Source organism: Aquimarina intermedia, assembly GCF_008124785.1.
Taxonomy (GTDB): domain Bacteria; phylum Bacteroidota; class Bacteroidia; order Flavobacteriales; family Flavobacteriaceae; genus Aquimarina; species Aquimarina intermedia.
In genome coordinates this window covers 576,714-620,834 of record NZ_VNHU01000001.1, presented here as the reverse complement: position 1 = coordinate 620,834, position 44,121 = coordinate 576,714, and the positions used below count along the sequence as shown (strand labels likewise).

Annotated in this window: 43 protein-coding genes (1 of these 43 cut by a window edge); 10 read left to right on the top strand and 33 right to left on the bottom strand. The window is 37.6% G+C overall.

All coding sequences use genetic code 11. The annotated features are described in order from the left end of the window. Positions 1–306 precede the first annotated feature (306 nt). Positions 307–2,286, bottom strand: a complete 1,980-nt coding sequence (locus BD809_RS02725; protein ID WP_148781416.1) for a putative porin — start codon at positions 2,284–2,286, stop codon at positions 307–309. 125 nt (positions 2,287–2,411) lie between these two features. Here BD809_RS02725 and BD809_RS02720 point away from each other — a divergent pair, with 125 nt between their 5' ends. Both BD809_RS02720 and BD809_RS02715 read left to right on the top strand, forming a co-directional pair. Beyond that, the gene (locus BD809_RS02720) at positions 2,412–3,014 is read left to right on the top strand and encodes a ribonuclease HII (protein ID WP_148781415.1); all 603 of its coding nucleotides are present in this window, start codon (positions 2,412–2,414) and stop codon (positions 3,012–3,014) included. A 109-nt stretch (positions 3,015–3,123) separates the two neighbouring features. Further along, a complete protein-coding gene (locus tag BD809_RS02715) occupies positions 3,124–5,589 on the top strand; it encodes a hypothetical protein (protein ID WP_148781414.1) in 2,466 nt (821 codons plus the stop codon). Positions 5,590–5,640: 51 nt separating this feature from the next. Here BD809_RS02715 and lipB read toward each other — a convergent pair whose 3' ends face one another. Both lipB and BD809_RS02705 read right to left on the bottom strand, forming a co-directional pair. Continuing rightward, positions 5,641–6,360, bottom strand: coding sequence for a lipoyl(octanoyl) transferase LipB (gene lipB / locus BD809_RS02710; RefSeq protein WP_148781413.1), 720 nt, complete (start codon positions 6,358–6,360; stop codon positions 5,641–5,643). 18 nt (positions 6,361–6,378) lie between these two features. Then, positions 6,379–6,537, bottom strand: a complete 159-nt coding sequence (locus tag BD809_RS02705) for a YqaE/Pmp3 family membrane protein (protein ID WP_148781412.1) — start codon at positions 6,535–6,537, stop codon at positions 6,379–6,381. 195 nt (positions 6,538–6,732) lie between these two features. Between BD809_RS02705 and lysS the strand changes: the two genes are divergently transcribed. Then, on the top strand, positions 6,733–8,424 hold the full coding sequence (gene lysS / locus BD809_RS02700; protein ID WP_148781411.1) for a lysine--tRNA ligase: 1,692 nt from the start codon (positions 6,733–6,735) through the stop codon (positions 8,422–8,424). A gap of 154 nt (positions 8,425–8,578) precedes the next feature. Continuing rightward, positions 8,579–9,178: an SPOR domain-containing protein gene (locus BD809_RS02695; RefSeq protein WP_148781410.1), complete on the top strand. Its 600-nt coding sequence runs from the start codon at positions 8,579–8,581 to the stop codon at positions 9,176–9,178. Positions 9,179–9,250: 72 nt separating this feature from the next. Here the strand turns inward: BD809_RS02695 and hemL are convergent, their stop codons facing one another. From hemL to BD809_RS02680, 3 genes are read right to left on the bottom strand one after another with little or no spacing between them, the layout of a single operon-like run. Next, positions 9,251–10,537, bottom strand: coding sequence for a glutamate-1-semialdehyde 2,1-aminomutase (gene hemL, locus BD809_RS02690; RefSeq protein WP_148781409.1), 1,287 nt, complete (start codon positions 10,535–10,537; stop codon positions 9,251–9,253). 9 nt (positions 10,538–10,546) lie between these two features. Next, positions 10,547–11,395, bottom strand: a complete 849-nt coding sequence (locus BD809_RS02685) for a glucosaminidase domain-containing protein (RefSeq protein WP_394348844.1) — start codon at positions 11,393–11,395, stop codon at positions 10,547–10,549. Further along, entirely contained in the window at positions 11,392–12,342 is a 951-nt protein-coding gene (locus BD809_RS02680; RefSeq protein WP_148781407.1) for a 1-aminocyclopropane-1-carboxylate deaminase/D-cysteine desulfhydrase, read from the bottom strand. The genes BD809_RS02685 and BD809_RS02680 overlap by 4 nt, the downstream gene beginning before the upstream one ends. 355 nt (positions 12,343–12,697) lie before the next feature. On the opposite strand from BD809_RS02680, the gene BD809_RS02670 reads away from it, so the two are divergent. The 4 genes from BD809_RS02670 (at position 12,698) to BD809_RS15730 (ending at position 15,832) form a co-directional block, all read left to right on the top strand. Further along, entirely contained in the window at positions 12,698–12,877 is a 180-nt protein-coding gene (locus BD809_RS02670; RefSeq protein ID WP_148781405.1) for a DUF5522 domain-containing protein, read from the top strand. Between the two features lie 74 nt (positions 12,878–12,951). Further along, positions 12,952–13,485 (top strand): DUF4136 domain-containing protein, encoded by a 534-nt coding sequence (locus BD809_RS02665; RefSeq protein ID WP_148781404.1) that lies wholly within the window; start codon positions 12,952–12,954, stop codon positions 13,483–13,485. Between the two features lie 117 nt (positions 13,486–13,602). Then, positions 13,603–14,217 (top strand): DUF4230 domain-containing protein, encoded by a 615-nt coding sequence (locus BD809_RS02660; protein ID WP_148781403.1) that lies wholly within the window; start codon positions 13,603–13,605, stop codon positions 14,215–14,217. A gap of 205 nt (positions 14,218–14,422) precedes the next feature. Beyond that, a complete protein-coding gene (locus tag BD809_RS15730) occupies positions 14,423–15,832 on the top strand; it encodes a T9SS type A sorting domain-containing protein (protein WP_148781402.1) in 1,410 nt (469 codons plus the stop codon). Positions 15,833–16,099: 267 nt separating this feature from the next. Here the strand turns inward: BD809_RS15730 and BD809_RS02650 are convergent, their stop codons facing one another. The 10 genes from BD809_RS02650 to BD809_RS02605 all read right to left on the bottom strand — a co-directional run bounded on the left by BD809_RS02650 (position 16,100) and on the right by BD809_RS02605 (position 26,491). Continuing rightward, entirely contained in the window at positions 16,100–16,933 is an 834-nt protein-coding gene (locus BD809_RS02650; protein ID WP_148781401.1) for a mechanosensitive ion channel family protein, read from the bottom strand. A gap of 94 nt (positions 16,934–17,027) precedes the next feature. After that, positions 17,028–17,816, bottom strand: a complete 789-nt coding sequence (locus BD809_RS02645; protein ID WP_148781400.1) for an NYN domain-containing protein — start codon at positions 17,814–17,816, stop codon at positions 17,028–17,030. Positions 17,817–17,970: 154 nt separating this feature from the next. Next, complete coding sequence (locus BD809_RS02640) at positions 17,971–18,300, bottom strand: DMT family transporter (protein WP_148781399.1); 330 nt, start codon at positions 18,298–18,300, stop codon at positions 17,971–17,973. Next, entirely contained in the window at positions 18,297–19,259 is a 963-nt protein-coding gene (locus BD809_RS02635) for a TolB-like translocation protein (protein ID WP_148781398.1), read from the bottom strand. The genes BD809_RS02640 and BD809_RS02635 overlap by 4 nt, the downstream gene beginning before the upstream one ends. A 227-nt stretch (positions 19,260–19,486) precedes the next feature. Then, on the bottom strand, positions 19,487–19,678 hold the full coding sequence (locus BD809_RS02630; protein WP_148781397.1) for a hypothetical protein: 192 nt from the start codon (positions 19,676–19,678) through the stop codon (positions 19,487–19,489). 315 nt (positions 19,679–19,993) lie between these two features. Beyond that, entirely contained in the window at positions 19,994–20,446 is a 453-nt protein-coding gene (locus BD809_RS02625) for a GNAT family N-acetyltransferase (RefSeq protein WP_148781396.1), read from the bottom strand. Positions 20,447–21,226: 780 nt separating this feature from the next. Next, on the bottom strand, positions 21,227–23,305 hold the full coding sequence (locus tag BD809_RS02620; protein WP_148781395.1) for an alpha-ketoacid dehydrogenase subunit alpha/beta: 2,079 nt from the start codon (positions 23,303–23,305) through the stop codon (positions 21,227–21,229). 160 nt (positions 23,306–23,465) lie between these two features. Next, the gene (locus tag BD809_RS02615) at positions 23,466–24,551 is read right to left on the bottom strand and encodes a branched-chain amino acid aminotransferase (RefSeq protein WP_148781394.1); all 1,086 of its coding nucleotides are present in this window, start codon (positions 24,549–24,551) and stop codon (positions 23,466–23,468) included. 208 nt (positions 24,552–24,759) lie between these two features. Continuing rightward, positions 24,760–25,092 carry a GIY-YIG nuclease family protein gene (locus BD809_RS02610; RefSeq protein WP_394348841.1) on the bottom strand — a complete coding sequence of 111 codons (333 nt, stop codon included), beginning with the start codon at positions 25,090–25,092 and terminating at the stop codon, positions 24,760–24,762. Positions 25,093–25,171: 79 nt separating this feature from the next. Next, on the bottom strand, positions 25,172–26,491 hold the full coding sequence (locus BD809_RS02605) for a dihydrolipoamide acetyltransferase family protein (protein ID WP_148781393.1): 1,320 nt from the start codon (positions 26,489–26,491) through the stop codon (positions 25,172–25,174). Positions 26,492–26,639: 148 nt separating this feature from the next. Here BD809_RS02605 and BD809_RS02600 point away from each other — a divergent pair, with 148 nt between their 5' ends. After that, positions 26,640–27,134 carry an Lrp/AsnC family transcriptional regulator gene (locus BD809_RS02600; RefSeq protein WP_246131400.1) on the top strand — a complete coding sequence of 165 codons (495 nt, stop codon included), beginning with the start codon at positions 26,640–26,642 and terminating at the stop codon, positions 27,132–27,134. A gap of 8 nt (positions 27,135–27,142) precedes the next feature. Here the strand turns inward: BD809_RS02600 and BD809_RS02595 are convergent, their stop codons facing one another. The 15 genes from BD809_RS02595 to BD809_RS02525 form a co-directional block, all read right to left on the bottom strand. Continuing rightward, on the bottom strand, positions 27,143–27,928 hold the full coding sequence (locus BD809_RS02595) for a DUF3050 domain-containing protein (protein ID WP_148781392.1): 786 nt from the start codon (positions 27,926–27,928) through the stop codon (positions 27,143–27,145). A 14-nt stretch (positions 27,929–27,942) separates the two neighbouring features. Further along, entirely contained in the window at positions 27,943–28,542 is a 600-nt protein-coding gene (locus BD809_RS02590) for an acyltransferase (protein WP_148781391.1), read from the bottom strand. Between the two features lie 33 nt (positions 28,543–28,575). Next, complete coding sequence (locus BD809_RS02585) at positions 28,576–29,328, bottom strand: enoyl-CoA hydratase/isomerase family protein (protein ID WP_148781390.1); 753 nt, start codon at positions 29,326–29,328, stop codon at positions 28,576–28,578. A gap of 96 nt (positions 29,329–29,424) precedes the next feature. After that, positions 29,425–31,923: a phenylacetic acid degradation bifunctional protein PaaZ gene (gene paaZ, locus BD809_RS02580; RefSeq protein ID WP_148781389.1), complete on the bottom strand. Its 2,499-nt coding sequence runs from the start codon at positions 31,921–31,923 to the stop codon at positions 29,425–29,427. A gap of 100 nt (positions 31,924–32,023) precedes the next feature. Continuing rightward, the gene (gene pcaF, locus BD809_RS02575) at positions 32,024–33,241 is read right to left on the bottom strand and encodes a 3-oxoadipyl-CoA thiolase (RefSeq protein WP_148781388.1); all 1,218 of its coding nucleotides are present in this window, start codon (positions 33,239–33,241) and stop codon (positions 32,024–32,026) included. Between the two features lie 181 nt (positions 33,242–33,422). Next, positions 33,423–33,845 (bottom strand): hotdog fold thioesterase, encoded by a 423-nt coding sequence (locus BD809_RS02570; protein WP_211356680.1) that lies wholly within the window; start codon positions 33,843–33,845, stop codon positions 33,423–33,425. 7 nt (positions 33,846–33,852) lie between these two features. Next, on the bottom strand, positions 33,853–34,239 hold the full coding sequence (locus tag BD809_RS02565) for a four helix bundle protein (protein ID WP_148781387.1): 387 nt from the start codon (positions 34,237–34,239) through the stop codon (positions 33,853–33,855). 14 nt (positions 34,240–34,253) lie between these two features. After that, complete coding sequence (locus tag BD809_RS02560; RefSeq protein WP_148781386.1) at positions 34,254–35,459, bottom strand: 3-hydroxyacyl-CoA dehydrogenase NAD-binding domain-containing protein; 1,206 nt, start codon at positions 35,457–35,459, stop codon at positions 34,254–34,256. Positions 35,460–35,603: 144 nt separating this feature from the next. Further along, positions 35,604–36,383: an enoyl-CoA hydratase-related protein gene (locus tag BD809_RS02555; protein WP_148781385.1), complete on the bottom strand. Its 780-nt coding sequence runs from the start codon at positions 36,381–36,383 to the stop codon at positions 35,604–35,606. Positions 36,384–36,433: 50 nt separating this feature from the next. After that, a complete protein-coding gene (paaD, locus tag BD809_RS02550; RefSeq protein WP_148781384.1) occupies positions 36,434–36,934 on the bottom strand; it encodes a 1,2-phenylacetyl-CoA epoxidase subunit PaaD in 501 nt (166 codons plus the stop codon). 52 nt (positions 36,935–36,986) lie between these two features. After that, complete coding sequence (paaC, locus tag BD809_RS02545; protein WP_148781383.1) at positions 36,987–37,760, bottom strand: 1,2-phenylacetyl-CoA epoxidase subunit PaaC; 774 nt, start codon at positions 37,758–37,760, stop codon at positions 36,987–36,989. Between the two features lie 96 nt (positions 37,761–37,856). Beyond that, entirely contained in the window at positions 37,857–38,141 is a 285-nt protein-coding gene (gene paaB / locus BD809_RS02540; protein ID WP_148781436.1) for a 1,2-phenylacetyl-CoA epoxidase subunit PaaB, read from the bottom strand. Positions 38,142–38,148: 7 nt separating this feature from the next. Continuing rightward, complete coding sequence (paaA, locus tag BD809_RS02535; protein ID WP_148781382.1) at positions 38,149–39,105, bottom strand: 1,2-phenylacetyl-CoA epoxidase subunit PaaA; 957 nt, start codon at positions 39,103–39,105, stop codon at positions 38,149–38,151. A 65-nt stretch (positions 39,106–39,170) separates the two neighbouring features. Beyond that, a complete protein-coding gene (paaE, locus tag BD809_RS02530) occupies positions 39,171–40,244 on the bottom strand; it encodes a 1,2-phenylacetyl-CoA epoxidase subunit PaaE (protein WP_148781381.1) in 1,074 nt (357 codons plus the stop codon). A gap of 92 nt (positions 40,245–40,336) precedes the next feature. Then, a complete protein-coding gene (locus BD809_RS02525) occupies positions 40,337–40,906 on the bottom strand; it encodes a TetR/AcrR family transcriptional regulator (RefSeq protein WP_148781380.1) in 570 nt (189 codons plus the stop codon). Positions 40,907–41,065: 159 nt separating this feature from the next. On the opposite strand from BD809_RS02525, the gene BD809_RS02520 reads away from it, so the two are divergent. Then, complete coding sequence (locus tag BD809_RS02520; RefSeq protein ID WP_148781379.1) at positions 41,066–42,838, top strand: aromatic amino acid hydroxylase; 1,773 nt, start codon at positions 41,066–41,068, stop codon at positions 42,836–42,838. On the opposite strand, the gene BD809_RS02515 is transcribed toward BD809_RS02520, so the two are convergent. Next, positions 42,827–43,774 (bottom strand): GSCFA domain-containing protein, encoded by a 948-nt coding sequence (locus BD809_RS02515; protein ID WP_148781378.1) that lies wholly within the window; start codon positions 43,772–43,774, stop codon positions 42,827–42,829. The genes BD809_RS02520 and BD809_RS02515 overlap by 12 nt on opposite strands. A gap of 57 nt (positions 43,775–43,831) precedes the next feature. Then, positions 43,832–44,121, bottom strand: partial view of an alanine--tRNA ligase gene (gene alaS / locus BD809_RS02510; protein ID WP_148781377.1) — the 3' end only. Its footprint extends 2,347 nt past the window's final position; the window shows 290 of its 2,637 coding nt (coding positions 2,348–2,637); its start codon lies beyond the right edge, outside the window — the gene reads right to left on this strand; it ends in the stop codon at positions 43,832–43,834.

The window sequence follows — 44,121 nt, the reverse complement described above, 5'->3', positions numbered from 1 at the left end:
CTATGAACATCCGCGCAACAGTTAGCCCGTTTTGCGGGTGCAAACATACAACCCTTTTGCAGTATCGCAAGCCTTTTTCTGTAAAATGTTTTAACTTTTTTGTAACGCTTTGGGTATCTTAGTGTTAAATCTGAAGGTTTTTTAACCCCCCTGCTCTTCGGTGACTTTATCCTGTTCTACTCCTATATATAAGACTCAAATCTTCTACTTCACTCAACCTCCTGCACCCGGGATAGGCGTGGAAATCCCGCAGCTCCAAGCGAGGAATTGTAACTAATAGCCCGAATTGAGGCCATCAATAATAATCTATAAAAAGAAATTCCATACAATGCCAAAGCGCAGCACTGCATCTCGGGTAGGATATCCAGGTGTGGAGAATTCGTTATTTTGGCTAAAGGCCTCCCCTATATTTTCAAACTTAAAGAATATGCGTGTTTGTCTAACCTTAGCATTAAAGAAGATATCAAACTGCGGAAAACCTCCAATCTCCTGTTGGTTCTGCACATAGAATTCTGCTAAGACCGGATCGTAGGCATCTGCCTGAAAGGATGTAAAATACTTAAAGGTAACCCCGGTTTGAAGAAACAAAGCTTTTTTAAACCAATGGTCTTGATAGTACAAGGTGTTGCGGGTAACGAAATCCGGCACCTTATATATCTCCTCATCTTGTTCGACGTTTTGATACAATATTGTATTATCCAACCCAAACTTACCCACTACAATATTTTTGGATGCTTTTATCATCATGACCTCAATAGGAGCTGCAGATTGAAATGGCTTCACAAACCCATCTTCCTCACTTCCAAAATAGGTGTAGTTACTTATTTTACGGTAACCGGCTATAATATCTAAGGTCTTTGCTGATTTCAATTTGAAGACAACTTCGTCTGTTGCGGTATTCTCAAAAGCATTAAACCAATTATAATTCACATAGTCACTTTGATAGAGTAGAAAATTATAGTTAGGTGCTACTTCCTCTTTAGCCCCCACCAACTCCATAACATCGTTGGGCGTGATGTCAAATCGCATTCCGGCACGGTACATATATCCATCAAAGTCACCAGAAACTATGGTTTCTACATCGGCAAACAAATTAAACTTGCCAAAATCACTCTGGTATGCTCCCCCTGCAATAACGGCATCTCCTTTAATACGATTAGGGATCATTATTGCATCTCCTGAGGCGTTTATTTTTGTAAGTAACGTGTTGTACCCATAATTATAGTTCACGATTTCCGTCTTAACTAATAAATTCCCAATTCCGCGTAAGGACAAATCTCCATAAAGTTGATTGCTAAAACTTTCAAATGCCACCTTATCTCTTACTCCACTGGTCACATACGATTCTCCAAAAATAGTGTTGGGTGACGTTTGAATAAATTCGTATGACTTATCGGTAAGATCCATACGATGTCCAATTCTGAATGTTGCAGCAACACTATCAGACATGTTTGATAGTTGAATCTGATGATCTAAATAAAATCGTTTACCTAATAATGTATTCTCGGCATCTTCAAAATTTACTTCTATCGCGCCACGATCATTAAATTCGTCTTCTTGTCCAATAAACTCTCCGCTATTTAAATACTGAGCCAATCCATCTTCTGACAACCCGCCATTCTCCTCATTCATTAAATCTTGAGCTACAAAATGAGCTTTTAAACTGTAACGCTTATTTGGAGTACTATAAGAAGCAGTCGATCTAAAATTACCTGAACTTGACAGTGCATGTTGATACTTACCCAAGGATCTCATTCCTTTATAAGCTATTGAGAGGTTAAGATTAGGCGATGTATTGACTGTAAAAAATGCATCCAACTGCTGACCTTGTTCAAAGGTAGTTTTAAAATAAAGTTCAGTTAAGGGTGTGGGTACATGATAATAATTGATATCCTCGACCTCCATGTAATTAAAATGTCTTGCTCTGGCTCCAAATAAGGGCAACGTATGTGGGTACTCAACCCGTTTAGCTAAACTCGTATAGGATTGTCCTACATTATTTACGGGTAGCAATTCAAAAGTATCTTGTCGCAAATAATCAAATTGATAATCTTTTTGAATAGTTAATGTAGTATCTACAAAGGTGGTATCATTGGATGCACTAATAATTTTATAATCTGTAATTGGAGGCTTTTCTTTTTCCTTTTTTTTAGTTCGCAATGATTTGCGTGAGGAGTCTGATGTTTCCTGGTTATCTGAGCTGTTAAAATTATTAACTTTCTTTTTCTGTGCTTGTACTACACAGGTCAAAAGTAATAGGAATACGAATAACAAATATCTTTTCATAGGATTGCTGAACTAAGGCAAAAATATACTTTTTTTGGTGAATTGGAATAGCATTACGGTATTTTGAAAAATCAAGTCTTTCTAATTTTATTTTCGATTTTAATTCCTTGGTGTATCTTCGTGCAATGCTAGCACATCAATTACATCCCGACTTAATAGAATGTGGTACCGATGAGGCAGGCCGCGGATGTCTTGCAGGACCTGTAACCGCTGCTGCAGTTATTCTACCAAAAGACTTTGCCAACGATTTGCTTAATGACTCTAAAAAGGTATCTGCTGTTACACGGAAGGAGCTACGAAGCTTATTGGAACAAAGTTGCCTGAGCTATGGCGTCACCCACGTTTTTATGGAGGAAATCGATACTATCAATATATTAAATGCCTCGATTACCGCTATGCAGCGGTCTATTGATAAGCTTACGCCTTTACCTGAGCATATTGCGGTTGATGGCAACCGATTCAAGTCGTTTAAAGATATACCTCACTCATGCATAATTAAGGGCGATGGTAAATATCTACATATTGCGGCGGCTTCAATACTTGCAAAAACGTATCGAGATGAGTTCATGGAAAATATACATGAGGAGTATCCGATGTATAATTGGAAAAAGAATAAAGGGTACCCAACCAAAGAGCATCGTGAAGCTATCAGAAAATATGGAATAACAAAATATCATCGTAAAAGTTTCAGATTATTGCCTGAACAGTTTGCACTAGATTTCAAATAATTATATTTGAAAATTATAATTAACATTTATTAATACTCAGATCCTTATAAATAACGTTTAAGTACCTGAGGCAAACGTTTTGAATTTTATTGACAAACCATCGCATTCTATGAAGAAACTAGTTGTTGTTTTTATTTCGTTACTTATATTTTCCTGTACAAAACAATCTGCTACCTATCACTCATTGCTAGAGTACATTCCGGCAAATGCTCAGGTTGTAATTAAAATCAATGATCTTGAGCAGGCTAAAAGCAAGCTTCTTAATAATTCATTTCTAAAAGTCAATGATTCCTTTGCTTTAGTAAATTATTTTAAGGCTTTGCCAGTAACTAAAGAATCCATTTCATCTTCTAGTCTTCTCTGCTTTTCTCCGTTAGGAAAAAATAAGTTTGAATATACATACATCACTTCACTCCAAGATGTATTACTTTCAACCGACTCGATTACAAATAAGAGTATAGAAAAACTCACCTATTCTGGTCGCGAGATCCATAAGGTTACTTCGCCCACGTCTACTTTTTACGCAGTTCAACAAGATAGTGTCCTTATAGCTTCTTCATCTCAATTACTTATCGAAAATACAATACGCACGACTAATAGGTCTAAAAATATATCCGAAGACCTGAAAAAAGCTTATGAGATTACTGATGATGCACAACCCATGTCAATATTGTTAAACGGAAAAAAACTGAATCATTTGTTGGAAAACCTGTTAGGTGACCAGCCCTCAAATCTTATTAAAAACTTTAGCGGCTGGATCTCGCTGGATACCTCTATTGAACAAGATGCAATTCATCTAGATGGTATAGCTGTTGAACGCGACTCTTTGACAAGTACAATTGGTATTTTTGACAACACTATAGCTCAAGAAAATCTTATTGCGAAAATTATACCGCTCAGTGCCGCAAACTTTGTTTCGTACACTTTTGACGATTATACTACGCTCAAGAAAAATCTTGCGATCGCTCAGGAAAGAGACATACGGGATATCGCTACCGATTTGGACGATATCTTGAATACCACTTCGGAGATCGGAGTTATTACACTCAATAAAGAGAAGGTTGTTACCCTAACCACCATAAACTCGACAACAGCACAGGAAGTACTACTAGGAGAACGCGCTGAATCGTATCGAGATATTGATATTTACAGGTATGATAATCCAAAAGCGTTATCTGGTATCCTAAAGCCTTTGATACCGGCTATTGACACTTCACTTTATTTCATTTATGGAGATTTTATTGTCCTTTCATCTTCAATTGAAGCGTTACGACTCATGATTGCGAACATTCAAAGTCAATCCGTGCTTTCTGATCAAGACTACTATATTACTGCTTTAGAAAAACTTTCTGAAGCCTCATCAATACTCGCTGTACACGATGTTCAACAATATATTAAAAAGCTTCAGGAACAAAACAGCAGTAATCAAACTAATATATGGAATTCTGTTACTTCGTCTGAATATAAGCTTTTTGTAACGCAAATAATAAAAGAAAAGGATTTTGCGCACCAGCATCATATATTTCAAAAACATATTGCAAAGGGTTCAGTTTCTTCCGTGACGCAAGTCGCGGCAACCACTTTGTCAAACAAATTACTAAACCGTCCGGTATTAGTCAAAAATCACAGAACAAAAGGATTGGATATCGCAGTACAAGATATCACCAATACCTTATATCTCATTTCATCAAAAGGAACAGTATTTTGGAAGAAACAACTGGACGGACCTATCCTCGGAGATGTACAACAGATCGACATTTATAAAAATGGCAGATATCAACTATTAGCCAACACTGCCAATACTGTATATCTAATTGATCGTGATGGCAACGCTGTGTCTCCGTATCCGAAATCTTTTATTGATGAGATTACACTACCACTAGCGTTGTTTGACTATGATAAAAGCAAACGATATAGAATTGTCATCACTCAAGGAAACAAGATTACGATGTATAATGCAAAAGGTGATATAGTAGGTGGTTTTAAATTTAGAAAAACAAAAGATCCTGTGCGCCAAACACCTCAACATATTCGAATAGGCACCAAAGATTATATTTTAATCGCTGAAAAAGGCGGTAAACTTAACATTCTTGATCGCCTTGGCAAATCCAGATTACAAGTAAAAGAATTGATCAAATTCACTAACAATTTGTGGTATAAATATAAGGACGCTTTCATTACGCTTGATGCCGATGGCAGATTGGCACAAATAGACCAAAAAGGAAACGTAACTTATGCTACAAAACTTGAATCATCAAGTTCACTGGTTGCTACTAATAAAACACTCGTAACCCTCTCAGACAACCAGCTTAAAATAAAAGATAAAACTATATCTCTGGATTTTGGAGTGTATACAGCTCCGCAACTTTTTTATCTAAACGATAAAATCTATATTTCTGTTACTGATATTCAAACAAAAAAGGTGTTTTTGTATGATAGCAATGGTGATCCGATTAAAAATTTTCCTATCTACGGAATTTCACAAATAGAAATGGGGAATATGGATAAGGACGCTTCTTTGGAAATTGTGGTACAAGGAGAAGATAATAGTTTGCTGCTCTATCAAATGAATTAAAGAGATACAGGCTGCTCTATCCTAAAAATTGCAAGAGTATAGTCTTTATCACTATATCAACACTTCTTTTTCTGTAAAATTTGATTCGAATAATACCGTAAAGTGCTTACGTAATTTCTGTTTTACGATTGTTACATCAACATATTCCTGCCCTAATTCAACATTGAGTGAAGTTACTGCCTTACCTCTTATTCCACAGGGTATTATATTATCAAAGTATCCAAGATCTGCATTTACGTTAAATGCAAAACCATGCATCGTAACCCATCGACTTGCACGAACACCCATTGCACAAATCTTACGGGCAAATGGTGTCCCTACGTCTAGCCAAACACCTGTCTCTCCTTCACTTCTAGTGCCTTTAATTCCATACTCAGCTAAGGTCAAGATGATCATTTCCTCTAACAAACGGAGGTATTTATGAATATCAGTAAAAAAATTATCTAAGTCAAGAATCGGATACCCTACAATTTGTCCGGGTCCGTGGTATGTGATATCTCCGCCTCTATTAATTTTATAGAAAGTAGCCCCCTTTTCTTCAAGTTGCTTCTCATTAAGCAACAGATTCTCCATGTCGCCACTTTTACCAAGTGTATATACATGTGGATGCTCCACAAAAAGAAAATAATTAGGTGTTGGAAGCGATAAATCCTCTCGGCGATTTTTGATTTTTAAGTCTAAAATTTCTTTAAATAATTTTTCTTGATATGCCCAAGTGACGGCATAATCTTTCAACCCCAATTCTTGCAGTTCAACAGTTGTGTTCTTCATCTACGCATTATATTCATGCTATGATTTTGGATTGTTTAATATTACTAATGCTGCAATTACTCCGGGGATCCACCCGCAAATAGTTAACAACAAAACAATTAATACTGATCCACAGCCTTTATCCAATACCGAAAGGGGTGGAAAAACGATGGCTAATAAAACTCTCCAAAAACTCATGCTTTTTATAATTTCAAAGGTACAACTTAAATCTTGTACCTTTTAGACGCAGTCTATAAAGATTTGTTACACCAAATGACGCTCGTAAAAATTTTGATTCATTTTTTTCATTATTTAAAACTAAAGAACTCTGGTCAAAGTGATTGAAAGATTACTGCATACTTTGTATCTTTGCACGCTTAAAATGGCACAATTATGCAACTATCAGAACAAGAACTCGTAAGAAGAGAGAAATTGAAAGCGTTACGAGGGATGGGAATAGATCCTTATCCTGCTGCGTTATATCCGGTTGATCAAACCTCAACATCAATTAAAAAAGATTTTGAAGAAGGTAAAAAGGTTATAATTGCAGGGAGACTCATGTCGCGACGTATTCAAGGTAAAGCTTCTTTTGCAGAGCTTCAAGATGCTGATGGTCGTATACAGGTTTATTTTAATCGTGATGAGATCTGCACCGGTGAAGATAAAACGAAATACAATGAGATTTACAAAAAACTTTTAGATATCGGAGATTTTATTGGTGTTGAAGGTGAACTTTTTAAAACGCAAGTGGGAGAGAAAACCGTGTTGGTTAAGGATTTCAAAATCTTAAGTAAAACTTTAAAACCTCTGCCACAACCTCGAACAGATGCTGATGGTAAAATTCATGATGCCTTTTCTGATCCCGAATTGCGTTACCGTCAACGTTATGTTGACTTGATCGTAAATCCTTCTGTTAAAGATGTCTTTGTTAAAAGAACCAAGCTTTTTAATGCGATGCGTGAGTTTTTTAACACCAAGGGATATTTTGAAGTTGAAACTCCGATACTTCAGCCTATTCCAGGTGGAGCGTCGGCACGACCTTTTATAACACATCATAACGCATTGGATATTCCATTATATCTAAGAATTGCTAATGAATTGTATCTTAAACGTCTGATTGTTGGTGGTTTTGACGGAGTATATGAGTTTTCAAAAAACTTCAGAAATGAAGGTATGGATCGTACTCATAATCCAGAGTTTACTGCTATGGAAATCTATGTGGCTTACAAAGATTACAACTGGATGATGGAGTTTACAGAAAACTTGGTTGAGCATTGTGCGATAGCTGTAAATGGAACTACGAATGCCACTTTTGGGAAGCATGAAATCGATTTCAAGACACCGTATGCACGTGTAACCATGACCGATTCTATTAAACATTTCACTGGTTTCGACATCACCAATAAGACTGAAGATGAAATTAGAGAGGCAGCCAAAGGCATGGGGATCGCTGTTGATGAGACCATGGGTAAAGGAAAGCTTATTGATGAAATTTTTGGTGAAAAGTGTGAAGGAAATTATATACAACCAACCTTTATTACGGATTACCCAAAAGAAATGAGTCCGTTGTGTAAGGAACATCGGGATAATCCTGAACTCACAGAACGTTTTGAATTAATGGTTTGTGGTAAAGAAATAGCAAATGCATATTCTGAGCTTAATGATCCTATAGATCAGCGAGCGCGATTTGAAGAACAGTTACAACTTAGTGAAAAAGGCGATGATGAAGCTATGTTTATCGATCAGGATTTTTTAAGAGCTCTCGAGTACGGTATGCCCCCAACATCAGGAATGGGTATCGGAATGGATCGCCTGATTATGTATTTAACCAATAATCAATCCATTCAGGAAGTATTATTTTTTCCTCAAATGCGTCCTGAGAAGAAACCTCTTGATTTAAATGATAATGAAAAAGCTATTTTTGATGTGATAAAACTCCAAAAAGAGATGGTTATTGAAGATCTTAAAGCAGCCTCGCAGTTAAGCAACAAAGGATGGGACAAAGGGATAAAGGGATTATCAAAATTAAAATTGGTCAAAGTAACTAAGATGGAAGAACAAGTAGTTGTGGAACTAGCTGAATAAAATCTTTCTTACTATTAGATATTCTAAGTGCATTCGTAAAGAGTGCACTTTTTTTAAATACTGAGGTACACATGGTTTAGAATTGAGTTATAACCATTAAATTTTTACGGGAAATAATAATAATCTATATTTGAAACGTTAAAACCAATCTATTATGCCATATTTAACTGAAGAAGAGTTGCAAGAATTACAAGTACAACTCGATCAAGCGAAAGAACAAAAACGGGTGGCCGATTACACCCATAACAAGGTTTTGCGTGACGAAAAAGAAGCTGCAAGCAAATTTAAAATAGCTACTATTATTCTAGGTATCTTAGCGTTACTTGGCGTTGCCGGAACAATCTATTTTATGACTTTTAGCACTAATAGTGGTATGGTTGCAAAAAGCGTTCACGACAAAAAAATTGAAACCTTGCAAGAAAAGGTTAATACTCTGGAAGAAAGTAATAGCGCCTTACTTGCCAAATATGAAAACGGAGATTTTCAGCAAACCGGTGAATCCTTAAGCGGAGAAACTGTGTATGCTGTTCAAATTGGTGCTTTTGAGAAAAAAGACCTTTCATTATATTCAGATGGTTTCTCAAATTTTAGAGAAATTCGAGCAGGATCCTATAATAAATATGCTTTAGGTAATTTTAAAACTTTAGAAGAAGCTAAACGCTTTAGAAGAGAATTAGTTCGTATGGGCTTTAGAGATGCTTTTATCGCTTCCTATCAAAATGATGAGCGAGTAAAAATAGAAGAGGCCTGGTAATTTGAAATTAAAATATTTACAAATAAAAAACAAGGGAGTTCTGCAGAGAACTCCCTTGTTTTTTATTCTTAATTATAAAATTTTTGCTGCTTTGGCGATTGCCGAAATGGTTTCATCCAAATCATGATACGTTAAGGCATCGGTTAGAAACCAGGTTTCAAAAGCACTCGGTGCAATATATATGCCCTGATCCAAAAGTGAATGAAAAAACTTCTTGAAGGTATTGTTATTTCCATTTGCCGCAGTTTCAAAATCTATCACCTTATCCTGATGAAAGTGCACAGAAATCATAGAACCGATTCGATTGATAGTATGTACTACATTATTTTCTTTTAATACTTTATGCATGCCATCATGCAAATATTTAGTCTTTTTGGCAAGACTCTCAAAAATTGGTGCATTATCGTTCAACTCTTGTAGCATGGTTAATCCTGCTGCCATGGCTAATGGATTACCACTCAGGGTTCCTGCCTGATATACCGGACCTATTGGAGCCAAGTAATCCATAATTTCATTTCGCGCGGCAAAAGCTCCTACAGGTAAGCCGCCACCTATCACTTTTCCAAAAGTCACTATGTCGGCATTTACATTTAGCAATTCCTGTGCACCTCCCTTGGCCAGACGAAAACCAGTCATTACTTCGTCAAAAACCAGCAAAATATCATTAGCGTCACAGATTTCGCGTAATCCCTCCAAAAATCCAGGCTTAGGAGGAATACACCCCATATTACCCGCCACAGGTTCGATAATAACACACGCTACCTCTCCCTCATTAGCTTGCACCAGATGCTTTACATCCTCAATATCATTATATTTTGCCAGTAATGTATCTTTTGCAGTTCCCGCAGTTACTCCCGGACTGTTTGGTGTGCCAAAGGTTACCGCTCCACTGCCCGCTTGGATTAAGAATGAATCACTATGGCCGTGATAACATCCTGCAAATTTAATAATTTTTTCTCTTTTAGTATATCCTCTGGCTAAGCGAACAGCGCTCATACAGGCCTCCGTTCCACTATTGACAAATCGTATTTTATCGATATTTGGCACCATAGAAACCGCTAATTCTGCAATTTTGGTTTCAATCTCAGTAGGCATACCAAAACTGGTTCCTTTTTTGGCAGTTTCCACAACAGCCTCTACAACTGGAGCATAGGCATGCCCCAATATCATTGGTCCCCATGAGTTAATATAATCGATCAATCGGTTCCCATCAGCGTCATATAAATATGCTCCCTGAGCGCGTGTTACAAAAATAGGATCTCCACCCACAGCTTTAAATGCTCTAACGGGAGAATTCACTCCTCCAGGTATTACTTTTTGTGCTTCGGCAAACAGTGCGCTACTTCTTTTATATATCATATTCTTTTACTAAAATTCATTTGTACTTTCATCGGATGTTTTTAATAACTGCCCGATAGCAATCGTATTATCCTTGAGGTTATTTAATTTCTTTAATTCTGTAACCGAAAGTTTATACCTTCTTGCGATGGAATATAAGGTATCTCCTTTCTTAACCACATAGCTCTCAGCAGTATTGTTGTTGAGATACGCATTCAATACTGCTTGTGCTTGTGGCGCGGCCGAGTGCTCTCGATCGTAAACAAAGAGTTGATAGCGTTCTATAATACTGATTAATTTGGCAGGATATTTTTTATCTGTAGCATAACCAGCTGCTCTCAGTCCATATGCCCAAGACTTATAATCATCTGGAGCGAAGGTAAATAGTTTAGCATATCGCTTACGATGTTTTAAAAACAGAGAATGATCTCTAAAAGAAAGGTTGGCCTCCTCATATTTTCTAAAACACTCTTGAGATAAATCATCATCATGATATACGCGATCTCCCTCCCAATCATGACATTTTATACCAAAATGATTGTTAGCTTTTTGTGTTAGCTCTCCATAACCGGCTCCTGATTCCAAAATCCCCTGAGCCAGTGTGATACTTGCCGGAATTCCGTACGCTTTCATTTCATGTTTTGCGATATTGGCGTATTCATAAATGTAATTTTGTACACGATCCTTATAAGAAACCGGAGGTGGAGGTACAGGTTTTACAAGTATAGTCTTTTTAGCTGCTTGTCTTTTCTGTGGAATAATGACTTTCCGCTTGACGGGTATTTCTCTATGAGTAGTAGTTCCCGCCTTACGTTTACTACCACAGGCCATTATGAATGCAACACTAAAAATTAGCAAAACAATCTTCTTCATTTTCAACATATTTTAATTTGAGGGCTATTTTTTTGCCTTAATCTATGATTTATTCCGGCTACCCCTTGTATTCCTCCTGTATGAATCGCTAAAATACGAGTATTTCTATTAAAATAATCAGTCTTGATTAAATCAAAAATACCGAACATCATTTTTCCCGTGTAGATAGGATCCAAAGGAATTTGATACGTCTTGTAAAATGTATTTATAAATGTTACCAACTCATCTGTTACTTTTCCATAGCCTCCAAAATGGTACCTATTGATTACTTTATAATTCTTCTTTGTGGTGTGTGTAAGCAGCATGTCTTCTACAAAATCTCCTTTTAGCGCGGGAAATGCTAAAACCTTTTGGTGTGGGAATGCAGTTTCAATAATTCCAGCAATAGTACCCCCTGTTCCTACGGAGCAACAAATAACATCATAATCTGCATCAGCTGCGGTTAATACTTCTTTACAGCCCTGAACGGCCAATTCGTTTGTTCCGCCTTCAGGTATAAGATAAAAAGTTCCGAATTGATTCTGAAGTTGTGTTAGTATTTCTGTACTTTCTTTTTCTCTATAGGAGGCTCTATCTATAAAATATAACTGCATTCCTTGAGAAACTGCATAACGCAAGGTTTCATTATGTAACAATGTCTTTTCCAAATTGACTCCTAGCTCCTCTCCACGTATGACCCCCACCGTTTGCATACCTACTAGTTTCCCTGCAGCCGCTGTCGCAGCTATGTGATTACTAAATGCACCTCCAAAGGTTAGAAGTTTTGTGTGCCCTTCTTTCTGGGCAGCTTTGACGTTATATTTTAGTTTTCTGAATTTATTTCCGGAAATATGTTTATGAATTAAATCTTCCCGTTTGACATGTAATGAAATTCCTTTTTCAGCCAAAAGGGTGCCGCTTACTGAATCATTTCTGCTTATAATTTTGTCTTCTAATGTGAAAGAAGGTGTCATCTACCTATATTTTAAAAAACTCCAGAATGTTCTTTTCTTAAGATATTGAAGATTACCCTCATTGCTGTAAGCCTCTCTTTCGAATGATATATTGCGGTACGCAATTTCCAGATTTTTATATTGTATTATTCTGATCAAATATTCTAATAAATAAATAAAATAAAAGGGGATTACTAAAAGTTCTCCTTGTTGTCGCAAATGTATTCTTTCGTGATTTATAAACGTAGCATCTCTCTTCAAACCCTCATTTTTAACAACAATAAACGGCCATAGCGCTACTCCCACAAAGTGACGCCCTATAAGATATTTGTTAACAATTACCGGCATATCATCGCAAGATACTATTTTTGTACCTATGAACCATTCTAAGAAAAATTTGAAACCTGAAGAAGGTGATTATTATTTGACTCCAGAAGGCTACAGATGCTTTACCGAACAATATCATCTACGCAGAGGGTATTGTTGCGAGAGCGGATGCAGACATTGTCCCTATGGTTACGATAAAAAAACGAATCAATATAAAACAGATAAATGATTTATTGTACTGGTACAATTATTGATGTTATTATATTGAAAACTAATATATTAATTTAAAAGACTACTAGGATTATGAAAGCTTTCTCTCTTTTATCGCTAATCCTTATCATAACATTGAGTTCTTGCTCTACTGTGCGCGTGGCTTCTGACTATGATAAGCAAGCTAACTTTAATAAATACAAAACATTCGCTTTTTTTAAACCAGGTATTGATAAAGCTGAAATAAGTGATCTTGATAAAAAAAGAATTCTTAGAGCTATCGAATCGGATATGCAGGCTAAGGGTTTTACAAAATCGGAAACACCGGATATGTTGGTGAGCATCTTTACCAAAACAAGAGAAAATGTCAATGTTAATCAGAACAATTTCGGCTGGGGCTGGGGTTATGGTTGGGGATGGCATCCCTGGTATTGGAACATGGGGTATAATAATGTATCCAGAACAACAGAGGGAACGTTATACATTGATTTAATTGATGCCGAACAAAAAGAATTAATCTGGCAAGGTATGGGTACAGCAGCACTTACCAAAGATGTCGACAAAAAACAGGAGCGCATTAACGAGATTGTAAATGCTATTTTAGCCAAGTATCCTCCACAATTATAAATACCTATTGCTTTTAAAATATAACATGCCCTTCGATTTATGAAGGGCTTTTTTTTGCGTACATTTAACTCACCAAACGCATTACAAATTTTGCCCTTAACCAAAAATCTTTGACACATGCGAAACTTTATTTTAGGCTCTATAGCAGCATTTATCCTAGTAGTTACATTTTTATACTTTTTCAATCAGATTCAGTCAAACTCCCAAACGTTGGAAGCATCACAACTGATAGCAGATCAAATTAAAAATACAGGTAAATTGGTTGTAAACGAAGGACATTTCTCTGAAGTTATTACCTATAAAAATGCAAAGAAATTTTATCTTGATATCCTTACGATAGAGAAAAAAGCAGTTGTAGTAGTTAATGCAAAAGTTAGTATTTCTTATGATCTACGTCAAATAAATCACAGTATCGACCAGGATACCAAAACCATCGTTTTAAGTGCCATTCCCCAACCGGAAATTGACATCAATCCAACAATCAAATATCATCACCTCGAAGAGGATTTCTTAAACCCCTTTACCTCTGAAGATCATAATTTAATTCAAAAACAGGTCAAAAAGCAGCTTTTAGCTTCTATAAAAAAATCTTCAATGCTCCAAAACTCACAAAATAGATTACTGAGCGAACTCAATCAGATTTATATACTCACAAACTCTTTGGGATGGACCTTGAAATATAACAATACCCCCATATCAAATAAAAACTTTAATGAGGCTTTTGAGCTTTAGAAGCCCATAAAATCAGTTACTTATAGACAATTTGAGCAGTTACAAAAAACAAATTGTTAAAGTTTTGATTACTAAGTAGTTTAAAACGATAAGAAATAGTTAAATATCAAGATGCAATAGCACATTTTTGTACTTTTATGATCTCAAAATTTGCGATTTCCTAAAACCCTCTTCAAAGGAAATTTATAATAGTCAATGTATGGTCATGAAAATTACTAGATTTAATTCATTTTTTATCTTACTCCTTAGCGTGATGCTTACCGCATCGGCTCAAGCTCCTTATGGTAATCCCGGAGAGCAAACTGCTGTCTTTAAAGACAGTACAGCTGCTCCCTACGGTTATTATGAGTACCTTCCGACTGACTTTATTAATGATAGTGTTAAGAAATATCCGTTATTGATTTTTTTTCATGGAAGTGCCGGTAGAGGAAATGGAAATGATGAATTGGTCAAAATACTTAATCATGGTGTTCCTCCATTAATAGAGAGAGGTCAAGAATTCGAAGCTATTATAATTTCTCCACAATCGCCCAGTTATGCTTTTGAGGGGACAGCTTCAAAATTGATGTATGATTATATTATGCAGCAGTATCCCATAGATTCTACCCGTGTCTATTTAACCGGATTGAGCTCTGGCGGAAGTAGCACATGGAATGCGCTGGATACCTACGGTGATAAAATCGCTGGCGCTATACCAATTTGCGGAGTGACTCATGTTTCAGATCCATCAGAAAGCCTGCTACAAACCGCAATATGGGCACACCATAACATCGATGATAATTTTGTGGATTACCAAGAAACTGTAATCAACGTAGATCGTATTGCTAATACTGGCATAACAGTAATGGATTCTTGCCCACATACAGAAGATGAAATTGAGCCCGAAGTGGATTACACCATGAGTTTTGATCAAACATCAAGGATATGGAACGCTGTAGAACAGGTATCTGTACCAACAGGCACCCTTGGATTCACTTTATACAAAAATGGTGGACATAATGCATGGACAAAGGTCTACGGTAATAGTATGGTATGGGATTGGCTTTTTTCTCAATCTATAACGACAGATGAAGCAACCGATGGCGAAAATACCGGTGGGGATAATGAGGGTGAAGAAGAAGAGGAAGAAGAGGAAGAAGAAGAAGAAGAAGAAGAAGAAGAAGAGGAAGAAGAGGATGAGGAAGAAGAAGAAGAAGAAGAAGAAGAGGAAGAAGAGGAAGAGGAAGAAGAGGATGAGGAAGAAGAAGAAGAAGAGGAAGAAGAGGAAGAAGAGGATGAGGAAGAGGAGGAAGAGGAGGAAGAAACTGGCGGTGAGAATCCTGATGGTGATAACCTGGGCGAAGAGGTAGCTGAGGAGATAGACAAAGAAGTTGACAAAACGTTTAACTACTATCCAAACCCATCAAGCGGAATGGTATATTTAAAAAATATTAATGCAGAAAATAGTTGGGTACAAATAATTGAATATACCGGCAAAATATTAGCGGAAGAAGCTATTGCCGAGGCAGAACAACCCATCGATTTAACGCCATATGGAGCGGGATTATATTTTCTTAGAATATTTTCTACGACTGACAATACAGAAGATAGAATTCTTAAAATTATAATTAAATAAAACGTTGCCTTCACATATATCTATTGATAAACTAAAGATACTGTTATACGGAGGCTAAAAGCACCCCTGATCAAAGGCTGTTATGTTACTATCATAAATGAGTTTACGCTACACATAACATTCTGAATAAAATTCTTAAAACGTTTTCATAAAAAAGCATCGAATTTAAATCGATGCTTTTTATTTTACATATATCCCGTCCTGAAATAAGTTGACACAATTTCAACTTACTGATGGCTTCCTGAAATTAGAACAATCATCTTTCTATTATGCTTTTTCTGTTGTATACAAATGCACATCGCGTTGAGGAAAAGGAAGTGATATATCTTGAGCTTCTAAACGTTTTTTAGCTTCTTCGATAACATAGAAATGTATGTCCCAGAAATCTTCATTTAACGCCCAGTATCTTAGTGAAAGATTAACTGAACTGTCAGCCAACTCTGATACAACCACTTGTGGAGCAGGATCCTGCATGACTTTTTCATGCTCAGTAACCAAATTCATCAAAATATCTTTGGCAAGCTTGATATTACTCTCATAAGAAATTCCGATAGTGATATTATCACGACGTTTACCTTCTTCAGAATAATTGATAATATTATCATTTGACAATTGCCCGTTGGGTATGATAGCCAGTTGATTTCCAAAAGTCAACAGCTTTGTCGTAAATATTGTTATTTCTTTAACCGTACCCGAAACACCTTGAGCTTCGATAAAATCTCCTACTCTAAAAGGTTTGAAAAACAAAATTAACACCCCACCGGCAAAATTAGCCAGCGAACCTTGTAAGGCCAAGCCAATCGCTAAACCAGCAGCACCTAAAATTGCTACCAGAGATGATGTTTTTACTCCAAATTGTGTGATCACCAAAATAACCAGCAGAACTTTGAGTCCACCGCTTACCAAATCATAAATGAACTTTTCTAAAGCGAGATCATATTCTTTTCTGTCAAAAAACCTCTTTAACATGCCTGTCAGCACTTTTATAACCCAGAGACCCACTACTAATATAACCACAGCAGCAATTAAACCGGGAATAAAATCCCAGAGCCATATTACAAACTGATCCCAATTCTCTTCTGTTAGTCCAAATCTTTCCATAAAAATCTTTTGTTTAAACAGCACAAATATTACTAATTTTAACATTTTTCACAGTATTCCGCTCGTTTAAGTTTTGTTAAAAGATCCCAATAATTTAATTCTTGACTGATGTCGGTTTTCTTTTTGCAGGAGTTGGCTTTCTTTTCGGTTTATTTTTTACATAAATAAGTTTGGCTTTTCCTTTTGATGTTTCACGCTGCTCAACCTTAAATTCCTTAATCGATTTTATTAAAGGTGTTAATTTCTGAAATCCATAATTACGGGAATCAAAATTAGGCTGTTTCTTTTGTATTAAGCTTCCGACATCACCCAAAAATGCCCAACCGTCATCATCCTCGAGATCAGATATCGTTGCAGCAATCATTTTAATTACCTTCGGAGTAATTACATCCAGATTTTCTTTTTTCTGAGGTCTCTCTTTGGTCCCGTTCGTTTCTTCAGTTCCTGGTTTTTGTTTTAAAATTTCTAAATAAATAAATTTATCACAAGCTACAATAAAGGGGTCAGGAGTTTTCTTTTCCCCAATACCATACACTTGCATAGCCGCTTCTCGTAGTCGGGTTGCCAAACGTGTAAAATCACTATCACTGGACACTAAGCAAAATCCATTAACCTTACCAGAATATAAAATATCCATAGCATCAATTATCATAGCTGAATCAGTAGCATTTTTACCGGTAGTATACCCGTATTGCTGGATAGGTGTAATAGCATTCTCGAGTAGTATATTTTTCCATTTGGTAAGATAGGGATTGGTCCAGTCTCCGTAGATACGCTTTATGGTAGGATTACCATATTTTGCAATTTCTTCCATCATCTCTTTGACGTAAAAGGAAGGTATATTATCGCCATCAATTAGAACGGCTAAGTTAACATCTTTCATAAGTTGTAATTATCTGATCGACAAATTACATATAATTATGCGGAAGATTTCAAGCTTTAAGAAAATGCAGGTTAAATTTTAAGATTTCAAACGCTTACAATAATAATTGAAAAGCTTGCTTTCCTTAAACAAAAAGGGTTGAACAATTAAAAAACTAACTACTTGCAACAACTTTAAGTCCCACAATTGATACTATTAAGGTAACAATAAAAAATAATCGCCAAAATGTAGCCGGTTCTTTAAAAATAAGAATGCCTACAAGAACAGTTCCCACCGCCCCGATACCAGTCCAGACGGCATAGGCAGTACCTATAGGCAATTCTTGTGTTGCTCTAATTAACAGCAACATACTGGCCGTTAAACATACTAAAAAGCCTATATACCAGTAGGTTGCGGTAATTCCATTGACTTCTTTTGCTCTTCCCAGACAAAACGCAAAAGCTACCTCAAACAATCCAGCGATTATTAATAGTATCCAACTCATAAGCTATCTTTTTGTTTTCTATTTATATAATTCTCAGGGTCAAAATTTATGTCATAAACTCGGCTATAGCCATTGCTATAAGCATTAATCGCTTTTTCTATTGCTTCTAAGGATTTATATTTCTTGTCGTTCTCGATTACACTTCTTCGGCTGGTAAGATACAAGGTATGTGTTCTAAAATCGTAGAAAGGGCAATAATCCATTGCCTTTGAGTTGATTTCATTTCCCAAGTTTATTGAAGTCCCCCACTTTTTATTTTTATCCCTATAACTTATATATAAATCTCCGCTACCCATCCCATCTTTTCTTTGATATGCCGTAAAAATCATAAAATCTTCTTTCGGAGAAACATAGGCGTTAAATTCATATCCTTCTGTATTAATCGTTTCAAGCGAGATTGGTGTTTTGAATTCTCCTTCCTGTAATTGACTATAAAAAATATCATCTTTTCCTTTTGTCCCGGTTCGGGTACTGGTAAAATATAAGGAGCCATTCGCTACTATAGAGGGGTAAAATTCATCGGCTTTGGTATTCACTGGTGTGCCTAAATTTATCGGATCACTCCATGATGAAGCAAGATCATCTCTTTGGACATACCAGATATCAAAATCTTTACTTTTACTTTTAATACTATCGAGAGGTCTGTTTGAAGCAAAATATAATTTTAAACCATCACCACTCAAAAATGGTTCAAGATCCATAAATTGTCCGGAAAACCGAACTAATTGTGGATTACTCCAACCCGATGCGTCCGTTTTTTGAACTCTTACTATATAAGAAAGCTCACCTAAGGGACTCTGAATTGTACAATATCCTTCTAGTCCTGATGTAGATACTGTAAAATCTCTAATATTCGTGAAATTTGTTAATGATTCTAATGTCGGATTAGCTGTTTCGCCTTTTTGACTCCAGCATGGTAAGCTTAGGAGAAGACATACATAAATAAAAACTCTACTCATAAACTGTTGTTTTCTGGTCGTTATTAAATATAATTATTTTGTGTAGTATGTTGTCATAGTATTACTGTAGGAAATCTTAGGCTCTTTTGATAATCTGACAGCAAATTTGAAAGCATTCTTTTGCAGCAGGGTTCTTCTAAATATAGTACATTGATTAACACCCGCATGAGTTGTCCTACAATCTACTTTTCGCGTTTTATTACAAACTCACTATCAGCTACTAAATATCACTTAGCACTCCTCTTTTTTACCGAATAATTCCATATGCAAAGCACCACCATCATCGCCCAAATAAGACGATAGGTCCACAAGTTAATAGCAAATCCAAAAATTTCATAGCTTGATTCAGTTTTAATAAAGGTATAGATCAGATTTAGAAGTGCTAAACCTGCTATGATCAAAATGTAGGTGTATCTCATGGTGTGTTCTTATAGTGTAATGATATGGCAAGATACATTACTTGGATGAAGGAAGAAAGTAAAAATATCGTGATTCAAGATTGTGAGGATGAAGTAGCACTTTAAAAGGTAATTTTTTAATTTATCCTCATTCCATTCTATAAAATCGCAATTATTCTAAAAACAGAAAATCTAATTCAAACTTTGTAAGTATAATAATCAATTTTAGTTAGTGTATTCTACGCCTGCAGAAACAAGACAGAAACCAAAACAAAGAATAAGATTCAGATAAAAAACACTTCCTACCTTTAAAAATCTACACTTATCACAAGCCACTTAGTAGTTGGAGGCATTCCATTCATAAAAATTCGAGTTCGCATTATGTGTAAATCCGGCCCGCGGGTATAAGGCATTTCCTATGAAATTAGACTTTTCGGTTTCCAGATACATGCCGCACGCATTGGTATCCCCCACCAACTGTTTAGCCCGGTCGATTAATTGTATCGAAAGGCCTTGTCCTCTATATTCTTGATCCACAAAAAGATCGTTAAGTAACCATAATTTCTGCATACGCCTAGATGAAAACAGAGGATAGAGTTGGGTAAAACCTACCAATATACCCTCGGCCGTCTCGCAAACCAATATTTCTGAATCGTTTTGAGTAATTCGCTCTTTCAAAAAATTTTGTGCGGCCTCTGGATCAGATTTTTTCTTATAAAAAACTCGATACGCATCAAATAATACTGATAGTGGGATTATATCATCTGGAGTGGCTTTTCGTATATTCATATTAGGTATATAAGTTCTATGTTAGTATTTACGATTAGTCCTGATTCCCAGGTATATATTTTTTCCTAGTTCTTGCGGACTTAAATTTTTGGTAAGTTTTTTATGCTAGCAGAAAAAACTTCAATAGTAGTGATCCACTTAGACAGAGTTTCTTTATCTATGATATGAAGTTTTGTAAACACACCAATTAGGTAATTGAGGGATGTGGCATGAAGTAGATGCATCTTTCAGTGACTAAAAAATTCAATCCTAAATATACGGTATTTTCAAAATTCTCATGTGTTCAACTTTAAATTACATCCCTCTAAATCTCCCTTCAAAGGTAGACTTTTTGTATTCCTTCATTTGAAGACAACATAGCGAGAGCTATGGGCGAGTTGAAGCGGAGAATAGAGAGTAGATACTTTTATTCAACTTATTTATAAAATCATACTACTTTCATTTCTTTTGCGCATCCAAAAGAAACGAAACAAAGAAAAAGATGCCTTTACCTAGGGATTTTTTGACACTAAAGTCAAAAACCCATTACAAAACACTGCGTCGCTCGCTACACTCCCTCCTGCTCTCAGTGCTTTTGTATTGTATCCTTGAGCTAAAGGGTGTTGTTTTGCTTACGCAAAATTATCATCCGATACTCAATAGCAGTTGTTTGTAGTATCTCAAATTCCATAAAACACATCCCACTAAATCTCCCTTCAAAGGAGACTTTTACACTTCCTTTCTTTGAAGATAGGATCGGGGATGTATCTTTTTTATTCCAAAACTAAGAACTATACCAACTTAATAGTTCAACAATAGTTCAATTTTTGCTTTCACTTTAGCTGCCGAGGGTATCATAGTTTGTTCAAGTGTACTATTCAATGGTATAGCAGGCATATTCTCTGATCCAATCGTCATGACGGGAGCATCCAGGTATTTAAAACATTCTTCTTGAATTTTTCCCGCCAGCGCGCGTGCAAATGAGTTGTTACTTGGTTCTTCGGTTACGACAAGACATTTTTTCGTTTTCTTTACCGATTCCATAACCGTAGCTTCATCCAACGGATATAAAGTTCGCAAGTCAACAATCTCTACCTTTCCCTTCATCTCTTTAGTCGCTTGCAAGGCCCAATGCACGCCCATACCATAAGTAATTACACTTAAAGTTTCCGCTTCCTCGTGCTGCCATATTTGTTGCACGACCTTGGCTTTTCCAAAGGGTAACACATAATCCTCTGACGGTTCGATAGTCCGCGCAGCTTCTGTTCCTTTTACTTTGGACCAGTACAAGCCTTTATGTTCCAAAATCACCACCGGGTTAGGATCATAATACGCTGCTTTCATTAAACCTTTGAGATCTGCACCATTACTTGGATACGCAATTTTAAGTCCGCGTATGTTGGTTATTACCGATTCCACCGAAGAAGAGTGATACGGTCCTCCACTACCATACGCTCCAATTGGTACACGTAAAATCATAGATACTGGCCACTTACCGTTAGATAAATAGCAAGAACGACTTACCTCGGTAAACAATTGATTCAGTCCGGGCCAAATATAATCTGCAAATTGTACCTCAACAATCGGTTTTAATCCAACCGCCGACATACCCACTGTAGAACCTACAATAAAAGCTTCTTGTATTGGGGTGTTAAAGACGCGCTCATCACCAAACTTTTCAGCTAAGGTTGCTGCCTCTCTAAAAACACCACCCAATCGACCGCCTACATCTTGTCCATATAATAAACATTCCTTGTGTTTACGCATAAGTTCTTCGACCGCAAATAGCGCACAATCTACCATCACCACTTCTTCTTTGCCTTCGGGTGAACGCTCCCCTTTTTCTTCGGTAATTGGAGTGGGCGCAAAATCGTGTGTAAATAAATCTTCGGTAGTAGGATCTTCGGCTTTCACTGCCTCTTCAAGATCCTTAGCTACTAATTTTTTTGTGTCTTTTTCAATAGTTGTGATTTCTTTTTCGCTAACACCACTATTCAATAATTGTTGGCGTAACACAGGATAAGGATCGCGGCTACGTGCTTCTTCTAAATCATCTCGATACCATTCCATACGTACTCCCGAGGTATGGTGGTTAAGCAACGGGACCTTGGCATGTAACAGCACCGGCCTGCGTTCTTCGCGTATGATACGAATCGCTTCTTCAACGGCAAGATAACTCTCCGTAAAATTTGCACCGTCGATTGTCATAGCTTCGAGTCCATGAAATCCTTTGGCATAATCAAACGCACTTTGTGCCCGGGTTTCGGCTTCATTTGCCGAAATATCCCAACCGTTATCTTGTACCAGATACAAAATAGGTAGTTGCTTTAAGGCTGCCATCTGAAAAGCTTCTGCGATCTCACCCTCGGTCACCGATGCATCTCCCAACGAACATACGACTAGCGGTACTTTTGATTGCCCATCCTTGCCCGAATCATTATCAGTAATGTCCAGTAATTCCTTATACTGCATACCCAAAGCTACACCCGTTGCCGGAATTGCCTGCATCCCTGTAGCAGAAGATTGATGCGGAATTTTCGGTTTGTCGATATCACGCAAACTGGGATGTGAATAATACGTTCGCCCACCCGAGAACGGATCCTCTTTTTTTGCCAATAACTGCAACATTAAATCATATGGACGCATACCAATTCCCAGTAACATGGCATCATCACGATAGTACGGAAATGCATAATCCTGTGGTAATAACTGCATGGCCGTTGCCAATTGTATAGCTTCATGTCCGCGAGAAGTGGCATGTACGTATTTGGACACCACTTTAAAATTATCCTCATACAACTCGGTCATGCTTTTGGCCGTACACATTTTGGTAAAGGCTTCTTTTAAAACTTCTTTGGCAATTGTTTTTTCAGCTAACATATTTTTATTTTTTAAAACGCAATTCGTTTTTAAACATTTCTTTTAGGAGCAACCCCAAGGGGTCGGGCTATTCGCTATATCTTTTATTTTCCGCCTGACGGTCAAATAAAAGGATGCCACTTCTATCCCTTGCTCGATAACATCAACTTAAGCTCTTTTATTATGTACTTTCAACAGTAAGGTCCACAGGCACCATCCAACCAAATTTATCTTCTGTAACCTGAGTTTTAATGGCATCAATCGTGCTTTTTACATCTATGCTCACAGGATTTGTCGTCGGCAATGTGATTATTTCCTCCTGATAGCCGATAGCTTCAATCATGGCGATAGCTACAGCCGTACCTGTTCCAAATGCTTCTTCTAATTTTCCTTTACTGGAAGCTAACATAATTTCGTCGATAGTTATCGGTCGCTCCGTTACCTCAAATCCTTTGTCTCGTAATAAAGTAATGACACTATCACGTGTGATTCCTTTTAGAATAGAACCGTCAGTTTCTGGAGTGATAAATTTTCCATCAATTTTAAAAAAGATATTCATGGTTCCTACCTCCTGTATGTATTTATGCTCATTAGCATCCAACCATAATACTTGATCAAATCCTTTGGCTTTTGCTTTTTCGGTCGGTAAGATCGCAGCTGCATAATTTCCCGCAGCTTTTGCTTCTCCTGTTCCTCCAGCAGCTGCACGGATATAACCGGTCTCTGCATACAATCGGATTTTTTTGGTAAAAAACGGACCGGCAGGAGAACAAATCACTATAAATTTATAACTCGTAGCGGCGCGCATTCCAATAAAAGGTTCGTCGGCATACATAAAAGGACGTAAATACAAGGCGCTACCATCTTGCGGCGGAATCCATTGATGCTCAACCGCGACCAATTGTTTCACCGCTTCGACAAATAAGTCGGTAGGCACTGCGGGCATTCCTAAACGCGCTGCACTGAAATTAAAACGCTTGGCGTTTTCCTCAGGCCTAAACAATAGGGGTGTATTATTTTTACCTACTGTGGCTTTCATTCCCTCAAAAATAGCTTGACCATAATGCAATGCCATAGCTGCCGGGTGTGTGGGGATCATAGCTAATGGCTCTATTCTGGGATTGTTCCACTTTCCCTCAGCATACTCGCAGATAAACATATGATCGGTAAAAGTTTGCCCTAACGGTATATTATTAAAGTCAATCTCTGCTAATCCAGACGTTGAAGTTTTTGTAATTTCAATGGTATGTGTCTTATCGCTACTCATGGTTTCTTCTATTTATATGAGGGTATTATGATATATTATTATTTAACTTTCGTGACGCTTCATGCCACGTAACTTCGATAGTCAGGTTCAGGTTTTTAACTTATTTCAAATTTTTATATTTTTTACTTCTATTAAATTGTAATGTCGCGCCATTCGGCTTATTTCTCTTTCTCCAATTGTCAGGTCGAGCGGAGTCGAGACCTCATTTTCAATCGTTACGTTTATTATTAGCGTGTGTCTTGTTACGACATTCTGATAATAACTGCAAAAGATCAAAATTCTCATCTGCTAAAGCAAGTTTCTTTTTAGCGCTCCATTTTTTAATTTTCTTTTCGAAAAAAATTGCTTGCTCGACATCATTGAATTCCTGATTAAAAACAAGTTTCACAGGTCTTCTTTTATAAGTGAAACAACTTTTATTTTTACCTTCTTGATGTTCTTCTAATCTTCTTGATAAATTATTTGTGACTCCTGTATAAGTAAATCCATCTGAACATAGAGGTATATAAACCCAATACATTTTCATTAATAATCTTTTCAAGTTAATTCATTCTATTTCAACTCTAGGTCTCGACTCCGCTCGACCTGACAAACCTCAATTTGACAAATTGAAGAGAGATTTAAATCTCTCGGTTGGGATCAAATGCTTCTAATTCATCTCCAATCTTACGTAAAAATGAACCTCCCAGAAAACCATCAACTACACGATGGTCAAACGATAAGGACAAGTACATCATACTGCGTATTGCAATCTCATCTCCTTTATCCGTGGTGATAACCTCGGGACGTTTTTTAATAATTCCCAAGGCAAGAATAGCAACCTCAGGTTGATTGATAATTGGCGTACCCATCAAACTTCCAAAAGTCCCCACATTAGATATGGTAAAGGTACTACCTTGCACCTCATCGGGTTTCAGACTATTATTACGGGCATTGGTAGCCAAATGATTCACGTTCTTGGCTAAGCCTAACAAATTTTTCTCATCTGCATTACGCACCACTGGAACGATAAGATTTCCGCTAGGTAGCGCTGTTGCCATACCGATATGTACATCCTTATGCACTATGATTTTCTTATCATCTACCGATACATTAATCATCGGGTAAGCAAGTATAGCTTTGGATACCGCTTCAACAAACAAAGGTGTAAAAGTTAATTTCTCCCCATACTTTTCTTTAAAATCGTTCTTGACAGCATTTCGCCAGTTTACCATATTGGTTACATCAACCTCGATATAACTGGTAACATGCGGAGAGGTATGTTTTGAATACACCATATGATCGGCAATCATCTTACGCATACGATCCATCTCTACAATGCGATCTTTACTTTCATCAAAAGCGATTGGAGGTGCCTTATAGGTTGATACAGGAGATTGCTGTGCTACTGCGGCTGGTCTATTGGGCAAAGGATGCTTTCTGTTTTTAAGGTAGTGCATCACATCACTCTTTCTAATTCTTCCATCGGTACCTGTTCCCTTTATTGCCTGGACTTCTTGTAAAGACAAGTTTTCTTTTTGTGCTATACTGAGTACTAAAGGAGATAAAAAAGCGTCAGGGTTAGAAGTAAGTGACGAAAAATCGCTTACCGCTGGCTGCGCAGGATCAGCAGTAACTGCCGGCTCTGGTTTAACAGCTTTTTTTTCTGATTTGGTAGCTGTCTCTTTTTTTGGTTTGGCATTCTTTGGTGTTGCCGAAGCATCTTCATCAATAATAGCAATTACTGTACCGACCTCAACAACCTCATTGGCTTCAAAAAGAATTTCGCTAAGTACACCAGAACTGGGAGCAGGAACTTCTGTATCTACTTTGTCGGTAGCTACTTCTAAGATCGTCTCTTCTGACTCTACAACATCACCCACATTTTTAAGCCAATTGATAATAGTGGCTTCAGAAATACTTTCACCCATTTTGGGCATTTTTAATTCAATTTTTGACATCTTATTTGAAATTCTGCTATTTATGTAAAAATAACAAACAATCCACATTTGTCTTTAATTACGCCTTTAAATTTAGCTGTAAGCAGTCGTTTATTCTTTATATTTGTTTTTTACATTTTATTTTTCTTTTTAAGCGTTTAAATACGCTATGAACCCAAATAATCATCCCATGAAGCTTGATGCAATCGACATAAAAATCTTAGAATTACTTCAGAAAAATAGTAATCGTACAACCAAAAGCTTAGCAGAGGAACTAAAAATGACAACTACCCCGGTATTCGAACGAATCAAAAAACTAGAAAAAGAAGGCTATATAGATAAATATGCTGCCCTGCTGAATGAGAAGAAAGTAGGTTTTAAGCAAACCGTTTTTATCGGTATTACTTTGCAAGGACACACACGTAGCTATCTTGAAAAGTTTGTAAAACAGATTAATGACTTCCCTGAAGTTGTAGAATGTTATCGGGTCACAGGAAATTTTGATTATCTCCTAAAATTGGTCGTAGAAGATGTAGAAGCCTATGAACAGTTTATTATTACAAAACTGACCTTGCTCCCCTATCTGGGCAGTGTACAAAGCTATGTCGCACTATCCAAAGGAAAACAGACAACGCAACTAAATCTCAAAAATTTACTTCCGTAGCTATTTGGTTAGACCGGTGTTGTTTCCAATTGGGCAATTGTATGGTAAATACCGTCCCATAAGTCGATTCGCTTTTGCAATGCTAACTGACTATACCTTGTCGCTTCCTCCCATTTTTCAGTATCCTGCTGACAAAGTTCTTCTACCATACGCAAGCTGATTGGTCCGTGTTCGTCGCCATCAAGTTCAATATGTCGCTCCAGATAATACACCAACTTGTCTAATTGTTGCGCTTTATCTTTTGCCAAACCTTTCACCAAGGCGATAAAAAGATCAGGGATTAAATCTTCTCTTCCAAAAGTAAAAACAGCCGCTATGACATGAGGTTTGTTGGTTGCTAATACGTCAAATGTAAAGTTTATAAATTCTCGAACAGAAGGATGAATCGTAATTGCACTAAAAGCATCTTCCAAAGATTTAGATTTAGAAATCTGATTGACAAAAGACCGAATAGTTGAAGTATTTGCACCTAGTTGTTGCATCGCGTCTAAGTACATTTCATAGTGACTCATCGGCTGGCCTGCTGCGTCAACATCACTTTCTTCGCCAAACACAATTTCGTTGATGAAGCGTCGTGTCGTAGGGTTTGCTGAGGGCACCCATGGCAAAGTGACACAGGTCAAATGTTGTTGCAACCCCTTTAGCAGCGACATAAAATCCCACACAGCAAAAACATGTGCTTCAGTAAAACGTTGCAAATCATCAATGGTTGCTATATGGTCATATAGCGGGTGACTAAGCAACTTTTCTCTTAACGATTGTAATTGGGTGATTGTTTCTTTAATCCTTGACATGTACTTTGTATTCTTTACTCTTTTGTTTTGAATTCTTCCAGCGTTTTGTAAAATGCTTCTTGTGTTGGTCTACTTTCAGGTAATTCTCTCAAAGGCTCAACCTCGACTAACGATTCGAAACAATCTTGAGGTAATTGCTGGTACAATCGGGTGCCTTTGGTTTTCCAGGCAATCATTTCGTCGCTAATTTCTTTGATTACTTTCGCTGGATTCCCTACAATTAAGCTTCGGTTGGCAAAAACACTTTTAGCTTTAACAAAAGACATAGCACCTACAATACATTCATCTCCGATCTGTGCGTCATCCATGATCACAGCATTCATTCCGATCAGACAATTACGACCCAGATTAGCACCGTGAATCACGGCTCCGTGCCCCACATGAGCACTCTCTTTTAAGACTATCGATTTACCGGGAAACATGTGCACTGTGCAATTTTCTTGTATGTTGACTCCGTCTTCCAAAATTATCTCTCCCCAATCACCGCGAATTGCAGCGCCAGGGCCTATGTAACAATTTTTACCAATAATCACATTGCCGGTTACTGCAGCTAGTGGATGCACGAAACTACTCTCATGTACCACGGGTATATAGCCTTTGAACGAATAAATCATAATATATCAATATATCGGTCGCTGTTGTTTAATTTATTTGAACCCCTTTAGTTTCTCTTTTGTAAATTCAGACAACACCAATTTTCCACTAATTACAGCGCGTTCAGCTAATTTGGCATCCCAATCTTCAGTACCTTCCCAGAATATTTTTTTCATTTCTTTGATAGCTTCAGGATTGTAAGTACATAAATGCGCAGCAAATTTTGCTACTTCTTCATCTAAGGTCGCCGTATCCTCATATACCTGAGTAAACAACCCTTTATCCTTTGCCCATTGCGCGTCATAGAATGTGTTGGCGTCGATTGCAATTTGTGACATTGCCGACAGACCCAATTTGCGTTCTACCGCTGGTCCTACGACGAAAGGTCCAATCCCTATATTTAATTCACTCAATTTGATCGCAGCATATTGAGTTGCCATACAGTAATCTGTGGCAGAAGCGACGCCTACGCCACCACCTACGGTCTTACCTTGTACACGACCTATAATAAACTTTGGACATTTACGCATGGCATTGATAACGTTGGCAAATCCTGAGAAGAATACTTTTCCGGTCTCTGCATCGTTTATCGATATCAATTCTTTAAAACTGGCTCCAGCACAAAATGTGCGTTCGCCTCCACTTCTAAGGATAATCACTTTTATCATATCATTCTCTCCTGCCTTAGTGATAGTCTCTGCTAATTGAGCCAAAATATCGCCTGGTAATGAATTATGTGCGGGATGAAAGAACTCAATCGTTCCTATTTCATTATTAACATCTAATGTTACGTAGGGTGCTGTCATTTGTAATGATAAATTTTGAATGAAAAATAATAAATATTAAAGTCGGTCACTTTTACATTTTACCTTTTTCAGTTTTATATTTTTGATTTCTTATTTCTAATCCAATAGATTAAACTGGTTGAAATGATGATTAAAATGTTTCACATTTAGTAAATCCCATTCAAATCGACTCATCATACCAAACACGGCATTTTTTGTGACTGCATTCGGATTCTCTTTGAAATACAAAATATAGTTATCGTATGCTTCCAAAAGTTTTTCTTTAGCCGTTTGTAAGTCTTCATGATTCAATGGATCCAAACCGTCCTCTTTCATCAAGGGATGTTTGTGATTTCTTGGCATAGGCTCGTGATTAAAGACCATCTCTCTTACACGTTCCAGATACTGCTCTGGCGTTGCAATCTCAAAGTCCTGATAGCTTCCAGCTGCCATCTTAAAACTTTTCTCAAAGTGCTCCACCATGTGCTGTGCTGTCATGGTGCCCCATTGTGGTTTGGAAGCTTCAGTCAATCTCTCCAGATACTGTGCCACATTGGAACGATCGATTTGAACAAATGGTGATTTTTTCTGCACCATGGTCAATATGGTTGCTATGGCTGCTAATTCTTCTTCCTGGTCAAAAACCTCAACAAACCATTTTACTATTCCGCTAGGTAAGTCTTCACCACGGTGATCGCGATCAATTTTTTGTTTGCACGTTAACCGCACATAAACCGTATCATTATGATAGATCGGACGTAAAAAACGACATTCTTCTAAACCATAATTCGCTGCTACCGGACCTTTATTGGGATACACAAATAATCCTGCTGCTGCTGCAAGAATAAAATAGCCATGAGCCGTACGTTGTTCAAAAATACTGCCTTCTAACGATGTAATATCGGTATGTGCATAAAAATGATCCCAAGTAAGATTACCAAAATTGATTATATCGGTATCTGTGATAGTACGCTTATGTGTTTTGAGGGACATACCGGGTTCGATATCTTCCCAGTGATAAGCAAATGGGTGTTTGTCGGTTTCTTTGTATGCACTGTTTGCTTGATAGATACCAGTCACTTCGGTTAATGTTGTAGGTGTGCCTTGTATGGCACAACGCTGCATATAATGTTTAATACCACGCATACCTCCCATTTCTTCGCCTCCGCCGGCACGACCGGGCCCACCGTGAGTAAGCATAGGTAATGGCGATCCGTGACCTGTACTTTGTTTTGCATTCTCACGATTCCCGACAAGTATACGTCCATGATGCGAAGCCGCTTCCACGATATATTCTTTGGCAATTTTGTCATCATAAGTAAATATCGATGATACGAGCGAACCTTTTCCTTTTTGAGAGAGTTGAACTGCTTCTTCAAGTGTGTCGTAAGGCATTATGGTTGCCACCGGACCAAAGGCTTCGATCTCATGCACTTTTGTATTAGTAAATGGATTGTCTTCTCTAAGAATGATAGGACTCACAAAAGCTCCTTTTTGAGCATCTGCTCCTATCGTTTCAATGCTATCGAGATCTCCGTAAACCAATTGAGCTGTTTGAGCAATTTGAGAAACGTTGTTTCTAAAGCTCTCCACTTGCTGTTTACTTGCCAACGCTCCCATACGTACTTCTTTGAGACGTGGATCACCAATAGTAATTTTATTTAATTGATTCGCCAAAGCAATTTGCACATCCTCAATACGATCCGAAGGTACAATAACACGTCGTATTGCTGTACATTTTTGACCACTTTTTACGGTCATTTCTTTGCGAACTTCTTTGATGAACAAATCAAATTCCGGTGTGCCTGGGACTGCATCTTTACCTAATACTGAGGCGTTCAATGAATCGGCTTCCATGGTAAAGGGAACAGACTCTTCGATCAACCTCGGGTGTGCTTTTAAAATTCTACCCGTGTGTGCAGATCCTGTAAAAGTGACGACATCTTGTGACTCAACGGTATCGAGAATAGACTTTGTCATTCCACTTAATAATTGTAATGCGCCTTCGGGCAGGATACCTGAATCTATAATAACGCGTACTACTGCTTCTGTCAAATAAGCGGTTTGTGGAGCAGGTAAAACTACTGCAGGAACACCAGCCATCCAGTTGACTGCACATTTTTCTAGCATTCCCCAAATCGGAAAATTAAAAGCATTGATATGGACTGCTACTCCGCGCTTCGGTACCAAAATGTGATGTGCCATAAAGCGTCCGCCACGAGAGAGGTCTATGGGATCCCCCTCTACATGATATGATTGATTAGGAAAGAGCTTACGCAAAGAAGCGTTGGCAAATAAATTACCAAATCCTCCTTCAATATCTATCCAACTATCCACCCGTGTTGCTCCCGATCTATAGCTCAAATCGTAGAATTGTTCTTTACGTTTGGTAAGATAGAGCGCCAGTTTCTTAAGCATATTACCACGTTCTTGAAAAGTCATTTTACGCAGTACCTCGCCTCCTTTGGTTCTCCCGTACTGTAGTACTTCCGGAATATCCAACCCATCGGTGGTTGATACGGCGATCAGGTCGCCCGTCACTGCATCGTTCATTGGGGTTCCGTCACCTGTTCCTGCTACCCATTTTCCGTTAATATAATTCTCAAGTTTATTCATAACGTTATTTTCTTATCCTTAAAAAACCGACTAAGTTTTTTGATTTTATTTTGTCTGTCTATATTCTGCGAAACCTCTCGACTTCGCTCAAGCAAGCATCTTAATCTAAAATATTCACATTTTCAATAACAGCTGCATACCCTTGTCCGACTCCCACACACATGGTAATTAGTGCGTATCGTTTGTTCTGTTCTTTCAACTCTAAAGCAGCGGAGTAGGCCAATCTTGCACCAGTAACACCTAATGGGTGTCCGATTGCGATGGATCCACCGTTTGGATTTATACGAGGATCATCGTCTGCTAATCCCCACTCTCGGATACATGCTAAAGCTTGTGAAGCAAAAGCTTCATTGAGTTCGATAATATCCACATCTTCCATGGTTATTCCAGCTTTAGCCAACGCTTTATTAGATGCTTGTACCGGTCCTATTCCCATTATACGAGGCTCTACCCCAACCACTGCTGAGCTGACAATTCGTGCTAACGGTTTTAAATTATATTTTTCCACCGCATCTTTGGATGCGATCAATGTGGCTGCAGCACCGTCGTTAAGACCGGAAGAATTCCCAGCAGTTACACTACCATCGGTTTTAAACGCCGGACGTAGCTTTGCCAAAATCTCCTTAGTAGTCGTAGGCTTTATAAATTCATCTTTCGAAAAAAGAATTGGATCTTTTTTACGTTGAGGAATCTCAACTGTCATTATTTCCTTATCAAATCGTCCGGACTCTTGTGCCTTTGTTGCTTTCATTTGACTGCGATAGGCAAAAGCATCCTGATCTTCGCGACTAATATTATATTTCTCTACCAGATTTTCAGCTGTATTACCCATACCATCAGCACCATAGAGATCATGCATTTTTTTATTGACAAAACGCCATCCAAAACTTGAGTCATACATTTTTGCATCTGTACCAAAGGCTGATGATGGTTTTGCAATGACGTAGGGTCCTCTTGTCATATTCTCAACACCTCCAGCAATAAACAAATCTCCATCACCTGCCTTAATCGCTCTGTTGGCATGGATGATCGCTGATAAACCTGAACTACAAAGTCTGTTTACCGTCTCTCCAGGCACAGTAAAAGGTAAACCCGCCAGTAATGAAGCCATACGAGCTACATTGCGATTATCTTCTCCTGCTTGATTGGCACAGCCCATAATTACATCATCAAAAGCTTCTTTTGGAACTTCCGGATTGTTTTCTACCAATTTTTGAATCACCATAGCACCCAAATCGTCTGTTCGTACAGCTGATAAGGTACCTTTATAGCTTCCTATAGGTGTTCGTATTCCGTCGATTATATATGCTTCTTTCAAAATATCAAATTTTAAATTAAAAATAATGAATGCTAAAGTGAATTACTTTTCAGTTTAGATTTATTATTATATTTTTTCTTTTACACTCTTTAAAAAACCTCTCGACTCCGCTCGAGGGGACATAATAATTATGAATTTTAAATGCAAAATAACAAAGATCGAAGTTGATCACTTTTAAATTTTACATTTCCCAGTCTTTGTTGGTTCTATATACAACTCCTTTAAATAATGCGACAATTTCTTCTCCTCGCCTTACTTCGATGATATTAAATCCAACTTTAGTTTTCGCAATATCAGTAACTGCCTCAGCGGTGATATAATCTCCCGCTTCAAGTGCTTCAATATGATTGATACTCGTCTCTATGGAAACTGCATATTTACCATGGGTATTCGCAGCAAAACCAAACGCTGTATCCGCCAAACTATAAGAAATACCACCATGTGCTTTTCCCATACTATTCAGCATTTCTTTCCGAATAGTCATACCAACCTTACAATAACCCTTTGCTACTTCTAAAACTTCAATTCCCAACCATTGGCTGTATGCGTCGTTACTAAGCATGTGATGCGGAATGCGCGTACTCTCTATTTTTTGCTCTGCCATAAATAAATTATGAATTCAATTTTGATTGAATGTGATTCTTAAAAGAAGTAATCATTTTGTTTAATTCTACTACATCTTCCCTGTTCTTTTGATCTTCCTCCTCAGATATATAGCCTCGTAATTTTGCTTTAGTACTGCAAACTACACATTCATAGGCTGCATTGGAGGCATCTTCTAAAGCTAAAAGAAAGGTTTCCTTATTATTTTCGGAGCCTACAGCTATATTGATCGCCAAGGCATCTGCTGCATTGCTAAAAAACAATCCAAGTCTCGCGCGCTCCTCATTAGGAAATTTACTGATTTGTTGTTGTATCGATTCACCTAATTCAACAGATTTATTGTATATTATTAGGTCTTCAAATTTAAATGGGGTTTTGTTTTGTTCTGGTTTCATATCAATTTGGGCGACTAGTTGATAAAAAAGTTAGCACTATTTTTTTGCAATTTCCTCAGTAATGGACTACAACGGTAGCGATCTTCATGGTACTCGTCGTAAAGTATATCAAGTTGTGTCACACACCAATCAATACCTTTTTCATCGGCCCATTGCAATAAGCCTTTAGGATAATTAACACCTTTGGTCATGGCATTATCAATATCTTCAGCAGAAGCTATATTCCAAAAAAGTGCGTCGGCCGCTTCATTAATAAGCATAACCAATACACGGTCGAAAATATATTGTGAAACTGCGTCCTTTGAAACTTCTTCATTGGAAGTAGAGACGATCTTACTCTTTACATTTTGCGAAGCCAGCTTACCATTGGAGTCATAATGATAATATCCTTTTCCTGTTTTACGTCCAAGATACCCAGCTTCTGATAATCGCTTCTGGGTAAAAGAAGGTTTGTATCGCGGGTCAAAATAGAAAGCTTCAAAAACAGTCTCGGTGACTGTATAATTCACATCATTCCCGATAAAATCCATTAGCTCAAAGGGCCCCATTCTAAAACCTCCTAAAGCTTTTAAAGCCGTGTCGATATGGGCTATATCAGCAATTCCTTCTTCATAAATGCGTAATGATTCTCCGTAAAAAGGACGTGCTACACGATTTACAATAAAGCCTGGAGTATCTTTAGCCACTGCAACTACTTTTTTCCAATCTTTTATAGTTTGTGTAATACTATCCAAAACTACATCTGACGTTTGAATTGCCGGAATTACTTCTACCAATTTCATCAATGGTGCGGGATTGAAAAAATGAATCCCGATACAGCGTTCGGGTTTTTGTAAGGAGGAGGCGATGGATGCTATGGATAAAGACGAGGTATTCGAAGCGATAATGGCTGTATCTGAAACATATGATTCAAGCGCTGTAAATACTTGTTGCTTAATCTCCAAATTTTCTATTATTGCTTCTATCGTCAATTCGCTATCTCCCAGTTCTGATAAAGAAGTTACATAAGAGATATTGTCTTGTATTCGTTGCTTTTCTGTCGTATCAATACGGTTTTTCTCTATCAATCTGGAAAGCACTTTATCTAAGGCTATTTCACTTTTTTCTAAAGCGGCTGTATTGGTATCGTATAGCTTTACTGAACATCCGGCAGTGGCAGCTACTTGGGCAATACCACTTCCCATTGTTCCTGATCCTATAACTCCTACTTTTTTAATCATACCTTAAAAATTATACTATACTGTTGTTGCTTGCACTTTCTATGCATTAAAAAACACAATAAAGTGTTATTAGCAGCGTTACTTTTTTGGTCTCGTTATATCGACTATTGCTTGTAAAAGATCAAACTTAATAATAACTAATGTTTATTTTCCTTTAAAGATCGGTTTGCGTTTTTCTACAAAAGCGGTCACTCCTTCAGCATAATCTTCACTCTCAGCCGCTTCAATTTGTAATTCAGATTCCAACGCCAATTGCTCTGTCACAGTATTTGTCATAGAATTGTTTAGTAATCTTTTGGTCAATCCAAGTGCTTTGGTAGGCATCTTTGACAACTGCGTTGCCAGTTTCATATAATCTTCTTCAAATGTATCTGAATTGAAAACCTTATAAAGCATCCCTAAACTTTCGGCTTGCTTGGCGTTTACTTTATCTCCCAATAGCATAAGCGCAGAGGCTTTTTGAAAACCAATAAGTCTTGGTAAGAAGAAGGTTCCTGCACTGTCGGGCACAAGTCCTATTTTACTAAATGCCTGAATAAAGCTCGCGTGCTCAGCCGCCACGACGATATCACATGCTAAAGCAATATTAGCGCCAGCACCTGCCGCCACTCCGTTGACTGCTGCTATAATGGGTTTTTCGATTGTACGAATACGTTCTATAATCGGATTATAATGCTCTTCAAGAATTTTTCGAAAACCAGGATTGAGCTCCGGAGAGGTAACCTCTTTGAGATCCTGACCTGCGCAAAAAGCTTTCCCGTTACCGGTAAGGATGATCGCACGAACATTGGTGTCTACTGTGCATTTATCTAAAGTCTCCTGCAAGCGTAAAGCCATCTCGCGATTAAAACTGTTAAATGCTTCGGGACGATTGAATATTATTTTTGCTACTCCGTTGTGAAATTCTACAAGTATTGAGCTCATTAAGTTGTGTGTATTTTGAAAATAGTTGGGTTGCTTTTATTTTATCTGAATTATTTTAGACACTTGAAATAGTCGAAGGGTTCTTGACACGCTTCACATTTAAACAGCGCTTTACAAGCTGTGGAGCCAAATTGACTTACCATCTTTGTATTAGTAGATCCACAATTAGTACATTTTACAAGACGTTTATCTCCTAAAAGCACTTGCTTATCGGCCTCTTCACCAAGTGGCGCTGCAATCCCATAATCTTCGAGTGCTTTTCTTCCTCTCTCGGTAATCCAATCTGTGGTCCATGCCGGGGATAACACCAGGGAAACTTTCGCTTCAATATTTTTTTCAGCAAAAGCAGTAATAATATCGTCCCCAATAACGTCCATTGCAGGACACCCGCTATAGGTTGGAGTGATTTCTACCAACACTATATCACCGTCATATTGAGCGGTACGAACAACACCCATGTCCATAATAGACAACACAGGAATTTCCGGATCAGAAACTCCTTCTAATATCGAAATTAAATCTGTTGCTATATGTTGATCTGTCGATGTCATTGTGATGAAACCACGTATGTAATTTATATAATTTAAAATTCCTTTTTTAGGTTTACCACTTCATTCCGGGATACGTGCGTTGCATATATTGTAAATCTGCAAGTAAATATCCCATATGTTCGGTATGAATTCCCTGTTTTCCTCCTTTTTGAAACCATTTCATTTCAGGAACCTCCAAGGTTGATGCATCTAATAACTCTCGAACTCGAGTGTAATACTCTCCTTTAAGCGCACTTGCATCAACCCCTACCCCCATATCCACAGCTTTCTTATCAGCTTCGGTCATATGGAAGAGTTCATCTGTATACGTCCACAATGTATTGATGGCTTCTTGGATTTTTTCATGACTCTCTGGCGTACCATCCCCCAATCGCTTAATCCAGTCTGATGAGAATCGCTGATGGTATCGTACCTCCTTAATTCCTTTTTTTGCTATTGCTGCCAACGTAGGGTCTTGACTGTTTTGTAACTTTTCAAGCAACATAACATGAAACATATCATACAAAAATTGTCTTGCTATGACATACCCGAAATGTTTGTTAGGCTGTTCTACCAGTAGCACATTTTTATATTCCCGCTCTGTGCGCAAATACGCGATATCATCTTCTGTAGTGTCCCCACCTTTAAGTTGAGCTGCATATTGATAATAACCTCGGGTTTGCCCCAGTAAATCCAGTGCAATATTGGTTCCTGCAATATCTGTTTCAAGATTTGGACCATGCCCACAAAGCTCTGATAAACGCTGCCCTAAAATCAAAGCATTATCAGCAATTCCATATATATATTGAATTAAAACTTCGGAAATATCTGTCGTATTCGTTTTCATTCTAGAACTTGATTCTATAGTACTCATTACACTTATTCGCTATTTCATTTTGTAAAATTCAGGATGAGAGCTAAGGATACCCTTCCCCCTTTATATTTACATATGTTTTACCTCATCAGGCAATTCATAAAACGTGGGATGCCTGTATACTTTATCATGTGCAGGCTCAAATAACTCCCCGTTATGTTCTGGGTTAGAAGCTGTGATATTTTTTGATTCTACCACCCATATACTAACACCCTCACTTCTGCGCGTATAGACATCGCGTGCATTTTCTAAAGCCATTTCTGCATCTGCAGCATGTAAACTCCCAAAATGACGGTGTTCTAAACCATTTTTACTTCTTACGAATATTTCCCAAAGTGGCCAATTTTTCATCAGTATGCTATTAAATTGCTTGTTTAAGTTTCTTTTCTTCCTGCTTCTCTGCATATGCTACCGCAGCATCTCTTACCCATGTCCCTTCTTCCCATGCATTAACACGTGCATCAAGTCGTTCTTTATTACATGGACCATGACCTTTGACTACTTGCCAAAATTCATCCCAATCAATTTCGCCAAAATCATAGCTTTGACGTTCTTCATTCCATTTGAGATCGGGATCCGGTATAGTTAATCCTATTAATTCTGCCTGTGGCACCGTTTGATCAATAAATTGCTGACGTAATTCATCGTTTGTCTTACGCTTCAACTTCCATTTCATTGACTGTTCTGTATGCACCGATTCAGCATCTGTAGGTCCTAACATCATCAATGAAGGCCACCACCATCTATTCAACGCATCTTGTGCCAGCTCCTTTTGTTCAGGTGCACCCTGAGCAAGCTTCATCATAATCTCAAACCCCTGACGTTGGTGAAAGCTTTCTTCCTTACATACCCTAACCATAGCGCGTGCATACGGACCATATGATGTGCTACATAATGGTACCTGATTAATAATCGCAGCACCATCAACTAACCAACCGATAGCTCCCATATCTGCCCATGTGATAGTTGGATAATTAAAAATACTGGAATACTTTGCTTTACCCGAGTGTAATTGTTCATATAGCTCTTCTCTAGAAATACCAAGTGTCTCACAAGCACTATATAGATACAATCCGTGTCCCGCCTCATCCTGAACCTTGGCAAGTAATGCTACCTTACGACGTAAAGAAGGAGCTCTGGTTATCCAGTTTCCTTCGGGAAGCATTCCTATAATCTCAGAATGAGCATGCTGAGAAATTTGTCGTATATGTGTTTTGCGATACTTTTCGGGCATCCAGTCTTTGGGCTCAATTTTTTCATCACGTGCAATACGTTGCTCAAAAATCTCTTCTAAATTTTTAATCTCTTTATCACTCATAGCATCCTCGTATTAAATTATTTAGTTTTTGCGATGCATTGATCACTTCGCAAAAAACAAGCTTTTTATACATCAAAATCCACCACTACCTTCTCTGTGGTTGGAACTGCTTGACAAGATAGCACCAAACCTTTGGCTACTTCATCCTCTTCAAGCGCATAATTAATCTTCATTTCAACAGTACCATCTACAATCTTACATTTGCAGGTACTACACACACCTCCTTTGCAGGCAAATGGCAAATCTGCACCGGCAGCAAGTGCACCATCCAATATATTGTCATAATCATCCCCCATATCAAAGTGAAACTCTTTACCCCCATCAATAATGGTTACATGTGTTCCCTCATATTTATGTTCAACAGCCTTAGCCGCATTAGCTTTATCCTCGTCGGTTGCACCGGAAAAAAATAATTCATAATGAATTTTATCTTTCTCTAATCCTGCTTCCTGTAATGAGTCGCGAATCAAAAATATCATTTCTTCAGGCCCGCAAATAAAACATTCATCAACTTCTGAAACATTCAGCAGTTTTGAGGTAATCTCTTGTAACTTTTCAGCGGTAAACCTTCCGTTAAGTAACGGAATATCTCGCTGCTCTTTGGTCAAAAAATAAAATATTTCAAACCTTCCAAAATAGGTGTTCCTCAGTGCCTCAATCTCTTCTTTAAAGATAATTGATTTTGCAGTACGATTCAAGTAAAACAACTTAAAGGTACTATCGGGTTCTAATGCTAAATGCGTTTTTATAATGGATAAAATTGGCGTTATACCACTACCTGCTGCAAATACAATATAATTCTTTGCTTTTGTCGTATCCACTTCGGTATAGAAATTACCATTGGGCGGTAATAACTCAATCTCATCTCCAGCTTTTAACGTGTTACATGCATAGGTAGAAAAAATACCTCCATTAATCTTCTTTACTGCTACCTGCCATTTATTTTCTATCGGACTAGAACATAAGGAATACGAGCGCCGTACTTCCTGATCATTAATACTAATTTTCAAAGTCAAATACTGACCTTGTTTATAAGAAAACTCTTTTTTTATTGCCTCTGGTATCTCAAAGGTAATAGATGTACAATCTTTTGTTTCCTTTTGAGCCTCAGCTACTTTGACTTTAAAAAATTTATGCATAAATAGTGTCGCAATGCGTTTAATTTAAAACAAAACTAACATTTGTTAGTTTTAAAAACAAATTTTGATTGTTAATTTACTTGCTACAAATTTTAGACCAATCCTTTTAGTAAAACAGAGATCATATCGTGCTTTAGTAGCTCCGGGTTAATTTTCTTTTGCTTAGGATACCATAAATACAACGTTCTCAATGTCGACAGGGTTGAAAAAACGATAATTTCCACATCGTACGTTTTAATATCGCCTGCACGGATACCTTTTTTGACAATCGCTCTAAAAATATCCTCGTATTCTCGTCGCATTTTTTCATAATACAATAAATTATTTTCTTCGAGATGCATCCAATCGTTGTTAAGGGAAGCTAACCCATCAGCATTGCGCAAGGTCACATCGATGTGCAATTCAATAATTTTTTCTAATTTTTGGATAGCATTAGTTTCTGAGTTATTTATGGAATTGATCCCAGTTGAAAATTCCTCGGCCAGACTAATTATGATATTGCTAAGAATCTCTTGTTTTGATTGGATATGGTTATAAAGACTTGCAGCTTTTATCCCCATCGCACTAGCCAAGTCTCTCATGGTTACAGCGCTGTACCCTTTTTCTTTGAACAACACTGCTGCTGCGTTAATAATTTCTTGCTTTCTGTTTTCTGGTTTCATGCAATGTCTACTTATCTTTGATTCAAAAATAAAGCTTAAAATCATATTTGCATAATAAGCATTAACCTACCCCCAAATTCCTAATGCATTTTACTGTAAAATTTGCAAATAAAGCTTTAAATTTTGCCTTTCTTTATAGTGTCGAATAATTTTACTTGTATGTCTACTGATTCCATTCCGTCAAATCCGCTCATAGATAAGCTTCCGCCACATTTATTACAGTTTGTAAAGCCTCAAAATTACGAAAATTACACGCCAATAAATCAAGCGGTATGGCGTTACGTGATGCGCAAAAACATCCAAACCCTTCAAAAAGTAGCGCATCATTCTTATCTAAAAGGTCTTAAACAAACAGGTATCTCTGTTGACACCATACCCAGTATGTATGGTATGAACCGAATTTTAAAAGAAATTGGATGGGCAGCTGTAGCGGTAGATGGTTTTATACCTCCTAATGCTTTTATGGAGTTTCAGGCATATAATATTCTGGTTATCGCCTCTGATATTCGTCAATTAGAGAACATTGAGTATACCCCTGCTCCGGATATCATTCATGAAGCTGCGGGTCATGCTCCTATCATTGCAAATCCGGATTATGCTGAATATTTAAGACGTTTTGGCAAAATTGGTTCTAAAGCAATTTCTTCTAAAAAAGATTATGAAATGTACGAAGCAGTACGTCTCCTATCGATCTTAAAAGAATCCAAAGATCAGGATGAAGCCTTGATCAAAAAGACTGAAGAAAAAATTATTGCTTTACAAAATGAAAAAAGCGAACCTTCTGAAATGGCGTTGTTACGCAATTTGCACTGGTGGACTGTAGAGTATGGATTAATAGGAACGGTAGATGATCCGAAGATTTATGGAGCCGGCCTACTCTCTTCTATCGGAGAAAGTGAATGGTGTATGACCGACAAAGTAAAAAAACTACCCTATTCTCCTGAAGCAGCTTTTCAGGATTTTGACATCACCAAACCGCAACCACAATTATTTGTCACTCCTGATTTTGCGTATTTGAGTCAAGTACTCGAAGAATTTGCGAATACCATGGCTTTACGTAAGGGTGGTCATCGAGGGTTAGCTAAATTAATTGAATCTGAAAATCTGGGTACTATTGAATTAAGCACAGGCTTACAGATCTCCGGAATTTTTACGCGTATGCTAAAAAATGAGGATAATGAGGTGATTTATTTTGAAACTACTGGTCCCACTGCACTCTCTTATCGTGAGAAAGAAGTAACCGGACACGGCATAAACAGTCATCCCAATGGTTTCAGATCTCCTTTAGGTAAATTAAAAGGCATCAATCTGGCTATTGAAAACATGTCTCCAAGGGATCTCAAGGCCTATCATTTTTATGATGGTGAGTATATCGAATTTGAATTTGAAAGCGGTATAACCATTGCAGGTTTGAATATTACCGGAATACGAAATATCAAAGGCGAACTTATATTGATTCAGTTTAGTGAATGCACCATTAAATATAATGACGAGATCCTATTTAAGCCGGAATACGGAACTTTTGACTTAGCCGTAGGAAAAGAAATTATCGCTGCCTTCTCCGGACCGGCAGACGATTATTCATTTGATCTGGTCACACATGAACCCACCGAAGACGCTAAACCACCCAACCATACCGATCGCGAAAAGGAATTACATGAGTTGTATCGATCGGTAAGCAATATACGGAATGGAGCAAACACTAAATTTTCTCTAGAAGCAGTGTTCGAGGTATTGGAAAAAAATTATCCTACCGAATGGTTGTTGGCTTTAGAAATTTATGAATTAGTGGTTAATCGTGACGCTCCGTTTGCGCGAAGAATCAGAGACAGGTTGGCAACCATTTCACAGCAAAAACCTCAAATCCAGCATCTGATCAATAGTGGATTATCTATTGCCGATATTGAGGAAAAAGAACTTTTAGAAGGATAGAAAGCTATATTCTTGTTGTAATAACCGTTTTTTTTCCTCAAGATTTTGCAAAAATATCTGATGTTGCTTACTATTGGGCTGAAAAGGGCGATGGGCACTACCACGCTGAATTTCTTCAATTTTACCCATGGTGACCAATGTTTTTTCATCTATCCAAACTTCCATAAATCGTTCCCAGATGTACTGAATAGCTGTCTCAGTAGGATGTAGCATATCCGGCTTATAAAAGCGGTAATCTCGTAACTCATCCATTACAATCTCATAGGCAGGAAAATAGTTCAGCCGTTCCTCTTGCGATACAACCTCATGAATTGCAGTTAATAAATGCGCCTTACTTCTGTTGTTCTCTATAAATCCGTCTTTGCTATGACGTACGGGAGATACAGTAAAAATTATTGTACACTCAGAATTGATACTGCGAATAAAATGAAGGCAATTTTGTAAACATTGCGATATTTCTTCAACCGAGAGCAGTTCTTTATCAAATTCTTTCTGCGGAATTTTATGACAATTAGCAACAACCATATCCATCGCCTTGAGACGATACACCCAAGCGGTGCCAAGTGTAATGAAAACATGTGTCGTTTTTTCTAAATGTGCTTTTGCTTCAACTAATTTGGCGTTGAGTGTTTCTAAAAGCTCGTCCTGACTATCAGCCGTAATTTTTGAATGCGCATCAAAACAATGCCAACGATCATTAAAATTAAACAAATCGTTGGCCACATAGCGTTCGTCCTGCGTAGCCATCCACAAGAAAGTTTCAATAGCTTTGGGATGAAACAAAACCCCAAACGGATTTACAAGCGCTTGAAATTTATAATAAGCAAACTTTTCTCCAATATTATCTGCAAAACAGGATCCCAATGACATTATCTTATAGTCATAGTCGATTTTTGGATCTTGAGGATGTAAAGGAATTTTTGTCTGTAAATTCATCTGATATTGCTAACGTTAAGCTTTACTCTGTTGCCAATACATGGTACTACAAAGGTATTAACCAAAAACTACTTGTTTAGCATGTTGCAACGCTTCATTGATACCTTCCGGGTTTTTACCTCCTGCTGTCGCAAAAAACGGTTGTCCGCCGCCACCGCCTTGGATATATCTACCCAGCTCTCTAACAACTTTGCCTGCATTTAACTCTTTTTTCTCTACCAATGTTTTAGAAATATAACACGACAACAAGGCTTTTCCTCCATGCTCTGTTCCTAAAACAATAACCACATCTTCTATCTCTCCTCCTAACTCAAAGGACAAGTCTTTTATTCCCGCTGCGTCCAGAT

What these genes read in the sequence shown, in the direction of transcription:
- BD809_RS02590 (WP_148781391.1), bottom strand. Translation starts at nt 28,542, where the DNA reads ATGATTTATTCGTTCAAAGGCTATATACCCGTGGTACATGAGAGTAGT.
- BD809_RS02525 (WP_148781380.1), bottom strand. Translation starts at nt 40,906, where the DNA reads ATGAAACCAGAAAACAGAAAGCAAGAAATTATTAACGCAGCAGCAGTG.
- BD809_RS02600 (WP_246131400.1), top strand. Translation starts at nt 26,640, where the DNA reads ATGAACCCAAATAATCATCCCATGAAGCTTGATGCAATCGACATAAAA.
- BD809_RS02520 (WP_148781379.1), top strand. Translation starts at nt 41,066, where the DNA reads ATGTCTACTGATTCCATTCCGTCAAATCCGCTCATAGATAAGCTTCCG.
- BD809_RS02715 (WP_148781414.1), top strand. Translation starts at nt 3,124, where the DNA reads ATGAAGAAACTAGTTGTTGTTTTTATTTCGTTACTTATATTTTCCTGT.
- BD809_RS02645 (WP_148781400.1), bottom strand. Translation starts at nt 17,816, where the DNA reads ATGAAAGATGTTAACTTAGCCGTTCTAATTGATGGCGATAATATACCT.
- BD809_RS02625 (WP_148781396.1), bottom strand. Translation starts at nt 20,446, where the DNA reads ATGAATATACGAAAAGCCACTCCAGATGATATAATCCCACTATCAGTA.
- BD809_RS02650 (WP_148781401.1), bottom strand. Translation starts at nt 16,933, where the DNA reads ATGGAAAGATTTGGACTAACAGAAGAGAATTGGGATCAGTTTGTAATA.
- BD809_RS02595 (WP_148781392.1), bottom strand. Translation starts at nt 27,928, where the DNA reads ATGTCAAGGATTAAAGAAACAATCACCCAATTACAATCGTTAAGAGAA.
- paaA (WP_148781382.1), bottom strand. Translation starts at nt 39,105, where the DNA reads ATGAGTGATAAAGAGATTAAAAATTTAGAAGAGATTTTTGAGCAACGT.
- BD809_RS02720 (WP_148781415.1), top strand. Translation starts at nt 2,412, where the DNA reads ATGCTAGCACATCAATTACATCCCGACTTAATAGAATGTGGTACCGAT.
- BD809_RS02630 (WP_148781397.1), bottom strand. Translation starts at nt 19,678, where the DNA reads ATGAGATACACCTACATTTTGATCATAGCAGGTTTAGCACTTCTAAAT.
- paaE (WP_148781381.1), bottom strand. Translation starts at nt 40,244, where the DNA reads ATGCATAAATTTTTTAAAGTCAAAGTAGCTGAGGCTCAAAAGGAAACA.
- BD809_RS02635 (WP_148781398.1), bottom strand. Translation starts at nt 19,259, where the DNA reads ATGAGTAGAGTTTTTATTTATGTATGTCTTCTCCTAAGCTTACCATGC.
- paaC (WP_148781383.1), bottom strand. Translation starts at nt 37,760, where the DNA reads ATGAAAACGAATACGACAGATATTTCCGAAGTTTTAATTCAATATATA.
- BD809_RS02620 (WP_148781395.1), bottom strand. Translation starts at nt 23,305, where the DNA reads ATGTTAGCTGAAAAAACAATTGCCAAAGAAGTTTTAAAAGAAGCCTTT.
- lipB (WP_148781413.1), bottom strand. Translation starts at nt 6,360, where the DNA reads ATGAAGAACACAACTGTTGAACTGCAAGAATTGGGGTTGAAAGATTAT.
- BD809_RS02670 (WP_148781405.1), top strand. Translation starts at nt 12,698, where the DNA reads ATGAACCATTCTAAGAAAAATTTGAAACCTGAAGAAGGTGATTATTAT.
- BD809_RS02665 (WP_148781404.1), top strand. Translation starts at nt 12,952, where the DNA reads ATGAAAGCTTTCTCTCTTTTATCGCTAATCCTTATCATAACATTGAGT.
- BD809_RS15730 (WP_148781402.1), top strand. Translation starts at nt 14,423, where the DNA reads ATGAAAATTACTAGATTTAATTCATTTTTTATCTTACTCCTTAGCGTG.
- BD809_RS02680 (WP_148781407.1), bottom strand. Translation starts at nt 12,342, where the DNA reads ATGACACCTTCTTTCACATTAGAAGACAAAATTATAAGCAGAAATGAT.
- BD809_RS02705 (WP_148781412.1), bottom strand. Translation starts at nt 6,537, where the DNA reads ATGAGTTTTTGGAGAGTTTTATTAGCCATCGTTTTTCCACCCCTTTCG.
- BD809_RS02660 (WP_148781403.1), top strand. Translation starts at nt 13,603, where the DNA reads ATGCGAAACTTTATTTTAGGCTCTATAGCAGCATTTATCCTAGTAGTT.
- BD809_RS02570 (WP_211356680.1), bottom strand. Translation starts at nt 33,845, where the DNA reads ATGGCAGAGCAAAAAATAGAGAGTACGCGCATTCCGCATCACATGCTT.
- BD809_RS02615 (WP_148781394.1), bottom strand. Translation starts at nt 24,551, where the DNA reads ATGAGTAGCGATAAGACACATACCATTGAAATTACAAAAACTTCAACG.
- BD809_RS02725 (WP_148781416.1), bottom strand. Translation starts at nt 2,286, where the DNA reads ATGAAAAGATATTTGTTATTCGTATTCCTATTACTTTTGACCTGTGTA.
- hemL (WP_148781409.1), bottom strand. Translation starts at nt 10,537, where the DNA reads ATGATATATAAAAGAAGTAGCGCACTGTTTGCCGAAGCACAAAAAGTA.
- BD809_RS02695 (WP_148781410.1), top strand. Translation starts at nt 8,579, where the DNA reads ATGCCATATTTAACTGAAGAAGAGTTGCAAGAATTACAAGTACAACTC.
- BD809_RS02640 (WP_148781399.1), bottom strand. Translation starts at nt 18,300, where the DNA reads ATGAGTTGGATACTATTAATAATCGCTGGATTGTTTGAGGTAGCTTTT.
- BD809_RS02565 (WP_148781387.1), bottom strand. Translation starts at nt 34,239, where the DNA reads ATGAAACCAGAACAAAACAAAACCCCATTTAAATTTGAAGACCTAATA.
- BD809_RS02585 (WP_148781390.1), bottom strand. Translation starts at nt 29,328, where the DNA reads ATGACAGCACCCTACGTAACATTAGATGTTAATAATGAAATAGGAACG.
- BD809_RS02560 (WP_148781386.1), bottom strand. Translation starts at nt 35,459, where the DNA reads ATGATTAAAAAAGTAGGAGTTATAGGATCAGGAACAATGGGAAGTGGT.
- BD809_RS02555 (WP_148781385.1), bottom strand. Translation starts at nt 36,383, where the DNA reads ATGAGCTCAATACTTGTAGAATTTCACAACGGAGTAGCAAAAATAATA.
- paaD (WP_148781384.1), bottom strand. Translation starts at nt 36,934, where the DNA reads ATGACATCGACAGATCAACATATAGCAACAGATTTAATTTCGATATTA.
- BD809_RS02515 (WP_148781378.1), bottom strand. Translation starts at nt 43,774, where the DNA reads ATGAATTTACAGACAAAAATTCCTTTACATCCTCAAGATCCAAAAATC.
- BD809_RS02605 (WP_148781393.1), bottom strand. Translation starts at nt 26,491, where the DNA reads ATGTCAAAAATTGAATTAAAAATGCCCAAAATGGGTGAAAGTATTTCT.
- paaZ (WP_148781389.1), bottom strand. Translation starts at nt 31,923, where the DNA reads ATGAATAAACTTGAGAATTATATTAACGGAAAATGGGTAGCAGGAACA.
- lysS (WP_148781411.1), top strand. Translation starts at nt 6,733, where the DNA reads ATGCAACTATCAGAACAAGAACTCGTAAGAAGAGAGAAATTGAAAGCG.